Source organism: Nitrospirota bacterium (assembly GCA_016207885.1).
GTDB lineage: Bacteria > Nitrospirota > Thermodesulfovibrionia > UBA6902 > UBA6902 > JACQZG01.
Genome location: JACQZE010000025.1, coordinates 1 through 57,671 on the forward strand (window position 1 = coordinate 1; position 57,671 = coordinate 57,671).

Annotated in this window: 57 protein-coding genes and 2 tRNA genes; 26 read left to right on the plus strand and 33 right to left on the minus strand. The window is 45.5% G+C overall.

Annotated elements, in window-relative coordinates; genetic code table 11:
- Window positions 1-75 precede the first annotated feature (75 nt).
- Both HY807_10615 and HY807_10620 read right to left on the minus strand, forming a co-directional pair.
- Window positions 76-2,343 (minus strand): choice-of-anchor D domain-containing protein, encoded by a 2,268-nt coding sequence (locus HY807_10615; GenBank protein ID MBI4826853.1) that lies wholly within the window; start codon window positions 2,341-2,343, stop codon window positions 76-78.
- 239 nt (window positions 2,344-2,582) lie between these two features.
- A complete protein-coding gene (locus HY807_10620) occupies window positions 2,583-3,251 on the minus strand; it encodes a tetratricopeptide repeat protein (protein ID MBI4826854.1) in 669 nt (222 codons plus the stop codon).
- 282 nt (window positions 3,252-3,533) lie between these two features.
- On the opposite strand from HY807_10620, the gene HY807_10625 reads away from it, so the two are divergent.
- The 5 genes from HY807_10625 to HY807_10645 all read left to right on the plus strand — a co-directional run bounded on the left by HY807_10625 (window position 3,534) and on the right by HY807_10645 (window position 8,818).
- On the plus strand, window positions 3,534-4,352 hold the full coding sequence (locus tag HY807_10625; protein ID MBI4826855.1) for a transketolase: 819 nt from the start codon (window positions 3,534-3,536) through the stop codon (window positions 4,350-4,352).
- Window positions 4,345-5,289, plus strand: coding sequence for a transketolase family protein (locus tag HY807_10630; GenBank protein ID MBI4826856.1), 945 nt, complete (start codon window positions 4,345-4,347; stop codon window positions 5,287-5,289). Before HY807_10625 ends, HY807_10630 begins: the two co-directional genes overlap by 8 nt.
- Before the next feature lie 76 nt (window positions 5,290-5,365).
- Window positions 5,366-6,250, plus strand: coding sequence for an ABC transporter permease (locus tag HY807_10635; protein ID MBI4826857.1), 885 nt, complete (start codon window positions 5,366-5,368; stop codon window positions 6,248-6,250).
- A gap of 3 nt (window positions 6,251-6,253) precedes the next feature.
- Complete coding sequence (locus tag HY807_10640; GenBank protein ID MBI4826858.1) at window positions 6,254-7,441, plus strand: peptidoglycan DD-metalloendopeptidase family protein; 1,188 nt, start codon at window positions 6,254-6,256, stop codon at window positions 7,439-7,441.
- A gap of 27 nt (window positions 7,442-7,468) precedes the next feature.
- Window positions 7,469-8,818 (plus strand): S41 family peptidase, encoded by a 1,350-nt coding sequence (locus HY807_10645; protein ID MBI4826859.1) that lies wholly within the window; start codon window positions 7,469-7,471, stop codon window positions 8,816-8,818.
- A gap of 66 nt (window positions 8,819-8,884) precedes the next feature.
- Here HY807_10645 and HY807_10650 read toward each other — a convergent pair whose 3' ends face one another.
- From HY807_10650 to hisI, 11 genes are all read right to left on the minus strand, one after another.
- Entirely contained in the window at window positions 8,885-9,040 is a 156-nt protein-coding gene (locus HY807_10650; GenBank protein MBI4826860.1) for a hypothetical protein, read from the minus strand.
- 86 nt (window positions 9,041-9,126) lie between these two features.
- On the minus strand, window positions 9,127-9,522 hold the full coding sequence (locus HY807_10655; GenBank protein MBI4826861.1) for a hypothetical protein: 396 nt from the start codon (window positions 9,520-9,522) through the stop codon (window positions 9,127-9,129).
- A gap of 167 nt (window positions 9,523-9,689) precedes the next feature.
- On the minus strand, window positions 9,690-9,935 hold the full coding sequence (locus HY807_10660; GenBank protein MBI4826862.1) for a hypothetical protein: 246 nt from the start codon (window positions 9,933-9,935) through the stop codon (window positions 9,690-9,692).
- A gap of 112 nt (window positions 9,936-10,047) precedes the next feature.
- Window positions 10,048-10,281: a hypothetical protein gene (locus tag HY807_10665; protein ID MBI4826863.1), complete on the minus strand. Its 234-nt coding sequence runs from the start codon at window positions 10,279-10,281 to the stop codon at window positions 10,048-10,050.
- Between the two features lie 69 nt (window positions 10,282-10,350).
- Window positions 10,351-10,554: a PspC domain-containing protein gene (locus HY807_10670; GenBank protein ID MBI4826864.1), complete on the minus strand. Its 204-nt coding sequence runs from the start codon at window positions 10,552-10,554 to the stop codon at window positions 10,351-10,353.
- Between the two features lie 25 nt (window positions 10,555-10,579).
- Window positions 10,580-10,810 carry a hypothetical protein gene (locus tag HY807_10675; protein MBI4826865.1) on the minus strand — a complete coding sequence of 77 codons (231 nt, stop codon included), beginning with the start codon at window positions 10,808-10,810 and terminating at the stop codon, window positions 10,580-10,582.
- Window positions 10,811-11,028: 218 nt separating this feature from the next.
- Window positions 11,029-11,262 (minus strand): hypothetical protein, encoded by a 234-nt coding sequence (locus HY807_10680; protein MBI4826866.1) that lies wholly within the window; start codon window positions 11,260-11,262, stop codon window positions 11,029-11,031.
- 110 nt (window positions 11,263-11,372) lie between these two features.
- Window positions 11,373-11,449, minus strand: a tRNA-Arg gene (locus HY807_10685).
- 18 nt (window positions 11,450-11,467) lie between these two features.
- A tRNA-Pro gene (locus tag HY807_10690) sits at window positions 11,468-11,544 on the minus strand.
- Window positions 11,545-11,591: 47 nt separating this feature from the next.
- Window positions 11,592-11,936, minus strand: coding sequence for a YraN family protein (locus HY807_10695; protein ID MBI4826867.1), 345 nt, complete (start codon window positions 11,934-11,936; stop codon window positions 11,592-11,594).
- Window positions 11,936-12,274, minus strand: coding sequence for a phosphoribosyl-AMP cyclohydrolase (gene hisI / locus HY807_10700; protein MBI4826868.1), 339 nt, complete (start codon window positions 12,272-12,274; stop codon window positions 11,936-11,938). The genes HY807_10695 and hisI overlap by 1 nt, the downstream gene beginning before the upstream one ends.
- A gap of 86 nt (window positions 12,275-12,360) precedes the next feature.
- Between hisI and HY807_10705 the strand changes: the two genes are divergently transcribed.
- From HY807_10705 to HY807_10715, 3 genes are read left to right on the plus strand one after another with little or no spacing between them, the layout of a single operon-like run.
- Complete coding sequence (locus HY807_10705) at window positions 12,361-12,927, plus strand: DUF4390 domain-containing protein (GenBank protein ID MBI4826869.1); 567 nt, start codon at window positions 12,361-12,363, stop codon at window positions 12,925-12,927.
- Window positions 12,924-14,978 carry a HAMP domain-containing protein gene (locus tag HY807_10710; GenBank protein ID MBI4826870.1) on the plus strand — a complete coding sequence of 685 codons (2,055 nt, stop codon included), beginning with the start codon at window positions 12,924-12,926 and terminating at the stop codon, window positions 14,976-14,978. The genes HY807_10705 and HY807_10710 overlap by 4 nt, the downstream gene beginning before the upstream one ends.
- 54 nt (window positions 14,979-15,032) lie before the next feature.
- The gene (locus tag HY807_10715; protein ID MBI4826871.1) at window positions 15,033-16,385 is read left to right on the plus strand and encodes a sigma-54-dependent Fis family transcriptional regulator; all 1,353 of its coding nucleotides are present in this window, start codon (window positions 15,033-15,035) and stop codon (window positions 16,383-16,385) included.
- Between the two features lie 2 nt (window positions 16,386-16,387).
- Here HY807_10715 and HY807_10720 read toward each other — a convergent pair whose 3' ends face one another.
- The 12 genes from HY807_10720 to HY807_10775 all read right to left on the minus strand — a co-directional run bounded on the left by HY807_10720 (window position 16,388) and on the right by HY807_10775 (window position 28,199).
- Window positions 16,388-17,008: a hypothetical protein gene (locus HY807_10720; protein ID MBI4826872.1), complete on the minus strand. Its 621-nt coding sequence runs from the start codon at window positions 17,006-17,008 to the stop codon at window positions 16,388-16,390.
- Window positions 17,005-17,595: a hypothetical protein gene (locus HY807_10725; protein MBI4826873.1), complete on the minus strand. Its 591-nt coding sequence runs from the start codon at window positions 17,593-17,595 to the stop codon at window positions 17,005-17,007. The genes HY807_10720 and HY807_10725 overlap by 4 nt, the downstream gene beginning before the upstream one ends.
- A complete protein-coding gene (locus HY807_10730) occupies window positions 17,579-19,126 on the minus strand; it encodes a PilN domain-containing protein (protein ID MBI4826874.1) in 1,548 nt (515 codons plus the stop codon). The genes HY807_10725 and HY807_10730 overlap by 17 nt, the downstream gene beginning before the upstream one ends.
- Window positions 19,116-20,093, minus strand: coding sequence for a general secretion pathway protein GspK (locus HY807_10735; protein ID MBI4826875.1), 978 nt, complete (start codon window positions 20,091-20,093; stop codon window positions 19,116-19,118). The genes HY807_10730 and HY807_10735 overlap by 11 nt, the downstream gene beginning before the upstream one ends.
- Window positions 20,094-20,107: 14 nt before the next feature.
- Window positions 20,108-20,701: a prepilin-type N-terminal cleavage/methylation domain-containing protein gene (locus HY807_10740; GenBank protein ID MBI4826876.1), complete on the minus strand. Its 594-nt coding sequence runs from the start codon at window positions 20,699-20,701 to the stop codon at window positions 20,108-20,110.
- Window positions 20,685-21,074, minus strand: a complete 390-nt coding sequence (locus HY807_10745; GenBank protein MBI4826877.1) for a prepilin-type N-terminal cleavage/methylation domain-containing protein — start codon at window positions 21,072-21,074, stop codon at window positions 20,685-20,687. The genes HY807_10740 and HY807_10745 overlap by 17 nt, the downstream gene beginning before the upstream one ends.
- A complete protein-coding gene (locus HY807_10750; protein ID MBI4826878.1) occupies window positions 21,052-21,531 on the minus strand; it encodes a type II secretion system protein in 480 nt (159 codons plus the stop codon). Before HY807_10750 ends, HY807_10745 begins: the two co-directional genes overlap by 23 nt.
- 9 nt (window positions 21,532-21,540) lie before the next feature.
- Entirely contained in the window at window positions 21,541-21,984 is a 444-nt protein-coding gene (gene gspG / locus HY807_10755; protein MBI4826879.1) for a type II secretion system major pseudopilin GspG, read from the minus strand.
- 52 nt (window positions 21,985-22,036) lie between these two features.
- Window positions 22,037-23,257, minus strand: coding sequence for a type II secretion system F family protein (locus HY807_10760; protein MBI4826880.1), 1,221 nt, complete (start codon window positions 23,255-23,257; stop codon window positions 22,037-22,039).
- A complete protein-coding gene (gene gspE / locus HY807_10765) occupies window positions 23,257-24,981 on the minus strand; it encodes a type II secretion system ATPase GspE (protein ID MBI4826881.1) in 1,725 nt (574 codons plus the stop codon). Before gspE (HY807_10765) ends, HY807_10760 begins: the two co-directional genes overlap by 1 nt.
- Before the next feature lie 17 nt (window positions 24,982-24,998).
- Entirely contained in the window at window positions 24,999-27,191 is a 2,193-nt protein-coding gene (gspD, locus tag HY807_10770; GenBank protein ID MBI4826882.1) for a type II secretion system secretin GspD, read from the minus strand.
- A 189-nt stretch (window positions 27,192-27,380) separates the two neighbouring features.
- Window positions 27,381-28,199, minus strand: a complete 819-nt coding sequence (locus HY807_10775) for a hypothetical protein (GenBank protein ID MBI4826883.1) — start codon at window positions 28,197-28,199, stop codon at window positions 27,381-27,383.
- 293 nt (window positions 28,200-28,492) lie between these two features.
- On the opposite strand from HY807_10775, the gene HY807_10780 reads away from it, so the two are divergent.
- Window positions 28,493-32,815, plus strand: a complete 4,323-nt coding sequence (locus HY807_10780; protein MBI4826884.1) for a hypothetical protein — start codon at window positions 28,493-28,495, stop codon at window positions 32,813-32,815.
- A 73-nt stretch (window positions 32,816-32,888) separates the two neighbouring features.
- Window positions 32,889-34,313: a M48 family metalloprotease gene (locus tag HY807_10785; protein ID MBI4826885.1), complete on the plus strand. Its 1,425-nt coding sequence runs from the start codon at window positions 32,889-32,891 to the stop codon at window positions 34,311-34,313.
- 16 nt (window positions 34,314-34,329) lie between these two features.
- On the opposite strand, the gene HY807_10790 is transcribed toward HY807_10785, so the two are convergent.
- The 4 genes from HY807_10790 to HY807_10805 all read right to left on the minus strand — a co-directional run bounded on the left by HY807_10790 (window position 34,330) and on the right by HY807_10805 (window position 38,872).
- Window positions 34,330-34,974 (minus strand): metal-dependent transcriptional regulator, encoded by a 645-nt coding sequence (locus HY807_10790; GenBank protein ID MBI4826886.1) that lies wholly within the window; start codon window positions 34,972-34,974, stop codon window positions 34,330-34,332.
- 9 nt (window positions 34,975-34,983) lie between these two features.
- On the minus strand, window positions 34,984-35,991 hold the full coding sequence (gene amrS / locus HY807_10795; protein MBI4826887.1) for an AmmeMemoRadiSam system radical SAM enzyme: 1,008 nt from the start codon (window positions 35,989-35,991) through the stop codon (window positions 34,984-34,986).
- A gap of 491 nt (window positions 35,992-36,482) precedes the next feature.
- Entirely contained in the window at window positions 36,483-37,370 is an 888-nt protein-coding gene (locus tag HY807_10800) for a UDP-3-O-acyl-N-acetylglucosamine deacetylase (protein ID MBI4826888.1), read from the minus strand.
- 113 nt (window positions 37,371-37,483) lie between these two features.
- Window positions 37,484-38,872 carry a TldD/PmbA family protein gene (locus HY807_10805; protein MBI4826889.1) on the minus strand — a complete coding sequence of 463 codons (1,389 nt, stop codon included), beginning with the start codon at window positions 38,870-38,872 and terminating at the stop codon, window positions 37,484-37,486.
- Window positions 38,873-38,983: 111 nt separating this feature from the next.
- Here HY807_10805 and mtnP point away from each other — a divergent pair, with 111 nt between their 5' ends.
- Genes mtnP through gspN form a run of 13 tightly spaced genes read left to right on the plus strand, consistent with a single transcriptional unit; the run spans window position 38,984 to window position 50,761 of the window.
- Entirely contained in the window at window positions 38,984-39,772 is a 789-nt protein-coding gene (mtnP, locus tag HY807_10810; GenBank protein MBI4826890.1) for an S-methyl-5'-thioadenosine phosphorylase, read from the plus strand.
- A gap of 58 nt (window positions 39,773-39,830) precedes the next feature.
- Window positions 39,831-40,745 (plus strand): hypothetical protein, encoded by a 915-nt coding sequence (locus tag HY807_10815; protein MBI4826891.1) that lies wholly within the window; start codon window positions 39,831-39,833, stop codon window positions 40,743-40,745.
- 54 nt (window positions 40,746-40,799) lie between these two features.
- On the plus strand, window positions 40,800-42,797 hold the full coding sequence (locus HY807_10820) for a hypothetical protein (protein ID MBI4826892.1): 1,998 nt from the start codon (window positions 40,800-40,802) through the stop codon (window positions 42,795-42,797).
- A complete protein-coding gene (gene gspE / locus HY807_10825) occupies window positions 42,785-44,326 on the plus strand; it encodes a type II secretion system ATPase GspE (GenBank protein MBI4826893.1) in 1,542 nt (513 codons plus the stop codon). Before HY807_10820 ends, gspE (HY807_10825) begins: the two co-directional genes overlap by 13 nt.
- A gap of 48 nt (window positions 44,327-44,374) precedes the next feature.
- On the plus strand, window positions 44,375-45,550 hold the full coding sequence (locus HY807_10830) for a type II secretion system F family protein (GenBank protein MBI4826894.1): 1,176 nt from the start codon (window positions 44,375-44,377) through the stop codon (window positions 45,548-45,550).
- A 57-nt stretch (window positions 45,551-45,607) separates the two neighbouring features.
- Window positions 45,608-46,042 carry a type II secretion system major pseudopilin GspG gene (gene gspG / locus HY807_10835; protein MBI4826895.1) on the plus strand — a complete coding sequence of 145 codons (435 nt, stop codon included), beginning with the start codon at window positions 45,608-45,610 and terminating at the stop codon, window positions 46,040-46,042.
- A 26-nt stretch (window positions 46,043-46,068) separates the two neighbouring features.
- Window positions 46,069-46,530, plus strand: coding sequence for a type II secretion system protein (locus tag HY807_10840; protein ID MBI4826896.1), 462 nt, complete (start codon window positions 46,069-46,071; stop codon window positions 46,528-46,530).
- Window positions 46,511-46,870, plus strand: coding sequence for a prepilin-type N-terminal cleavage/methylation domain-containing protein (locus HY807_10845; protein MBI4826897.1), 360 nt, complete (start codon window positions 46,511-46,513; stop codon window positions 46,868-46,870). Before HY807_10840 ends, HY807_10845 begins: the two co-directional genes overlap by 20 nt.
- Window positions 46,867-47,493: a prepilin-type N-terminal cleavage/methylation domain-containing protein gene (locus HY807_10850; GenBank protein ID MBI4826898.1), complete on the plus strand. Its 627-nt coding sequence runs from the start codon at window positions 46,867-46,869 to the stop codon at window positions 47,491-47,493. The genes HY807_10845 and HY807_10850 overlap by 4 nt, the downstream gene beginning before the upstream one ends.
- A complete protein-coding gene (gene gspK / locus HY807_10855) occupies window positions 47,490-48,380 on the plus strand; it encodes a type II secretion system minor pseudopilin GspK (GenBank protein ID MBI4826899.1) in 891 nt (296 codons plus the stop codon). The genes HY807_10850 and gspK overlap by 4 nt, the downstream gene beginning before the upstream one ends.
- 1 nt (window position 48,381) lies before the next feature.
- Window positions 48,382-49,443 carry a hypothetical protein gene (locus HY807_10860; protein ID MBI4826900.1) on the plus strand — a complete coding sequence of 354 codons (1,062 nt, stop codon included), beginning with the start codon at window positions 48,382-48,384 and terminating at the stop codon, window positions 49,441-49,443.
- On the plus strand, window positions 49,440-49,958 hold the full coding sequence (locus HY807_10865) for a hypothetical protein (protein ID MBI4826901.1): 519 nt from the start codon (window positions 49,440-49,442) through the stop codon (window positions 49,956-49,958). Before HY807_10860 ends, HY807_10865 begins: the two co-directional genes overlap by 4 nt.
- A gap of 17 nt (window positions 49,959-49,975) precedes the next feature.
- Complete coding sequence (gene gspN, locus HY807_10870; GenBank protein MBI4826902.1) at window positions 49,976-50,761, plus strand: type II secretion system protein GspN; 786 nt, start codon at window positions 49,976-49,978, stop codon at window positions 50,759-50,761.
- A 9-nt stretch (window positions 50,762-50,770) separates the two neighbouring features.
- Here gspN and HY807_10875 read toward each other — a convergent pair whose 3' ends face one another.
- Window positions 50,771-51,322 carry a flavodoxin family protein gene (locus tag HY807_10875; GenBank protein MBI4826903.1) on the minus strand — a complete coding sequence of 184 codons (552 nt, stop codon included), beginning with the start codon at window positions 51,320-51,322 and terminating at the stop codon, window positions 50,771-50,773.
- A gap of 1,127 nt (window positions 51,323-52,449) precedes the next feature.
- On the opposite strand from HY807_10875, the gene HY807_10880 reads away from it, so the two are divergent.
- From HY807_10880 to HY807_10890, 3 genes are all read left to right on the plus strand, one after another.
- Window positions 52,450-55,290 (plus strand): metallophosphoesterase, encoded by a 2,841-nt coding sequence (locus tag HY807_10880; protein ID MBI4826904.1) that lies wholly within the window; start codon window positions 52,450-52,452, stop codon window positions 55,288-55,290.
- Between the two features lie 213 nt (window positions 55,291-55,503).
- Entirely contained in the window at window positions 55,504-55,746 is a 243-nt protein-coding gene (locus HY807_10885; protein MBI4826905.1) for a hypothetical protein, read from the plus strand.
- A complete protein-coding gene (locus tag HY807_10890; GenBank protein MBI4826906.1) occupies window positions 55,743-55,961 on the plus strand; it encodes a DUF2283 domain-containing protein in 219 nt (72 codons plus the stop codon). The genes HY807_10885 and HY807_10890 overlap by 4 nt, the downstream gene beginning before the upstream one ends.
- Before the next feature lie 42 nt (window positions 55,962-56,003).
- Here HY807_10890 and HY807_10895 read toward each other — a convergent pair whose 3' ends face one another.
- Genes HY807_10895 through HY807_10905 form a run of 3 tightly spaced genes read right to left on the minus strand, consistent with a single transcriptional unit; the run spans window position 56,004 to window position 57,637 of the window.
- Window positions 56,004-56,498, minus strand: a complete 495-nt coding sequence (locus HY807_10895; GenBank protein MBI4826907.1) for a rubrerythrin family protein — start codon at window positions 56,496-56,498, stop codon at window positions 56,004-56,006.
- A 41-nt stretch (window positions 56,499-56,539) separates the two neighbouring features.
- Window positions 56,540-57,280, minus strand: coding sequence for a hypothetical protein (locus HY807_10900; GenBank protein MBI4826908.1), 741 nt, complete (start codon window positions 57,278-57,280; stop codon window positions 56,540-56,542).
- A gap of 60 nt (window positions 57,281-57,340) precedes the next feature.
- Window positions 57,341-57,637 (minus strand): hypothetical protein, encoded by a 297-nt coding sequence (locus tag HY807_10905; protein MBI4826909.1) that lies wholly within the window; start codon window positions 57,635-57,637, stop codon window positions 57,341-57,343.
- Between the last annotated feature and the right edge of the window lie 34 nt (window positions 57,638-57,671).

Here is a 57,671-nt window from a genome sequence, read left to right on the forward strand (position 1 = left end):
AAAGAGCAATACTGATACGATTAACAATGATATTTTTATGCTCTTTTTCATAATATTATCTCCTATCAATTCATTTTAAGGACAATCGTATGTTAAAGTCCCTGTTGTCGTCATATACATGAAGTATCCCTGCCCCTGGTGCAGTGAATTTAAATTATTATACGGAAAGCCCTTAATAAACAGCTTGCCCTTCCCGCTTACAACAATATTATAATTGCCATCAATACACCTTAAGGCATCTGCAGGATTTAATCCCTCATCACCCCTATATCCAACCTGTACCCAGCCTGCTGTAAGTGTGCTTGTAGCAGCCTTTGAAAGCTTCTCACCTGGAAGGGTTATTACTATATCCTGATTTGCATATATCCAGTAAGCCCTGTCAGGAAGCAGTTTCTTAAGCGTATTAAATGGGGATCCAGGTATATGCACCTTCCCTTCAGGTCCGATAAGCAATAGATAATCTGTTGAGGATAACCCTATATCAGTCATTGCGGCATCAATATTTTCCACTGAATTCATGGCCGCCCCTGAAGCATATTCTCCCTGATCCGGCTGCGAGCCTGCCTTATAATAACCGACATCACTTATCCATCCAACAAGATTCCAGCCGGCATTAAGAGAAACATCGATACCAGGAACTTCAACTTCAGCAGCGGTAACAATAATCTGAGCAGTATCTATACCAACACCACCGTCATCATCTGTCACCCTCAGTCCGACTGCATAGTTACCAACAGCATCATATGTAATCTGCGCACCGTTACCGGATGTCTCATATATACCATCGCCATCAAGATCCCAAGCGTAATTAAGAACATCAGTATTCCCGGAATCTACAGCTGAACCCGAAAGAAGAACAGCGGTTCCTGCCACAGCGGAATAAGGCCCGCCGGCATCTGCCACAGGAGGAACATTGTTTATCATTATAGTAGTAGTTGTTGTGCCAATAGCGCCAAGATTATCAGTAACCTTAAGCCCGATAGTAAAAGGCCCAAGAGGGCCATCAATGGAGGCGGCATCAAATCCCATGGGGTTGCCAATCGTTTCATAGACTCCGTCGTTGTCTAAATCCCATGCATATGAGACTATTGAGCCATCAGCATCTGAAGAACCCGAAGCATCAAGCAGCGAGGTTGTCCCCTCGTTAACATTGTACGGCCCGCCTGCATCAGCTACAGGTGACTGATTAGGCGCTGCAACCCCGTCACCGCTCAGCGCCACAACAAGAGGGCTGGAAGGATCATTAGAGTATATATTTATTTCAGCGCTCTTTAATGCTACTGAAACAGGCGACATAGCAACTATCACCTCGCATGTATCAGCAGGAGCAAGGTTGCTTCCATTACATGAATCAGCCTGAACAATAAAATCTTCTACATCAGCGCCGGCAATTACAACAGACCCTAATTGTAAATCACCATTGCCTATATTATATACAGTAAATTTCTGGGTAACTGAGGAGCTTCCAACATATGTATTGCCAAAGTCATGAGACTGGGGGACAACAGTTGCATAGGCTGGTCTATTATCAGTAATTCTATAAACCTCTACACCATAAGTATAAAATGATGCAACATAAATCTTATTACTATTGCTGATAGTTATATCAACAGGCGTCCTCATAGGATTAGCAGAATCATAAAGCGCGCCAAGATGAGTACCATCATTATTATATACCTGTACTACATTCTGGAATACATCTGTAACATATACCCTCCCCTCTTCATCAACAGCCACACCGGAGGGCCTGAACAGCTTATTTGCTCCTATTCCGTAATCACCAAAACTGCGCATGTAATGTCCACTCATGTCAAAAACCTGAATCCTGGCACCTTCATAGGTACCTGCCGATGAAGATATTACCTGAAGGTCAGTCACTATAATCTCTCCGGCCAATGCATTAATAGCAATTGAAGTAGGATAATGGAAAAGCCCATTTGTATTACCGGAACCACCGAAGGAAAAGTTAAAAGTGCCGTCAGCATTATATACATAAACCACATCTCTTTCTGAATCCACCACATAAATATTTCCTGCAGCATCGAGAGCTATAGAAGCAGGCTTTAAAAAATTGCCGAAACTATTTATATAGTTACGGTTCTTGTCATAAACCTTTATTGTTCCACTGCTATCTCCTACATAAATACTGCCATTCCCAACTGCGACACTAATGGGTTCACTAAAACCATGTATAGTGTCTATATATGTTCCGTCACTGCCATAAATTACAAGTTTATTGCTCTTAGAATCAGTCACATATAAATTGTCATAAGCATCAAGAGCAACACCTGAAGGTGCCTGAAGCTTGCTGCTTATAGACTGTAGCCTGACATAATCAGGCATGACCGCTGCTTGGGTTTTAGCGGCAAAAGCAAAGGTTGACAATAAAAGTAGTGCAGAAATTGTAAAAATCGTTTGTATTTTATGTTTATATGTGGTCTTCATGTAATATAAGAAAGCAAAAACGATACCAAAAAAGATAACTCAATAAAAACAACGAGTTGTACCTATCATGCATATTGAAAAAAGTCTTTATAGCACCCACATGAGTGTTTTCACACAATAATCACAACAATAATAAATTATGGCCGATTATTTCTGGATTTTATTTCTTCCAGCCTTGCTTTAGAGGTAATTCCGTCACCAAAATCAGGAAACAGCCTGATAACTGCATTATACCCGGCTTCAGCTTCTTTCAGATTGTTAAGTTTGTAGTTTGATTCGGCATACATAAATAAAAGTGTTGGACTGCCAGCAGAACCGGATTTAGAGTAATCATTGAATGCGTCTCTGGCCAACACTGAGAGTTTTTCCCACTGTCCGCTTTTCAGGTAACTCGTGCCTAATGTTGTGTCAACAAGGTATTTGAATTTTGAGCCGGGATACCTTTTTATAAAATCGTTATAATGCGATTCAGCCTTGACAAATTCAGGCGGGTAGTAATCAGTCAATAAAATAGTGATCAGCCTGTAATAACTTTCCTGAGCAAGCGGAGCATCCGGATAATTATTTATGATCTCAAGATACTTCTTCTGCATCTCGAGAAGAACCTCATCCCTGTCAGCATCAGATGCCGATAAATCGAGCAGTTCACGAAAGACATTAATAGACTTGGTCTCCTGTTCCTCCTGTGGTACAGGTGATCTCCTGGCAGCACCGCCCTCCGGTCCGGATATTTCCTTTATCGGTGAAGTCGCGCACCCGTAAGAAAGCAAAACAAAAGCAATTAAAATGATAACTGTTTTTTTCATCAATATTGTTTCCAATTGTATTATTATACTTATGTTGTTATTTTACACTGTCTGATAAATATTTTCATATTTAATAAAATCTGCACATGTTCGACTGGTCAGGCCGATGTCATGCTGAATCTGCTGCAGCCATTATATTAAACCGGTCGATTTGTTGCTTATGTTTGCCATGAAAGATTATAATTTCACGTATTTTTTAGACCTCTTCAGAATATATTTGTAAATTTTTATCAAAAAAACCATTTCCGATAATTTGGAGGATTAATGAGCTTAAACGGACAGATAACCGATGTAAACAAGCTTAACAATATCGCAAGAGAGGTTCGTATCGATATCCTGAAGATGCTCACCTCTGCCGGCTCAGGCCATACCGGCGGATCTCTTTCAGCTACTGATATTGCAGTAGCAATATATTTCTCAAAGATGAGATACAACCCTCAGGATCCTTTATGGGATGGAAGAGACAGGTTCATTATGTCCAAGGGCCACGCAGCCCCATTGCTGTACGCCGTCCTTGCAAAGGCAGGGTACTTCTCAAAAGATATCCTCAATGACCTGCGTAAGATCGAGTCTCCGCTTCAGGGGCACCCATGCTGCAAGAGCCTTGCGGGAGTCGAGGTATCCACCGGCTCTCTGGGCCAGGGGCTTTCTGTCTCCAACGGCATGGCGCTGGGGCTGAAGCTGGACAATAATCCGGCAAGGATCTACTGCATAATGGGTGACGGCGAGGTACAGGAAGGCCAGGTATGGGAAGCTGCCATGACATCCGCACATTATCATCTCGACAATCTGTGCGCGGTCATTGACAGGAACGGCCTTCAGATCGACGGCCCTGTCGAAAAGGTAATGGGAATAGAACCGCTTACTGACAAATGGGCCGCATTCGGCTGGCATGTTATCAATATTGACGGGCATGACATAAAAGCGGTACTCGGCGCTCTCAACGAAGCAGAGAAGACCAAGGGCAAACCAACAATGATCATCGCCAATACGGTTAAGGGCAAAGGCGTGTCATTCTTTGAAGGCAAGGTCGAGTACCACGGCACTACCCCGTCAGTTGAGCAATTAGATAAAGCAATTAAGGAGATAAATAATGTCTGATACCGCAAAGAAACCTAAAGCAACAAGAGATGCATACGGGGAAGCGCTTCTTGAGCTTGGAAGAAAGAGGAGTGACGTAGTCGCCCTTGACGCCGACCTGTCGGGTTCTACAAAAACAAACAAGTTCGCTAAAGAATTCCCGGAAAGGTTTTTCAACATGGGTATTGCCGAGCAGGATATGATAGGGACTGCCGCCGGCCTCGCCCTTACCGGGAAGGTTCCATTTGCTTCAACATTCGCAGTGTTTGCAACAGGGCGGGCATGGGACCAGATAAGGCTTACACTATGTTACTCACGCACAAACGTAAAGATCGTCGCAACTCACGGAGGCATTACCGTAGGAGAAGACGGAGCATCGCATCAGGCGCTTGAGGACGTTGCCATTATGAGGGCGCTTCCAAATATGAACGTTGTTGTTCCCGCGGATGCCGCAGAGACCACATCGGCAATTAACGCAGTAGCATCCATGAAAGGGCCTGTCTATGTAAGGCTCGGCAGGGCCAATGTGCCGTACGTAATGCCTGATGATTACAGCTTCACTCTCGGCAAAGCACATGTCTTTAATATGGGAAAAGATGCGAATATTATAGCCTGCGGCATAATGGTAGACCTTGCGCTCAAGGCGGCTGAGATACTGAAGCAGGGCGGCATAGATACCGGGGTCATAAATATGTCAACGATCAAACCTCTTGACGAGGCTGTACTGCTTGAGGCCGCAAAAAATTCAAAATTACTTGTTACAGCAGAAGAGCATTCTGTTATCGGGGGACTGGGCGGCGCTGTTTCAGAGTTCATCTCGGAAAATCATCCTGTAACAGTAAAACGCATAGGCATCCAGGATACATTCGGATGTTCAGGACTGCCCTCTGAGCTCCTTACGTACCATGGCCTTACAGTTGAAAAGATCGTCGAAACAGTAAAGACATCACTGGGATAATGATCCGTTTCTCAAATGTTTCAAAGTATTTTGGCAAAGAACCTGTACTCACTGATATATCATTCACAATAACCGGATGAGGACGCTGCTGTATTCATATGATGCCGCTCTTCAGAATCTCTGGCGTGAAAAGTGGATAAACCTCCTTGCCGCTCTCTCAATAAGTACGGTTATGCTGATACTCGCCGCATTCCTTATATTAACAGCCAACATCGAATCATTTACCAATAAATATTTTAATGATTTCCGCATTATTGTCTATATGGATGAAGGCATCGGCAAAGATGAAGAAGACAGATTAAAAACACTTTTCCGGCAAGACAGCGACATATCAAGCGTAAAGCATATATCAAAGGAAGATGCCTTAGCGGAGCTGCAGAAGGCCCTGGGCACGGACAACTCACTACTTGAATCTGTTGACAGCAATCCGCTGCCCTCATCTTTTGAGCTTAAACTGAAACGTGGGGCGCTACGTCCTGCCCTCGTTAAACAAAAAGCAGCAATGATACTTCAGATTCCCGGGGTGGATGATGTTCAGTCCGGAGAAAAATGGCTCGCATCCTTTGTCAGGATAACCAGAGCCTTAAGGGCATTTGCATTGATAACCGGCTCAGCATTATTTACCGCTGTCATCTTTATATCATTCAGCACAATAAAGATACTCTTTTCCAGAAGAAAAGAAGAGAAAAATAACCTGAAGATGCCTGACGCGACAAGAGGGTCTATAAGGCTGACGTTTCTGCTCGAAGGCATCATCATCGGAACGCTTGGCGGCGCTGTCTGCTCATCTGTCATCCTGTTTTCCTATCCTGCAATTACCTCAAAATTAATTGAGCTTCTTCCGGAAACAGGGACATCTCTCTTCCATCTGCCTTTGGATATGTTATTGTTTGGCCCCATTGCCGGGGCGTTGCTAAGCCTTACAGGCAGTTTCATTGCAGTCGGAAAGAATAAATACTGACAAATGGAAACAAGAGAAGCAAAGACATTCCTTCTTATAATTTCAATAGTTTCTATCTCGCTTGCAGCTTCCTGTTTTTCACTTCTTCATGCGGCAGCCCCTGAAAAAGAACTTACAGATATCAGCAATAAAATCAAGGAGAGAAAAGAAAAGGTCAAAAAGACCAAAGAGGAAGAAAGGTCATTATCCACAAATCTGAAGACGATCGGCCTCTCACTCAAGGAGAAAGCTGATAAGATCCGCAAATACAATCAGATGATATCAGAAAAAACAGCCAATATAGATTCCGTTGATCAAAATATCACTTCCCTGCAGGCCGGCCTGGAAAAGAGGAAAAAAGTTCTTAATGAGCGCCTTCAAACAATATATAAGTTAGGGCAAAATGAGACAGCACATGTTTTCACATCTGCTGTCGACTATCAGAAGCTTGAAAGAAGAAGAAAATATTTAAGTTATATTGCGGAATACGACCGAAGATTGATTGATGATTATAAAGGTGGCCTTGTTAAGCTTGACGTTAATAAGAAATCGCTTGAGACACTTAAGGGCGGCCTCGAATCAGACAGGAAGCTTCTCAGTGAAAAGACCAGGGAACTGGAGGCGCAGAAACGCAAAAAAAGCACCCTGCTCACATCAGTAAAAGAGCGGCGCGGCAATTACGAAAAAGAGCTTGCGGAGCTGACAAAGGCATCAAAGAGGCTGCGCGCAATGATGAAGAGGATTTCAAGAATTGGAAGTTCAAGACCTTCTGCAGATAAAGGCTTCAGCTCCATGAAGGGCATACTGCCCTGGCCTGTCAGCGGCAGTATTGTTGTTCCATTTGGTAAATACATAGATCCTGAGCTGAAAATACCTGTCTATAAGAACGGGGTGGAGATCAAGACAAGCCCGGGAAGCCCGGTAGAGGCGATAATGGGCGGCAAGATAGTATTCGCTGACAAGTTCAAGGGGTATGGGCTGCTGGTAATTATTGATCACGGCGGAGGATACCACTCTCTCTACGGACAGCTGTCAGAGATTTTTCATAAAACAGGTGCTATAATAAAGAAAAACACAGTCATTGGTAAAGCAGGCATCTCAAAGTCACTTGGAATTCCCGCTCTTTATTTTGAGATAAGGGACAATGGAAAACCCATTGATCCTTATAATTGGCTGATGAAAAATAGCATTAATAAGACTTCAAAAAAATAAAATTATTTAATGTAATTACGAGGAGAAATGCTTAAAAACAAATCTTATTTCTGGTGGGTACTTATACTTCTTCTAATGATGACGCCTCTTGTGCTGAGCAAATGGGGGGCTGTTGAATCTGTCAGCGCTTATGAGGGGGAAGCATATAAAAGGATCAAGACCTTTGTAGAGGTGCTGTCGCTTGTAAAACAGAATTATGTTGAAGAAGTTGATGACAAGGAACTGGTATACGGCGCTATAAGGGGAATGCTGAGTTCCCTTGACCCGCATTCATCCTTCATGACCCCTGATTCCTATCATGAGATGCAGATAGAGACCAAGGGAGAGTTCGGTGGGCTCGGCATACAGATAGGAATGAAAGACAATATGCTTACCGTTATCGCTCCTATTGAAGATACCCCGGCCTTTGTCGCAGGAGTCAAGGCAGGCGACATGATCATAAAGATAAACAATGAGACAACAAAAGACCTGACCCTAATGGAAGCAGTTAATAAGCTCAGGGGAGATAAAGGCACTTCTGTAACCATTACGATAGTCCGGGCCGGCCTTGAAAAACCGATAGATTTCACCATCATAAGGGACATAATAAAGACAAAGAGCGTAAAGCATAAGATAATAGATAATGAAATAGGGTATGTCAGGCTTATGCAGTTTCAGGAGCAGTCAGCTGCTGACCTTGAGACCGCTTTAGTGGAAATATCCAAGACTAAAGGCATCACAGGGCTTGTTCTTGACCTGAGAAATAATCCCGGCGGGCTTCTTAACAGCGCAGTTGATGTATCAAGCAAGTTCCTCCCTGCAAACAAGCTTGTCGTCTATATCAAGGGAAGGGTCGGAGAAAAGACGGAATACAAGACTAAAAACGGCAATAAACCTTATGATTATCCGATGATCATTCTCGTTAATGAAGGAAGCGCCAGCGCTTCCGAGATAGTTGCAGGAGCCTTGCAGGACTGGGGGCGTGCCGTGATACTGGGCACCAAGACATTCGGAAAGGGTTCGGTTCAGACGGTTATGGAGCTGAGTGATGGTTCAGGCCTGAGGCTGACAACCGCGCGTTATTATACACCCAAGGACAGGTCGATCCAGACCACCGGTATCGAGCCTGATATTACAGTAAAGTCAGAGAACGGAACCGGCAACCACCCTGTTGTCAGAGAGAAGGACCTTGCAAGGCATCTTGAAAACGATTCAACAAAGAAGAGCGCAGACAAAGAAGATAAGAAGGATGAAGCAGTAGACAATACAGCCGTTAACGAAGAAGACGCTGCTGAAGCAGTGGCAAAAGATGAAAAGGCTGAGGACATTCAGCTTCAGCGTGCGGTTGACCTTCTTAAGGGATGGCAGGTATTTAAGGAATTGAAAAAGGCATCATAATAATACGCATCATATTAAATACGGCAAAAGACTCAATGACATTAAGTCATTGAGTCTTTTTTTATTCTAATCTTCTGAATTAACAGGGGCTTCTGCTTCAACATCCCTGGGAGTCTCTTTAACGCTGTTCTGCCGTTTCAGTCTCTTCTCATCCTGCTTTTTCTTCCGATCCAGTTCTTTTCTCCTCTTATTGGCACCATACATGCCCGCGCGTACCGCCATAGTCGCCTCTCCTTTTAATCCGAAAAATATTCTCTAAAGTTAAATTAAACCGTCAAACCATCAATGTGAATTTTACTGCGGAACAGCTAATGCGATGAGTGTTTACCTTTATTATTGTACTTGATATTGACCTTATAGGAGATCCCGACATCACCTGAGATATAAGAATCTTTACTTACCTTGAATACTTCCCTGCCTGTTCCGTTCTTTTTATGTTCTTTAACCATAGAACTGATAAATGGGGTCAGGTTAAGATTTCCATAAAGACAATCCTTAATAATGCAGTTTATATCAAAATAGGCATAACTGGATTGAGAAAAATTAAGAGTGCGTTCAAGAGAAAAGGAACTCGATGTCTTCCGGTCATAGGTCATATGGATCACAATATCCGAAACATCAGGGAAACATTTGGAAACAAGGCCTACTGCTTTCATCTTTTCATCCATCTGAACCTTTTTTGCCATATAACTTTGATTTTTCATCTACCCATCCTTTTAGAATGTATTTTTTACTGATGAAAACTTTTTTGCTTATCTATTATACGCCCTTCATCTATTTAATTCTTTTTTAGGCTGATTATATTTTTCCCCTCTAAGAAGAGGGGTGCAGGGGTGTGTATCAAGAGGGCTTAGGAAGTTATGTTTTAAAGCTAAATTCTATGCTTCTGAAGAAGTTCGATCCTTGTCGGGCAATGGCAGCTGAAAGAAGATCCATAACAGAGGATGTAAGGGCAATGCTGTTTAAGCGCCTCGTTTTCCTTAAGAAAAATGCCGTTCCCTAATAAATAACGGTCTATAGAGCAGGAACAGTTCTCAAAATTGCCGTCTAAGCATGCAAAATCATGGTCGCATTTTTTTGTTTTTCTGATAGTTTCTTCACTGATCGGGTAACGCATTGTTGCTCCTATAAGTAAACAGTATGAAATTTTCGCGAAAAAAACAAGGGGGAATATTTCAGTACGCTTGTCAGAATTGTATCCGGGCAACAAAAAAGTCGGAGAGTCTGTTCTATTTATTATAGACCCTGTAAATCTCAACCCGCGCAGGACATGTGCAGATGAGATCATCGCCCATTGTCTTCATATACGGGCATTCTTCCAGAGTTCTTTGGGCAATATGAAGAAAACCGGCACGGGGTTTACCGATAATACAAAGACAGGGATCTTCGGAATCCTTGCACATGAAATCATGCGGGCATTCAGAAGCCCGCTCAAAAAATATTTTATCGATATCAAAAGACATTGGATTATATTTCCTTGCGATAAGCTTAACATTTTCATTGAAGGGCTATCTACTCGGACAGAAGCTAAACTACTTCTTGTCCCCGGGCATGCAGATCCACAAGACCACATACAGCAATAATCCCGCGCCGAAAGCCAGCATAGAGAATAAAAACCCGGCTCTCCACATCCAGGATGGAATCGGTGTCGCTTCACCCAATCCTCCACACACGCCTCCGATGAAACGATCCGTAGAAGACCTCTTGGCATTCTTTAAATTCTCCCAGATGCTCATATCTTCCTCCGATGTGCTGCCCAGCCTACTTTCTTCTTAACTGCTTTTTAGCTGCCTTAACTACCTTAGCCGCTTTCTTCTCAACCACCTTAGTTACTTTAGTTGCTTTTTTCTCAACTGCCTTTGCTACGTTAGTAACTTTCTTCTTAGCTACCTTAGTTGCTTTAGCTACATTCTTCTCAACTGCCTTAACTGCCTTAGCCGTTTTCTTCTCAACTACCTTTGCTGCTTTAGCTACTTTCTTCTTGATAGACATTTAGCCTCCTGTGAAAAATAAAATGTTTACGATTTATGGGATTGTTAATGATGCTATGCCTTAAGAAACAATATAAGCAAATAATGAATTTGTCAACAAATTTTTTGTAGGTATTGGCAAAATGGAGGTGGCATGGAGCTGGTTTCAGGATTTGGAACGGGAGTGCGTATTTGAATGTATTTCCATTTGCGGATTGATAACGAAAAACTCACTAATGATTATGGATTATCATCAGCAGATGTTATTAATGGAGTAGGCGTACTACTGGGCAACTCCTCAGCTCTTGCCTGTGTTCGCCAGACAATATCAGCTATTTCACGAATCCTGTCGACAAATGGCTTAGCATCGTCACCAAACTTTGAACCAGCAAATGAGAGAGTTACATAACATCCGAGAATTGAAATGATGAGGAATGAAATAATTATCGTTTTTTGTAATGTTCCTTTATGCATAGGAAACAATATAAACAAATGATAAATTTGTCAACACTTTTTTTGAGTATTGGAAAACATGGAGTAAGACATGAAGATGCTCATATGAAATGATTACTACCTGAAAAATATGGTGCCCCCTGCAAGAATCGAACTTGCGACACCAGGTTTAGGAAACCTGTGCTCTATCCAACTGAGCTAAGGGGGCTTCATAAGATCAAGTATTTGGTCGGGGCGAGAGGATTCGAACCTCCGGCCTCACGGTCCCGAACCGTGCGCGCTACCAGGCTGCGCTACGCCCCGTGACAGAAATAATACCATATACGCAGGAAGAAATTCTAAGGGAGATACTAAACTTCAAACGCGTCCCTGATAAGCTCGATCTCAGGCTTCTGATTCTCATAGCATATGCTGACAATATCAAACCGGCACGGCGGGGTCTCTTTGAGCTTCTTCAGGTACAGGAGAGCGACATTCGCTATCTTGCGCCTTTTTGTCTTGTTAACCGCTTCAAACGGTCGGCCGTACAAAAGACTTTCTCTCGTCTTGACCTCAATAAATACGAGCGTCTCACCATCCTGCGCGATGATATCTATCTCTCCGAGAAAGGTCTTGAAGTTCTGCTCTAATATTCTATAACCGCTCTTCTGAAGAAAAGTTACGGCAATGCCCTCACCCTTCTCGCCTAACCTCACTACTGACTGCCGCTCCCATCAACATCTATGCTCCTGTAAAAGCATGTTCTATTTCCCGTGTGACATGCTCCCTTGCCTACCTGCTCCACTTTTATAAGCAGGGTATCCTCATCGCAGTCATAGAGGATCTCCTTTACAAGCTGAACATTCCCGGATGTCTCGCCCTTCATCCAGTACTTCTGGCGCGAGCGGCTCCAGAAATGCGTCTTGCCGGTATCAACCGTTTTCTTAAGAGATGTCTCATTCATATAAGCAAGCATCAGAACCGCGTTGTCGCTTACATCCTGGATTATGACCGGTATCAGCCCGTTTTCCTTGTATTTCAGTTCAGGTATCATCTGTTCTCCTTAACTCTCAACTTTTAACTTTTCACTTTTTTGTGTATCTTATAATCTCAATGTTATTTCGTATATATAATATAGAGATGAAGAAAGGCCTTTTTGCTTTTACGGCAGCCCTGCTGTTAGCGCTGGCGCCCTCTTTTGTCAATGCCTCTTCAATGAAGATCATAGGCCCGGACGCGATGATAAAAGAGAATGATATCATTGTAACCACCGGGGTAGCTAATGTCAAAGACCTGGAGAAGAGCGTTAACTCAGGCATTGAAAAAGAGGTCATCTTCACGGTTGAGCTCTTTCGCGTATGGGCATTCTGGCCTGATGAGTTCGTCTCTGCCAAAAAGATAAAGATGATGATCAGATATGATAATCTCCGTGACCAGTACTGGGCATCTTCTACCGGCAATGACGGCATGACAGCTAAAAGGTTTAAGGATTTCGAATACATTCAAAACTGGTTATCCTCAATAAGCCCCATATCACTGGGAAATGTAAAAGGTTTTGACGAGGGAGAATATTATGTCAGGGTCGTCATTGAGTCAAAGAGCAGGGAGTATCCTCTGTTTATCGGCATGCTGATGCACCTCATACCTGAGACCGAGATGAGCCTTGCGAAAGAATCCGGAACATTCATTGTCGGAGATGCCAAGTGAAGAACCTCAAGATAGTCCTCGGCCTTCTCGGGATGAGCATCCTGGGAATATTCATAACCGGGATTGTTCTCAACTATATCGGGATCGAGCACGGCCCGCTGCTTATAAAGATAGGGCTGGTCTTTATCTCTGTTAATATAATTCTCTTCCTGTTTCTTTTGATATTCTTCGTAGCGCGCAACCTCCAGCACCTTTATTCCGAGAAGAAACAGAAGACCATCGGATCAAAGTTCAGGATAAAACTTGTAAGCGCATTTATGGGCCTGACACTTGTCCCATCGATCCTTCTCTTCATCCTCTCCCATGAACTTATCAAAAGCTCTATTGACACATGGTTCTCGATAGAGGTTCAGAAACCGATATATGACACTATGGACATAGCCAAGACGTTCTATCTCGAAGAACGGCAGAATGCCGTTATATATGCCGAGCTTATAGCATCCGGCAAGGGCATCATCATGACAGACGGAAATGTAAATTATCATACTGATAAGTTCATCACTCGCCTGATCAAGGGCACTGACAACCCTGATTCAGACCTTGTCAGGGAAGCATTTACGGGAAAGTCCGATACTGAAGTGATATCCGGCGAAAACGGCGATACGATAAGGGCGGCGGCGCCGGTCTATGAGAATGGAAAGGTCACATCTGTTGTTATCGTTGAAACCCTGATCTCAAAAGATGTGGTCAACAAAATGGAGTCTATCAAAAAAGCATTCAATGAATATGTGCAGATAAGCGCACAGCAGAACCCCGTAAGGTTCATCTATTTCATGATGCTGACCGTGGCAACACTGCTCATCATCTTTCTTGCGCTCTGGATCTCGCTCCGGATCGCAAAGAGTATAACGGTCCCGATCCGTTCACTTGCGGAGGCGACAAGCACTGTTGCTCACGGCGACCTTGACTTCAGGATCGGCCTCAAGAGAGATGATGAGATAGGCATGCTGATAAACTCCTTCAACCAGATGCTTGATGAGATAAAGAACGGGAAACTCTCCCTTGAAACCGCGTACAAGGATTCAGACCGCAGAAGGCTAAGCATGGAGGCTATCCTTGAGACCATCAACACCGGGGTCATAGTCTTTAACCGGCCGGGAAGGATAATCACCCTGAACAAGGCGGCCTCATTAATGCTTGACATCGACAAAGACAAATTTACCGACAAGGGTTACAGGGAACTCCTCGACAAGCTTAATTCGGAAGAGATAGATTCGATGGTAAAACGTCTTGGAGAAAGGGGCTTCGGTTCGGTTGAGAAAGAGATACATCTGTATATCAACGGCAGGCCTATGGACCTCCGCGTATACATCGCGGCATTAAAAGACTCGGCAGATAACTTTTTAGGCACCCTCGTCGTCTTTGACAACCTCACCGAAACGATATTGGCACAGAGAGCGCTCGCATGGCAGGAGGTTGCAAAGAGGATTGCTCACGAGATAAAGAACCCTCTGACGCCGATACGCCTTGCCGCTGAGAGATTACTGAAAAAATGGAACAGCAAATCCGATGATTTTGATGATGTGCTCAGAAGGTCGACAAATACCATAGTGAAAGAGGTGAACAGCCTGAGGTCCCTTGTTGACGAGTTCTCAAGGTTCGGAAAGATGCCGAAGATAAATCTGGAGTTCTCAAACATAAAAGATATACTGGACGAAGTAGTTGAGCTCTACAGCAATCTCAGGGATACAAAGATCATAACCTCGATCAAAGAGATGCCTGAGATAGAAATAGACAGGGAACAGATAAAGAGGGCCCTGATAAATCTGATAGACAACGCAGTACAGGCTCAGACAACCACCATTTGGCTTAATGCCTTTCACGACCAGTCCCTCGACCTCATAAGGATAGAGGTGATCGATGACGGAACAGGCATTAAAGAGGCTGACAAGGAAAAACTCTTCTTCCCTTACTTCTCTACAAGGAAAGAAGGCACAGGGCTCGGGCTTGCCATAGTGAACAGTATCATATCAAAACACAGGGGATACATAAGGGTACAGGACAATGCGCCCAAAGGCACTCAGTTCATAATTGAACTTCCGGTGGGATAACAAAAGTTTCAAGTCAGAATGTATAATTAATAAACCTTTTATATTTAGAACGATATGGCTAACATTCCAAAAGCAAAGATACTTGTCGTAGATGACGAAGAGAGCATATTAGAGACCGTTTCCGGGATTCTTGAAGATGAAGGCTATGAGGTTGCCACAGCCGCTTCAGGAAAGGAAGGCATAAGGCAATTCAAGGAAACCTCGCCCGATGTCGTGCTGCTTGATGTCTGGCTGCCTGATACCGACGGCCTGGAGGTCTTAAAAACCATCAAGGCAGATGCTGATGCGGTATCAGTGATAATGATATCAGGCCACAGAAATATTGAAAAAGCGGTCGAGGCCATCAAGCTCGGCGCATACGACTTTCTTGAAAAGCCGTTGTCTCTTGAGAAAGTGATAATCCCCATAAACAACGCTCTTGAAAAGCAGAGGCTTGAGAGGGAGAACATTGAGCTCAGGAACACTATCTCGAAAAAATGGGAGATCATCGGCGAGGGGCCTGCCATGAAGACTATCAAACATGAGATAGCAACAGCCGGCGCCTCTCAAAGCAGGGTCATAATATACGGCGAGAGCGGGACCGGCAAGGAACTGGTTGCCCGTTCGCTTCATGAGGCGAGCGACAGAAAGGACAGGGATTTCATAGAGGTCAATTGCGCTGCCATCCCGCAGGAGCTGATCGAAAGCGAACTCTTCGGGCATGAGAAAGGCTCCTTCACCGGCGCCTCAGACCGGAAGAAGGGCAAGTTCGAGCTTGCTAACAGAGGCACCCTATTCCTTGATGAGATAGGCGACATGTCAATGACCACACAGGCAAAGGTGCTCAGGATAATAGAGACCCAGGAGTTTCAGAGTGTCGGCGGAAGTAAAAACATCAAGGTGGATGTGAGGATAATCGCCGCTACCAACAAAGACCTTCTTAAAGAGATCAAGAACGGAAATTTCAGAGAAGACCTTTATTTCAGGCTGAATGTTATACCAATCCATATGCCCCCGCTCAGGGAGAGGAAAGAAGATATACCGCTGCTTGTTGAACATTTTCTCGCAAGCCTTGCAAGGCAGTACGGCCAGAAGAAGAAGATAATGAGCAAGCCGACGCTCAACTCGCTGATGGGCTATGACTGGCCTGGAAATGTAAGAGAGCTCAAGAACACGATCGAGCGTTTTGTAATAATGAACCCTACCGAGATCATCGATGTTGTTGACATCCCTTCAGCAAAAAGCTCCGGCATCGTCCTGTCAGGCGACAGGACGTTAAAAGACGCGAGAGAAGAATTTGAAAAAGAGTTCATCCTGAAAAAGCTGCAGGAGAACAACTGGAACATCTCAAAGACCTCGGAGATTTTAGAGATAGAAAGAAGCAACCTTCATAGAAAGATGAAGGCGTTGGGAATAGAGACCCCGTAGGATCATTGAACAACATTGGGGTCTTCCTCAGGGTTTTCCTCCAGATCTTCAGTGCGCGTCGGCGTCTCTGTCTTAATGTTCGGGGCAGGTATTATCTTGCGCTCCCTTATTGTCGGGGTCGGCGTCGGAGTAGTAGTCTTGGTCAGTCCCTTATCCTCCCTGAGCTTTAATTCTATCGTCTCGTCACCCCTTAAAAGCACAACCTTGTCTTCCTGTATATCTTTTACAACAAAGTCCCCGATCGTATCATTGATAAAGTAGCGCTTTGTGTTCTTTGTCTCAGGATCCTTAAGCATGGCGGACTTGCTGCTGCCGATGATCAAAGTGCCAAAGAGCTTTGGAACTTCTTTGGATACTGCCTGCCCCGGGCCATTCTCGGTCTTTGCAACAGGCATTGCCCTTGCAGGGCTGAATATATTCCTGTCTGATATCACCTGAAAGACCGACTCGCCCGGGAATCCTATCTTCGGGGCTATCGGCACGCTTTCCTGCCTGACTTCCGCAGGCCCGGTCTCTGAAGGCAGATCAACGGAAAACTTTACGGCATTATACGCCTTTATCCCGAGAAAGCTTATCAATACAAGAAGCGCCAAATTTATTAAAAAATAATTCCGGAATATCATTTCTCTTCCTTAACCGCTCCTTCATCCGCAGGCTTCCTGATGAAGCCGGTTATCACCGCTGTAACATATACATCTTGAGGGTTATTGGCATTAGTCACCCTTACTTTCAGGTCCGTAATATTAAGCAGCAGCGCGGACACCCTGATCCTGTAAAGAAAGCCCTTCAGCTTTTCCGTATCTGAAATAAAACCTATCTCAACCGGAACACCAAGATAATAGCCGGCGTCAACAGCCGCGAGGGTGCGTTCAGACTTCATCTCTATCAGCTGGGAAGAGAGCGTATCCTTCAGAATGCTCTGAAGCTCAGCAGCGGCAACAGGCGGCTTATCGCCGTTCAGCAGCGATTTCTGCTCTGTTGAGGCGCTCTGTTTTATCCTGTCCAGTTTCTCCTGAAGAATCCCCATGTCAGACAGGTTCTTCATCTGCTTTTCAAGCATCATCTGCTTTGCATCGGTCAATTCCGCCATCTCGGTTCTGGTATCCCCATACCATCCGCTGATCCAATAAATAATTATCAGAACGGCCAAAATCGTCCCTGTAACAATAACCCTCTTCTCTCTTGCGCTGACTCTAAATGGCAGGTTCATCTTTTGTCTCCACTACAGGTTTTGTAATGTCAGATTCATCTTTTATCTCAGCAACAGGTTTAACAACATATGCCTTGATCTTGAATCCCTCTTTGTCCTTTGTTTTGTTTATAGACCCGACAAACTGGACATTCTCAAACATTGGAGAAGCCTCTAAAAGAGAGATGAGTTTTGAAGCTGAATCCGAATACCCGCCGATCAAAAGCTCACCTTGGGCATTTTCCTTATCACTGTGGATGGCCTTTCCATACTGGAAGTTGGATATCCATGTATCATCCGGCAATATATTTGTAAGCTCTGCCAGCATCTCGATTGTTAACTCGCTCCCCTCAACAGCAGCCAGAAAATCGTCCTGCTTTCTGAAGGATTCCAGCTCGGCGGAAAGTTCCCTGTATTTAATGATCCTGGGCTCATTCCTGATCAGTTCTTCATCTATCCGTTTAAGCAATTCCCTCTGCTTCAGAAGATCCGATGCCCCGATAAGAACGATCAGGGATACTGCGATGCATGCCAATATCTTTGCCGCAAAGGAGGCGCCCCTGTTCATCTCATAATCAAGCTTATGAGGAAGTATATTTATTCTGTATCTTCCTATGCCGAGCTCGCCGAAACAACCGCCCACGGATGGCGCCAGGCCTTTTGTATCTTTAGAACCTGCCGCGCCTGAAAAACGAGGAAGCGCTTTAACCGCGACCTTAACTGCTCCGGTACCGGAGGAGAGGCTATCGGCAAGCCCCGGGAATAGAGAGTCATCGCCTGAAACGATAAGTTTTTTATATCCTTTAAGGTCAAGCCCGGCCTTTATCTCGTCAAGATAGCCCTGGATATCTCCGGATAAAAGCTCTGAAGCATCATCTGAACCGCATGGGAATGACCGTACACGCAAAGCGTAGCCATTTCTTATGACAGCAAGGCTGGCCGCCGCCTTATCAATATGAAGAGAGATATTTGTTTCGCCCTTCTGCGACAGGCGCCCGGCTCCCGGCTTGATGCCTATGACACTCTTCCAGCCGCCTGCATGAATGCCGCCGAGTTCAACAGCATTCAGCACGGCAAATGAAGAGACCGTTATGCTTTGCGGCTCTAATGAAAGTTTCCTGAGGAATTCGCGGACCTTCTCAGCCCTGCTCTTCTGCACGGTCACAAAAACAACAGAACAGGCAGAATCCGTCTCCTCAACAACCTGAAAATCATAGAGCACCGTATCCATATCAAAGGGGATATGGCGCTCTATCTCATACTTCATCATATTGGGAAGCGCCTTTCTGCCCCTGCCTTTTACAGACGGCACATCGGCGAACTTGATAAGCGCCCATCTGTCAGGGATGGTGACAAAGGCCTTTCCCGCGCCGGCTGAGCGCCTCTTGAGATGTTCCCTTATCGCGGCTATCGTTATATCATCATCCTTAAAAGGGAATGATGATGAAGACAGCAGGCTTACGCCCGATAACCCGTTCTTCAGTATCGATACCGTAAGCGAATCTTCCCTGAACTCTATTCCTGTAAAGACACCGAAAAGTTTACCCGGCATAGTTATCATTCCAGTATAATGTCTCCAGCCCTTTAGCTGTCTTCTGCGCAGTCACCTTTATGCTCCTCTTTATCGTACTGTCCCTGTTAAAGCCGGTCGATATGATCGTGAAATAATTCGAAGTCACAGCGCCGCCGGGAACCGCGTTCGGCCTGAAACCCGTATCCACCTGGCTCCTTATGTTATTCGCAGTATCAAATCCAAAGACAGCCTCAAGCACTCTGGATGCTGACGTGCTGAGATTTATCTCGTTTGAACCCCATACTGTGAAATAGTCTTTGATCCCCTGATATTCATTCTCTCCGCCTGCCGCGTTTGAGCCGTAAAATATCTCAGGGGTGACACCCTTCACAAGCAGCAGTTCCTCAACAGAATCAAAGTTGCCATCCTTGCAGCTGTAAGGAACAGGCAATGACCGGTAATAATCCTCTTCAGCGCCGTTAATCATATGCAGGCTGTTAGGGTCGCGCCAGTCAATGATAGAGTCAACAACTATATCAGTTGCGGCTGTCTCAACGCCTGAGCTCTCAATTATATACCTCAACTGGTTAACCGAGGCTGTATTAATATTAAGCTTCCCGCTCTCATCAATAATAGTATATTTGAAACTTCCTTTTCCAAGCTGCACATCCCTGTTAAAGATGAAATTCCCGTCAGCTTCCTCATTCAGGCTCCCCTCACGCCGCTCGAAGGACAGGTTCCCGTCCCCGTCAAAATATACATAAGCATCTCCCGGCACGGACATTATCTCCGACTTGGCCTGTTCAAAGCCGGCAAGCGCCAGCTGGTATGCCTCCTCCTCCTCCTTGAAGTTCCTTGTGATGTTCAGCTCTGTCCTCATGGTGTTGGAGAACTCGGCAACAATAACAAGGAGCATGACGACTATCCATATAACAAGTATAAATGCCGCTCCGCCCTTCTCATTCAGAAGATGGCCAGTATCAGCCCTTTCAATCTTATCACACATTCCGGGAAGCATCATCATTTCAGCCTTAAGGATGCGGGCATCGTAATTATAAACGGTTCGAACGGGTCTATCTGCACCCTGACAGCATCGGGAAAGCCCTCCCCCGCCTCCCATGACTCAAGCCACTCATCCTCTGCTGACGAGAAGTAAGAGAACGTGACCTTGCCGATCTCCGGGTCGAAAACCTCTTCATCACCTGATATCTTGTCATGAAACTCCTTGTCCGGAAGCGGCCCCTCCTTATAGTAAAGCACGCCGTCCTTATAAAAATATCTTACCCATTTAAAGCCTGAAGAATCCGCGTCTGTAAGTACTGTGACAAACATCAAAGAGTCGCTCTCGCCTTCAAATATCACCGCCCTCTCGCCGTCAAACACCATCCAGTAAGGGTAAGCGGACTTTATCTGCTGTGAGATGAGGCCGGACAATATCCTCAGCTTCTGTGTCTGCGCCGTCTCTGACTCTCCCCTTTCCCAGGCATTCATCCCGAGCCTGAAAACACTGCCCACTATCAGTGTGACAATGCTCATTATCGTCATCGCAAGCAGGATCTCAACCAGCGTAAATCCGTCCGGGTTTAACCGGACTGCATTATGTCGACTCATCATCTGTCAATGCCTTCAAGCTGACAAGCTCTATTGAACTCTCCTTTGTAACCGCTGTTGTCCATGATATCTTTACTTTCAGCTGCCATAAGTTATACCTTGCCTCTTCAGAAAACATATAAGGGACAAGCTCGGCCTCCCATCTGAAACCGTCATTAAAATCCCCGCTGCCCGCGGCAGGCTTAAAAGAAAGCTCCTCCATCTTTTCCTTTGCATGTACGACAGCCCTCGTATAGTCGCACGAGGACCTGCTCGCCCTCAGCCCGGCGGAAAAGAGCCGCATTACCATTACAAGGCATATTGACATGATCGCTATCGAGACGATCACCTCGATAAGAGTGAAGCCTCTGCTTCTACAGCTTCGGGTTCTCAACATTGACCCTCCCGGTAAGCCTGCTGACCGATATAACATATTTTTTGCTCTCGTTCATTATCTCCATCACCCCGGCTGATGAACCGCCCTGGGGAGTGAATTCTATCTGAAAGAGGTTAGGCACTATTTTGTTAAATCCGATACGCCGCAGATCCCGGGGCAGCTCCTTTTTAAGGCGCAGGTTAGCCAGGTCTTTATTTTTGTCCATCCCCGCGTCATACAGGCCGTATGTCATAGTGACATTATTTACTATAAAAAAATAAGACTTCTTCTCTGATATTGCGCGGCTTCGCGCAAACCTCAGCGATGCTGATATCTCTCTCGCAGCCTTCTTGATCTCAGTGCCGCCTGACTTCCTGGCCACTACTATTCCGGTGACGCCTGCCGCTATCCCCATGATCAGCATCACAATAACAAGCTCAAGAAGCGTGAAGCCTCTTCGGGATGGATCAGGTCTCATATTACAGGCCTAATTGGCCTTCCAGCTGACTATGTCGGCATTATCCCCTTCGCCGCCTTCTGTTGCGTCTGCGCCGTAAGAGTAGATATCATAGTCGCCATGGCTTCCGGGTGAGATATAATGATAAGGATTCTTCCACGGATCACTTGGGACTTCCGCCTTTTTAAGATACGGGCCGTTCCATTCAGGGATGCCTCCGGGCGCGGTGATCAGAGATGAAAGCCCTTCTGAGGTAGAAGGATAACGCCCTACATCAAGGTAGAATGAATCAAGCGCTATCTCAAAATAGCTGATCTGCGTAGCTGCCGCCTTATTCTTTGCCTGCCCTATCTTGCCCATGAACCTCGGCAGGACAATAGCTCCCAGCAGGCCCAGTATCACCATGACCACCATCAGTTCAAGAAGTGTGAACCCTTTTGCCTTCCCTGATCTTTGCTTTGATATATTCCCCATAATAACCTCCGGTATTTATTTTATATGCGCCTTTATAAAATCCATCGCAAACCTAAAACGGCAATTCATTAATAGTCAGCATTGCAAGAAGTATGGAGATCAGTATGAAAGTAACTATGACCCCCATGGCAAGTATGAGTATCGGGCCGAAGAGCGTAAGCAGCCGCTTCGTAGTGATCTTGACCTCAACATCGAACCGTTCGGCTATCTTGATGAGCATGTGGTCGAGCCTGCCGGTATCCTCTCCTATGGTGACCATGTGAACCGCCAGAGTCGGGAATATGTCGTTGTTTCTCAGAGGCTCGGATATCCCCCTTCCCTTTCTCACAGACTCCCTTACTGATGCTATTATATTGGACATCTTTTCGCTGCCCAGCGCTCCGCCGACTATCTGAAGCGAGTTCAATATCGGCACGCCGCTCGCCAGCAGGGTTCCCAGGGTTCTTGCAAAACGAGAAACTATGATCTCTTTGAAAAGTTTGCCTATAACAGGCAGCCTGAACCTGAAGGAATCCCACCAACGCTTCCCCTGTTCGCTCTTCAGATAGGCCCTTGCGGTAACAAAAGCCCCTGAGGCAAGCAGCAGAAATGCCCACCAGTAATTCCTGAACCAGTTGCTGACAACAAGCAGTATCTTGGTAGGCAGCGGAAGTGTCGCTTCCATATCGGCAAATATCTGCGTGAACATCGGCACTACGAAGGTAAGCAGGATTACGATAGTTCCGCCCCCGACCACGGTAAGTATCGCAGGATAGATGAGCGCGGACTGCACATCATCCTTCATCGTCTGGGTGCTTTCAAGGTATGAGGTCATCTTTGATATCGTATCTTCAAGAAATCCGCCTGCCTCTCCTGCCCTTACCATATTGACGTAAAATGCCGGGAAGACCGCCGGGAACCTTGAAAGCGCGTCTGAAAATGACTTGCCGTTCCTGACATGGTTGAGTATCTCATCAACGATATCTTTTAACGCCTTCTTCTCTGTAAGCTCCGACTGGATGGATAGAGATTTTTCAAGGGGAAAACCCGCCTCAAGGAGCACGCCGAGCTGGTATGTGAAGTTCATCAGGTCCTTGCCGCCGACACCTGACCTTACAGGAGATAAAAGCTTTGACAGAATTCCGTTTGTTGCTTCTTTGGCCTTATCAACCTTTAAAGGGAAATAGCCCATCTCCTGGATGCGCTGTACGGCAGTGCGTTCATCATCAGCTTCTATCGTGCCTGTGATATCCCTGCCGTCTTTTGTGGTCGCGTCGTAAGAGAAAGTCCCCACTAACTGCCCTCCTGCGTCACCCTCATGACCTCTTCTATGGTGGTGACCCCCTCTCTGACCTTCTGCCATCCGCTCTGTGAAAGGGTCTGCATGCCTCCTGCGATAGCCTTATCTCTTATGACATCGGAGCTTTCCTTATCAAGTATCATCCTGCGTATCGCCTCGTTCACCTTCATCAGTTCAAAGATGCCGATCCTGCCTCTGTATCCGGTCTGCCTGCACTCGACGCAGCCTGCGCCATGATAGGCAGGGGCATCGCCGAGATTGGGCCTGACCTTGTCCATGAGCTGAACAGGCGGGGTAAAGACCACTTTACATGCAGGGCAGATGACCCTGACAAGCCTCTGCGCGAGAACGCCGATGAGAGATGAGGATACAAGAAAGCCCTCTATCCCCATATCAAGAAGCCTTGTTACAGCCCCGGCTGCGTCATTGGTGTGGAGTGTGCTGAAAACGAGATGCCCGGTCAGGGCGGAGTGGATGGATATCTCAGCCGTCTCAATGTCCCTTATCTCACCGACCATGATAATGTCAGGGTCCTGACGCACGATATGCCTGAGGCCGTTGGCAAAGGTGAGCCCTATCTTCGGGTTGACCTGTATCTGGTTTATGCCGTCGGTCTGGTATTCGATAGGGTCCTCTATGGTTATTATTTTTTTGTCTTCAGAATTGATCTTGCTCAATGACGCGTAAAGGGTTGTCGTCTTGCCGCTTCCGGTAGGGCCTGTTACGAGGATCATTCCATACGGAGTGGTGATCATGCTCCTGTAGTCCTCGAGCGTCTTGTCCGGAAAACCGAGATACCTGAGGTCTATCAAAGAAGCTCCGCTGTCAAGTATCCTCATGACTATGCTCTCGCCGTGCGCCGTGGGCATGGTCGATACCCTGAGGTCTATCTCCCTGCCTGATACCCTGAGCTTTATCCTTCCGTCCTGCGGAAGCCGCACCTCAGCGATATTAAGCCTCGACATTATCTTTATCCTTGAGATGACCGCGGCCTGTATCCTCTTCGGCAGCAGCTCCACCTCGCTCAACGCGCCGTCTATCCTGTATCTGACCTTTACATTATTCTCAAACGGCTCTATGTGAATATCACTTACCCTGCTCTCAACAGCGCGGGTCAGGACCATATTGACAAGCTTCACTATCGGCGCCTCAAACGCCATATCCCTCAAGTGATGGACATCTTCATGCATCTCAACGGCATCTGTCTCTACATCTTCCTCCCGCATCCCCTCCATTATGCTCGTCATCTGCACGTCAGTGCCGAAGTACTGCTCTATCGCTTCCATGATATCCTTGCCGCTGCTGAGAGCTATCTCCAGCTTCTTATCGGAAAAGCTCATGATGGAACTCAGCGCGTACTCATCAAGAGGGTCAGCCATGGCGAACTTTATCGAATCAGAGCCTGAGCCAATGGGCACAAGATGGTACTCCTTCATGAACTTTACGGTAGGATAATTATCTTCAGGAAGCATCTTGGGGAATTGAGAGAACTTAAGGAACTTCAGCCCTAACTGGGAAGCAAGCGCCTCCAGCATGTCATCTTCAGAAACGAACCCGAGGCTCACGAGTATCTCGCCGATGCGGCGGTGGCTCCTGCCGGGGGAAGACTGCTCCTTCAACGCGATATTCAGCTTCTCGGGAGTTATAAGATTTTTTTTGACAAGTGTTTCGCCAAGCAGGCTGTCACTCTTTTTTAATAATGAATTTCTGAGTGCCATGGCGTGGAGTTACCCGGCTATTCCAGGGTATAAGGTTTGAATATATCTGACCCGATATCATCCTTCCCGGACGATCTCTTCAGGTTTTTGAGCTGTTCCACAAAATCACTTGTGACCATATCCGCCTCGGTCCTGTTCGTCACAACATGAGGCGTCAGGAAGATGATAAGTTCAGTCCTGGTCTTTGTCAGCACAGTATAGCGGAAGAGGCTTCCGAGATAAGGTATCGCGCTTAAAAGCGGAATGCCCTGATACCCGTTTTCGTTGCTCTCCTTTATTATCCCGCCTATTGATATGCCGTGGTTATCAGGCACAACAACAGAGGTCTTGGTCAGCCTGGTTGAAAACGCAGGGTAGCTGAAACCCGCCTGTCCGACAACTACGTTGGCAAGCTTATCAGAGACCTCCTGCTCGATATTGAGGACGACCGTCTTTTCATCATTAATGCTCGGCTTGATCTTAAGCTTTATGCCCACGGTCTTATATTCGATATTCTGAGTGGTGCCGGTGCTTGTGCCGACCGTGGTGCTTGTTGCGGTCGGAATATCGCTGCCGACCTCAATGCTTGCCTCTTCCTTGTCCATTACCAGAAGCCTCGGGCTTGAGAGGACATTGAGCTTTGTCGTGCTTGCAAGCGCGTGTATCATCGCAGAGATCCGGTCAGGATTAAAGAGTATTAACGAAAGGCCGGTGGAACCGTCCCCCAATACCGGCGCCGCCTCGATCAATGAAGGGGCGATGGTAGGGCTGGCGCTGTTCTGGGCAAGACCGTTATATGTGTTGCCGTCGATATTGACGCTGCGCAATAAAGACCATTGAATCCCGAACTGGTTTGTATTGTCAAGATTTACCTCTGCTATGACAACCTCGATCAGCACCTGTTTCGGATACATGTCAAGCTTCTTTATCGTTTCGCTGATCTCCTTGTATACTCCGGGCGAGGCGAGTATGACGAGCGAGTTTGTCGACTCAAAAGTATCTATCTCTACCCTGCCGGATTCGACCGTCGACTGTGAAGATGATGACTGCGCTCCGGCGGATTTCGTGGTTTGGGCGGTATCCTTCCTTGTTGTCTCTCTTGCCTGGGTGGTTTCGCCGACAGTTCCTACCGCCGGGATCGAAGAGCTTTTCTCATATATGGTCTTCAGGACAGCGGCTATCTTTTTGGCATCGACATTCTGCACATTGTAAACAAATATGTTCTGGCCGGTAGTGACCTCGTCATCAAGTTTATGTATCCATGCCTCAACAGTCTTTAGAAGCCCGGGGCCTGAAGAGAAGACAACAAGGCTGTTGAGCCTTTCAATAGGTATAATGGCAAGGCCTTCCCTGCCTATATTGAGCGCGTTTATGATGTCGGACAGCTCCTTGGAAAGGGTGGCGACATCAGAGTTCTTGAGCCGGAAGAACTGCATTCTCGTGTTCTCAAATGCGTCGATATCAACCTCATCTATGATCTTAAGGACATTCTTGATGTTTGACGCAAGGTCATTTATGATGAGCATGTTGAGTCTCGGGTGCGGGGTGATGGTTCCTATCTTTGAAAGCATATCCTTAAGGAGCGGCGCGATATCCTTGACCGGGATATTCTCCAGATAGATAAGCTGTGTTATCGGCCTGTCCCCGTAAGGCACTGTCTTTGCATCTTCATACGGAAATATCTCAAGCGGGTTCTGTCTCGCCTCAGAGCTCTGGATCACCTTGTAGAAACTGCCTGACTTCACAAGCGACAGGTTATTAACCTGAAGGATGGATTCAAAGACCGAGAAGACCTCGCTGACAGGTATCTTCTCTGCAGAGTGGATCGTTATCTTGCCCGATACATTTGTACCGAGTATAAAGTTCACTTTGGTTATCGCACTTACAGTTGCAAGGATATCCTTGATCTCAGCGTCATCGAAGTTCAGGATCATGAACTCTTCCTCTTCAGCCGTATCGCCGGGCTTTGTGAAGAATGCCCTGATCTGATCGGGAGTCATGCTTGAAGGCGGAAGAATAGGCGGTAAGGCCGGCCTTTCATTAAGGAGCTGTTCCTCCTCGGTAAGCGCCTCTTCAGTAACTACACCCTGTGTTGTGACCGTATCTTTTAAGACCTGGCCTTTAGTCTCGGAAGCAACCTGCACTTCCGTGACAGGCTCCTGGGCAAAACCGGCCGCTGCTGAAAAGAACAGAACAGACAGAAGAATGAATATATTTAATAGTCTTCGCATTATTGTCATAAGTATATAACACTATTTATTCAAAAAAAAGTATAGCAGATAGTTTGATGCCATATCAAATTAGTTCAGGCTAATCAAGAGAGTTTGCCGTTTCCGAACCGGAATAAAAACAGGCGGGTAATGTGCCCCCGCCTGTTTTTATTCTGAAACAAATATTCAATTGAAAGAATTCAGCCTTCTCTATTTCCTTCTCCTCATTATAAAAACACCTGAAAGTGCCGCGGCCCCGAACAGAGCAAATGCTGGAACGGGATATTTGATGCCGTAGACCAGCGGGGTAAGCACAGCCCTTGTTGTCAGTCTCACAGCGTTGTGCTCCTGAATGAATCCTGCGACAGGCGGTGAATATTTATAATAAAATTTCACGAATGCCCTGCCGGCCTTGTTCGTCAAAAGGAAATTATCCCTGAACTTTCTGAGCACCATAACATTTTTATCAAGATAGCTCCCGTAAGCCGCGGTTGCGATGAAACAGCCTCCTCCGCCGCTGCCTCCTGTGTCCGTGGCGGCAGCGCTGCCTGCAGCGACATCTAAAGAATATTGAGCCAGATCCGAGTACTCCAAAGGAAGCACAGCTGGAAGAAATCCGAAAGTCTCCGGCCCTGGTGTCAGAACTATCTCATTTGGCAGATACTCCCTTTGCGCGCTCTCATCCCAAACTTTTATAGTAAGAGCTTCACCAGCCTCAGCCCCCTCATCAGTGCCGGCAGTCGCCGGAATATTGCCGTCAACAATTAAAGTTCCATACTCTCCAACGATTGTAACTGTAAAAGCCCCTATCAAGTTATCCCCGGAATCAAATACAGCTATCTCATCCCCGACCTGGGCGTCAGCACCGGCGATCTGAAAATTGCTGCCGATAAGCCATAGTAGATTAGGGGTAATAGAAAGTTGGACATGTGGATAGTGGCCTGTTGCAGCTGCATTGGAAGTGAATATTAATAGTGTGACAAAGGCAAAGGCGGATAATTTAATAACTTTTAAAAAACCTGTATTCATCAGAATCGATCTCCTTTTGATGATTATTGTCTGAATTGTCATAATTTTAACACAACTTCCCAGAATTTAATACATTTTTATACGGTTTTTATACGGTAAGTTACAGAAAATATAAGATTCAGACGGATTTTCATATATGTCTATTATATATAAATAGGGTAATAAGGCCCTATTTATGAAAAAAATACTTGACATATGAGCCTGTTTGATATATTTTTTATAAACATCAATTATCCAACGATACCAATTAACAATAATAAACTAATTAATACTAACACCTTTAAGGAGGAGAGATGAAAAAGTTGAGATCAGCAGGTTTATTTCTAATGGTAATGATGGCAGTGATCTTCTTGGCGAGCCCTGACGTCTTCAGCAAGCCGCTTACAAATGCGGACAACCCGTGGCAGGGCAAGGCAAGGCCCGGCTTTATGGTTGGCGACGGCGAAGTTGAGAACGACTACTTTATTGACCTGTTGATGCCTATGTGGGGCAACAACAACGCGCTCTTCTTCTTTAACCCTCATTTCAGATACGACGACAATGACGGCAATGAAGAGAACCTCGGGCTCGGATACCGCCGCTTCATCATGGACGGCAAGGCCATAGTCGGCGGAAACCTCTTCTGGGACTCAATGAGAAGCGAAAACAACTTTAGATACGAGCAGATAGGTTTAGGCCTTGAGGCTATGTCAGATATTGTTGATCTCCGCGCAAACATTTACTATCCATACGGAACAACCAAAGAGCGTCTCAACTCAATAGATAAATATGAGTTCGGCAATACAGGCCTGCTTGTCCATGAAGGATATGAGGAAGCGATGAGCGGCGCTGATGCTGAAGTAGGTGTTCTTGTTCCTGTTATCTCCGACACTGTTGAGACAAGGGTCTTCGGCGGCGGGTACTGGTACGATTCATCAATGGTTGACAGCGTAAAAGGCTGGAAGGTAAGAGCAGAGATAAGGCCGATGCAGATCCTTAACATCAACATTGAAGTGAAGGACGATGACATCAGAAGCGCGACATTCATAGGCGGATATCTTGACCTGCCCTTCTCATTCGGCGACATGCTTGCCGGCGAGAACCCGTTCAAGGGAGCATCAAAGCTGACAGGATTTGGAACAGGCACAAGGAGCCTCAAAGAGAGAATGACAGACAAGGTAGTAAGGGACAGGCATATTGTCGCAGTTGCACAGCCGGATGAAGACACAAAACGGGTACTTGACGAGAACGGCGAACCGATTGAGATGATCTATGTTAACTCTGACAATGACGCAGCAGGCAACGGCACATACGCCAATCCATACCAGGACATAGCTGACGCACCCGGCGATGTGCGTTATCTGGACGGCGCGTGGGTGTATGTATTCTGTGATGACAATGAAGCAGGCTGTACGCAGAATGATGTATCAATCGAGCTTATGGACAATATGGTACTCTGGGGACAGGGTTACAGGCATGCTGTATACGGCATCGGCGGCGGGGTGCACCCGATACTTGACGGCATAGGAAGCGGAGGCCCGGTGGTTACTCTGGCAGACAACAATGAAGTCATGGGCCTCACACTTCAGAACGGCACAAAAGGCATCTTAGGCTATGACATCCAAAACACCAACATCCATCACAACAATATCATAAACAACAATGGAGACGACTCCGGTATTCATATTGAAAATGAGTTCAACGATGTTTCAGGCATGCACCTCACATACAGGTTTGACAATAATGTCATTACCGATAACTACGGCGACGGACTGTATCTGTACAATGGTCTTTATAATGATTTTGCCGGTACTCTTGACGATGTAAGCATCACAACAATACTTACAAATAATACCTTTGGAGAAACTGATGATGGCAATTCCGATAATGGCGCTTATATTTATAATGAGATCTATACAAATGGCACCGGCGATGCTCCAATAACCAACGCAAATATTACCGTCACCGCCAGCGACAACACCGCCACTGATAACAGCGATGACGGCGTTTATGTTGACAGCGAGATCTGGACTGATGATTTTAACAGCCCGATCACCAATGCCAGCATAGAACACACATTTACCGGCAATTCATTTTATAACAATCAAAACGGCGCAGACATTAATGCGTATATTTATTCTTACGGACAGGAAAGTCCTATATACGGGTCTGATATTATTTCAACTTTCACAAACACCACAGCCAGCGGCAACGGCGAAGACGGAGTTTATGACTATAACGAAATATGGACAAGCGGGCAAACCAGTGAAGTAGTCGACTCGAGCATAACAACTTCATTTACTGACAATGCAAGCTCCTTTGACGATAACGGTGAATCAGGTATTGATATTGAGAGCTGGATAGGCACCGACGGGTACAACAGCCCTGTTTATTCTGATATTGAAGGTGGCGAGGTTTTTATCAGAAACACCGTGACAAATAACTCTGTGTCCGGAAACGGCCTCGACGCTCCAAGTGCTGGCGATTATGACGGTATTGAGGTGGAAAGCTGGATCGGAACAGAGAATTCTTACAGTGATGTAAATGATGCGTATATCTACAACACGATTGAGAACAACATGGTGGATGACTCTGTAAGCAATAACGGCATATGGTCCGGAAGCAATATATATGCTGAAGGTTACAGCAGCGACTTAACAAATGTCGGCGTCACCAGTTACTACACTGACAATACGTCAACAAACAGCTACGGCGAGAACTTTGATATTGAAACAGATATATATACTGAGAACGGCACCATAGATACCGCTGATATAGATAACAACATTAACGGCAACACCGCAACAGGGAGCAATGACAATGACGGGATTGAGGTTCTCAGTTATATTTATACCGGCAACACTTGCGGCGGCAACTGCGACATCAATGATGCTAATATCGATAACTATTTCTCAAATAATACATCAAGCGGGAACTCCAATGACGGTATATGGAATGAAAGCGAGATCTACACAGAGAGTTCTCTCAGCGGCATAACAGACGCAAGCATAACCAATACATATGAGAACAACGATGAGACGATAAGCTGGAATGAAGACCACGGTATTAATGGTTTCAACACTATATATACCACCGGCTATTCCTCTGATATCAGCAATGGAGATATCACGAACACATTCAATAACAATGAGATAGCTGATAATAATTTAGACGGTGTCTACCTGGACAATGAGATCCACACTCAAGCAACATACAGCCGGATATCTGATTCTGATATTTTGAACGAATTTGAAGGCAACACTATAGGTAATTTAGATTCCGGTAATCAGAATAACGGCGTCCGGATATATGAGAACTTTATTTACACAACATATGATGATGCGGATGTAACAAACTCCACCATCTACAATACCTTTACGGATAATACTATTCAGGACAATAACGGCTACGGAATCTACCTCGGCAATTCAGGCAACTATATTGCAACATATGCCATGGGAAGCGAGATAACCGGAGCTGAACTGTCAAACAGTTTTATCGGAAATGATATCAGCAGCAACGATGACACCGGTGTATACCTGGGAGAACAGTTTATATATGATGCTTATGGTTCTATAGACGATGCAAGCATTACAAACTATTTTGAGGACAATACGATATCAGATAATAATGGTGATGGTGTCTATTCTTATCAAAACTATATAGAAACCAATACAAACGGGGCATATATAAACAACGCTCACATCTATAACACATTCCAGGACAACACTGACACAATTAGCGGCAATAACGGCAGCGCCATCTATTTTAACGAAAACTATATATATACTGATTATGACTTTACCCCTATATCACTCTCCAGTATAGAGAATACCGTCACTAATAACACCATAACCGGAAACAACGGCGACGGGGCATATTTCTACAACTGGATAGCCAATGATGATGACGATGACAGCCCGATATCTGATACAAACATCATAAACCTCTTTGAGGACAATGTGATGACAGGAAACAACGGTGATGGTATTTATCTGGAAAACTACATTTATACTGATTATGAGGATAGCAGCCTTGATAACGACAGTATCCAAAACACATTCACAAATAACACACTGACCGGCACAAGCTCAGACCAGTACGGTATCTATGTATATAGTGAATTCGCAACCGATGATACCGACAGCGAAATACTTAACTCGGATATCACCGACTCATTTACTGATAATGTGGTCACTAACTTCTATACCGGCATTTGGGCAGGATCCAACCTTTATGACTACGAGGACACATACGGAATCGTCACAAGCCTCTTCTTCCAGGGTAACGTAGTTGCAGACAACAGAGATGACGGGCTTGTGCTCGGATATGACATTAGTGACAACCCCTGGACAGGCGGAGTGGATGCAGAATATGATGACTGGTATCTGGCACACTTCACCTTTGACCTCGGCAACGGCGAGCTCGACTCCCTCGGCAATAACTCATTCTATGGAAATACCGGTGTTGCCCTGTTCCATAATGTCTCTAATCCCTGGAGCGGATGGCTGCCTGCTCAAAATAACTACTGGGGTTCAGCAACTCCTGACTTCCCGTCTCTCATAGGCGGTACCTATCTTGAGGATTATACAAGCACGTTCCCGTACTTTGAGACAGACCCGAATCCGATACCGTAATTAAGTCTTAAACTCAAAGCCCCGGGCATCTGCCCGGGGCTTTTTTTATCACTTTTCATAGAGATATATGACGATGATTAATATAAAGAAAGTTAAAGGGCTTTTATTATGTATCATCTTTCTTTTCGTATCCTCCTGCGCCGTCAATCCCGTGACCGGCCAGAACGAACTGATGCTCGTGAGTGAAAGCCAGGAGATACAGATAGGCAAAGAGACGGCTCCGTCCATGAGATGGGAATTCGGGGGCGAATACAGGGATACTGAATTAGAAGCATACCTCGGAGGCATTGCTGCGGAACTCTGGAAGAACTCGGAGAGGCCCAATTTGCCGATGAAGTTCTATATACAAAACACTTCCATACCAAACGCATTCGCCCTGCCCGGCTATGTCGCTATCACGAGGGGGCTCTTAAGCGACATGGATAACGAGGCTCAGTTTGCTGCTGTGATAGGGCATGAGATAGGCCACGTTATGGCAAGGCATACTGCGCAGAGGCTCTCACGCATGACACTTCAGCAGATCGGACTTTCTATCGGTGCCGCAGCTCTTGAGGGAAAGACCGGCAGTGACGCGCTTCTAAGCGTAGGCGCAATAGGCAGCAGCCTCTTGCTGCTTAAATACGACAGAGAACAGGAGATACAGGCAGACAGGCTCGGTGTTAGATATATGTCCCGGCTCGGTTATAACCCTCACGAGGCCATAAGCGCGCATGAGGCTCTGGAAAGGTCTGTTAACGGCTATATGCAGAGAGCAGGCATAAATGAGAAAACGAGTTCGCCGATAGCAGATATGCTCTCTACACACCCGAGAAAAGAGGTTCGCCTCGTAGAGATACAGGATATGATAAACGCTCTGCCTCCTTATACTGTCAAGGGCGACGGCGAGTTCAGCAAACGCTTTCTGGATGCGGCAAAAAGAATGCGGGAGATAAACAGGATATATTATATATATGATGATGCCGAGCGCCTTTATAAAGAAGAGGACTTCAGCGGTGCAGAGGCAAAGCTAAAAGAGGCGATAAAAAAGAATGAGAGCCAGGCGCCTTTCCATAATCTGCTCGGCATGATCATGCTCAGGCAAAAGTCATACTGGAAGGCAGAGAACAGCTTCAGACAGGCTCTCTCTCTTAACCCGGAATACCAGCCTGCTGTGTTCGGCATGGGGCTGATAAATTTTTACCAGGAGAATTATTCAGCGGCGATAGACAAATTCAACTTAAGCCTGAAACTTTATCCCGGCCATCTGCCGACGCACTTTGGGTTAGGAAAAAGCTACTACCAGCTGAAACAGTACAGAAGCGCCATACCTCATCTCAGTGAATTCGCAAATGCAGTGCCAAAGGATCCTGAAGTGCACGGGATGTTAGGCATATGTTTTGAGAGCGCCGGTCAGATTGACCTGGCGATAAGAGAATACGGATATCAGATCCAGGCCGCGCCTGACACTCAGCTCGGCTACCACGCTAAAAAAAGGCTCTCGGCACTACGGAAGAAATAAGCAGTTGTTCTCTTCTTTATACCTGCTTCACATATATCTCTTCAGCTATGACAGGATCGATAGCCAAAGAGGTCTCATCTATCTTAAGAATGAATGACGGCCTCTTCTGCTTCAGCTTGATTATGCTTCCCGGCACTACGCCCATTGATGTGAGCCGGTCTATTCTCGCCTCCTCTTTCGGGACAATGAAGACTATCCTGGCTTTTGTCCCGACATCAAGCTCCTTAAGCTGCATGACAAGAGGCCTCACAGCCTTATACCTTGAACAGCAGTCCCCTCTCGGAATGGGTTTGCCATGCGGGCAGGTAGGAGGATGCCCGAGGAAGGAGCATACGCTTTCAGTGACTGACGGCGACAGGAAGTGCTCGATCTCGCACGCGGTATCCTCAGTCTCCTGCATACTGACATCAAGCACATCATGAAAAAGCCTCTCCGCAAGCCGGTGGCGGCGGGTCAGGTCCTGTGAACGGCTCTCGCCTTTGTCAGTGAATTGAATAATATCACCGGAGACAGTTACAAGCCCGGCATTCTCCATCTTCTTAATGACGTCAGGCGCGCTGCTGTCGGCGATCTCTTCGATCACCTTTGAGCAGCTGTTGCTCCCCCGTTCTCTTAATGCCCACATCAATTCAAGTATCTCATCTGCAAGCTTACTGATCATATGCCTGATTCACCTCCATACCCCTTCTATCTTTTCCATACATTTTAAACAATGTGCATCCTTTATTTTGTTTTCCAGTATCTTATACCCTGAACGACTGATAAGCAGTTCTCTGCAATTCGGGCAATAGGTGTTCTCACCGCCCTCCCCCGGGACATTTCCTTCGTATACATATCTTAAACCATTGGCATAACCAATATCACGCGCATGCCTTAGTGTTTCTACAGGTGTCCTCGGCTGATCTAAAAGCTTATATGTAGGGTAATACCCTGTTACATGCCAGGGGATAGACGGGTCAACAGCCCTTATATGTTCAGCCATGGCTGTCAGCGTGCTTTCCGAATCATTATATGAGGGGATGACAAGTGTCGTAACTTCAACCCATACGCCAAGCTCCCTCATCAGCCTGATAGTATCAAGCACAGGCTTCAGCCTTGCGCCGCAGACCTTTTTATAGAAATCGTCATCGCCTTTAAGGTCAATATTTATTCCATCAAGGAAAGGAGCTATCACTTTAACCGCCTCAGAGCCTGTATAGCCGTTACTTACAAAAATATTTTTAATGCCCCTCTCATGCGCAAGCTTTGCGCAGTCATATGCAAATTCAAAAAAGATCGTCGGCTCGGTATATGTGTAAGAGATGCTCCTGCACCCTGACTTTTCTGCGGCATCCACAACCTGCTGAGGGGAAACCCGGCTTCCCGGGATGTCCGAATGTTCTTTGGTATGCTGCGCAATATCAAAGTTCTGACAGTGCAGGCATCTGAAGTTGCAGCCGACTGTTGCGATGGATAGAGAAGTTGAAGAAGGAAGAAAATGAAAGAGCGGTTTTTTCTCTACAGGATCGACATTCATTGCTACAAGCTTGCCGTATACCAGGCTGTAGAGAAGGCCGTCAATATTTTCCCTTGCTCCGCATATGCCGCGCCTGCCTTTCTGTATAAGACAATGGTGAGCGCAGAGATAACATCGCACCTTATGCTCCTCTTCCTTACTATAGAACATCGCCTCTTTCATAGAGACATTATATCACATAAAAATATCAGCGCAGTAACCCTGAGATGAAGCAAACAGGGACGCGAATATGACATTCTTTTTTTCTTTTTGTTTAACAAGAAGAAAAAGTTTTTTAACTTTTCAAAAAAAATATTTTGATGAGCATCATTTTTCTCTTGACAAGAATTAAATAATGTTATATAAAATTTGTAACAACATTAATCAAAGTTGTAATGATCATTGACATTAAAACAGTAACTGCCGCAAAAACACAGATGAAAATCTATTTTATTTTGTCTGCCCATTTAATGGGTGAATCAAAAAAAGGGAGGAACTAACATGGCCGTAAAGAAGAAAGCCGCAGCAAAGAAGAAAGTTGCAAAGAAGAAAACCGCAAAGAAGAAAGTTGCAAAGAAGAAAACCGCAAAGAAGAAATAACAAGTAATTAAAATAAATAAAAAAGGCTGTCTCAGACCGAGACAGCCTTTTTTATTTATACAGACAACTAATAGTTAAGCTATTGACTCAAGCACGGAAAGCTTTACAGGGGATTCAGACACTATCTCCCATGAATCACGGCTCAGGAGTATCTTTTGAAGGAGCTTGACATTCATAGTATGTCCGGATTTATTCGCAATGATATGGCCATAAATAGGAACTCCCAGCAAAGACATATCACCGATAAGGTCAAGTATCTTATGCCTGACAAACTCATCTTTGAATCTCAGCATTTCCTTGTTAATGATCTCGTTCTGTCCGAGAACAATGGCATTCTCTAAAGAACCGCCTCTTGCCAGCCCTCTCGCCCTCAGCTTCTCAACATCACTGAGGAATCCAAATGTCCTTGCAGGCGCAAGCTCATCAATAAAGCTGTTCCTGTAGACATCAATGCCCATCTTCTGCTCCCCGAATGCAGGATGCGTATAATAGAGGCGATAAGTTATCTTTGTGCCTTCATATGGAGTTACAGCTATCTGGCTCGGCCCTTCCATAATAGCGATGGGCTTGTATATCCTTATACAGGTTATAGTCTTTGCCTGCTGCGCCACCCCGGCCTCAAGTATCAGCGATACAAAAGTGATAGCGCTTCCGTCCATCACGGGAACTTCCGGCCCGTCAAGGTCAACATAAACATTATCGACATTAAGGCCTGAAAAAGCTGCGAGGAGGTGCTCGACTGTGCCTACCTTCACGCCATTTGAAGAAAGCGTTGTGGCAAATGTTGTATCAGAGACCGAGCTTACGCAAGCCTTGATCTCAGTATTACCCTTGTCAGTCCTGACAAAGATAACACCTGTATCTCTGGGCGCAGGCCTGAGCCTTAACCTGATATCTCTACCGGTATGAAGCCCTTTACCCTGAAGGTGTATTTCTTTTTTTATGGTATTTTGTAATCGCACAACTCATTTACTAATGCAATTACCATACCAGTAATAATTCCTTTAAAAAACAAAGACATGAAATCTTATGTTGTATCATTAATACATCTATAGTGTATATATTAAACACAATCTCATACTTCCCCGCCGACAACCATCTCCGGTATCCTTATAGTAGGCATCGCATCTGAAACCGGAACTCCCTGGCCATCCTTGCCGCAGGTGCCTATTGCGAAATCCAGATCGCTGCCGACCATATCGATCGATTTGATTATCGAAGGGCCGTTGCCTATAAGGGTGCCACCCCTGACAGGTTCACCGACGATGCCGTTCTCTATCAGATAGCCTTCTGATACCTCAAAAACAAATTCTCCGGTAACTGTATTAACCTGCCCTCCTCCCATCTTTTTCACGAACAACCCCTTTTGGACTGAACTCACAATACCGGCAGGGTCATCATCCCCTGATGCGATAAATGTATTGGTCATTCTCGGGATAGGCCTGGACTTGTATGATTCCCTCCTGCCGTTGCCGGTTGACCTTACTCCGTCCTTCATTGAAGTGAGCCTGTCATACATATAACCTTTGAGTATTCCTTTATCAACCAGAACGGTCCTTTGTGAATGTGCCCCCTCATCGTCAAACCTGAATGAACCTCTTCTGCCCGGAAGAGATGAATCGTCAATTATCGTCACCAGCGGAGATGCTATAACCTCTCCGATCTTATTCGCATAGACTGAAAGCCCCTGCTGTACAAGGTCAGCCTCAAGGCCGTGGCCGACCGCTTCATGTATCATCGTCCCTCCTGCCGCCGCAGAAATGACAACAGCCATCCTGCCGCCCGGAGTTCTTCTGGCGCTGAGCATTCTAACAGCTTTTTCCGCTGTCTCTGCCGCAATAGCCTCCAGTGAGACCTCTTCAAAAAGCTCAAACCCTTTTAACCCGCCGACAGGCTCGTATCCGGTCTGCAGAATATCTCCGTCAGAAGCAATTACCTGGACAAGCGCAAGCGTATGAATCCGTTCATCTGACGCAAGCGCCCCTTCAGAAGATGCGATATCAACCCTCTGAACAGAGTCCCTGTAGATCACTTTCACCTGAATGACCTTACTGCTGACGCTTCTTGCGGCACGGTTAGCATCCTGAAGCAGGCGGATCTTCCTGTCCATGCTGACAGTATCAGGCCGGAGCTTCATTTTAAAATCAACTGAAGGGCTGACCCTGGTCAGGTCGATCTCACTTGCTTTGGTTTTGCCGGCCCTTACGGCGCTCCTGACAGCCCTGCTCAGTTCAAACAGAGAGGCCTCGGAGAAATCATTAGTGTAAGCATAGGCGGATCTGCCGCCAAAGATCACCCTTAACCCTATTCCGGAATCAACACCTGACACGATCCTGTCCACCTTGTTATCTTCAAGCTGAATAGTAAGAGGATTGGCCTGCTCGACAAATATATCAGCGTAATCACCTCCTGTGGAAAGTGAATCGCTCAGTATTCTCTTTAAAAGATCTTCCGGTATCTTCATCATTTGTCAGCGCCTCAGGATTTTTGTAAACTATTTCAGTAAAGTTCAATCAAGAGTATTATTATACATAATATTTTCTGACAAAAAGATAATCCCGGGGAGGAGAGATAAATGACAAAGATCGGAGTGATAGGCGGAAGCGGGCTTTATGAGATACAGGGTTTGGCTGTGAAAAACAAAAAGGGCATCAGCACGCCGTTCGGTAAACCCTCAGACAAATATGTAACAGGCGAGATAGGCGGCAAAGAAGTAGTATTTCTACCGAGACACGGCAGCCGTCACACGATCCCTCCTCATATGATCAACTACCGCGCTAATATATGGGGATTCAAAAAACTCGGCGTGAGCAGAATAATATCCGTAAGCGCTGTCGGGGGGATAAAAAAGGGCCTTAAGCCTGGAGATATCGTTATCCTCAGCCAGACGATTGATATGACAAAGAACAGAAGATCAACTTTTTACGATGGGAATACAGGAGTTGTTCATATAGACTTTACAGATCCCTACTGCCCTGAACTCGGCAAGGTTTTACACAGGGCCGGAAAAAACTTAAAGATAACGTTGAAGAACGGCGGGACCTATGTGGCGGTTGAAGGGCCGAGGCTTGAAACTGCGGAAGAGATAAAAGGCTTCCGTATCCTCGGCGGAGATGTTGTAGGAATGACAGGAATGCCTGAGGCCTCACTTGCGAGAGAAGTGGAGATATGCTACTCAGGCCTGTCTGTTGTCGCAAACTATGCCGCAGGCATCAGCAAGAGAAGGTTGACCGTATCAGAAGTCATGGGAGCTATGGGCAATGCAAATGAAAAGATAAAACTCCTTCTGAAAGAAACATTCAGGCTCATTACGGATGAAAGAAGCTGCCGGTGCAAGGACGCGCTGAAAGAAGCCAGGATATAAGATTATATATATACTGCTTCTTATTGACATGAGAGTGCTGATTGTTTAATCTAATTCAATGCTTCAATTCTCTCTAAAAAAACTGCGGGTCATTAATTATTTTCTGTTTGCACTTATACTGATAGCAGCTCTTTTTACCGCCCGTGCCGTTATAAGTTTCTTTGCATACAAAGACAGCGGCATATCTTCTGCGCCTTTAAATATAAACTCCGGGGATAGTGCTGCAAAACCTGCTGATATAACGCAGTATTCCTCAATTGTAATTAAAAACGCTTTCGGCCCTCCCATGATATTTCACACGATAACGCCTCCTGAAACTGCCAAGACTGAAACATATGTGCAGGAGATCCCGGCTTCCGACCTGACCCTTACAGGCACGGCGGTCGGGCCAAAAAAAATGAGTTATGCGGTCTTCGAAGGCAATGCCATCACATCTCCGGGCAGACAGGAGGTCTTTGCTTATGGGGATACGATATATAATTACGGCACTCTTGATGAGATATCGGCCGATTCAGTAACCATAAGACAAGGCGCTAACACGCATATTTTGAAAATGATAGAGTCTTTCAGCAATGTCATTAATTACCCGGCCGAAAACACTCAGTCCGATAAAAATACCGGCTCTGCAGATCCCTTTGTGAAAAAAGTCGGCAAAAGGCAATTTCAATTAGACAAGAAACAGGTTGAGGACTCAATAAACAATCCGGAAAAGATACTGACAGATGCAAGGCTCCTGCCGAACTTCGTTAACGGAAAACAGGAAGGTTACAAGATCAGCGAGGTGAAGCCCGGCGGGCTCTACGAAAGCATAGGCCTGAAGAACGGAGATGTCCTTATAAGGGTCAACAGCCTTGAGATCTCAAGCCCTGAGGTCGCCATTCAGACGATGTCTGCTTTAAGAGGCACTAACAACGTCAACCTTGATATAATAAGAAACAATGAGAAGATGTCCCTGAACTATCAGATAAAATAGATATGGCCATCAAACGATATAACCACAATCAATCATGCAGCCAGGAGAAGCTTAATGAAAAAGAGAAATAATTCATTCCTCATCTCAGCATTCTTTACTGTTCTACTCATATTATTTTCATACACTTCTTTTGCGGATGACCCGGAAGTGGTAAAGGCGCCCGGGCGGTACGGCTCAAAGATAGCCTTCAATTTTGTTGATGTCGATATCCCGACCATCATCAAATTCATCAGCAAGATAACCGGCGACAACTTTATTTTTGACGAAACCATCAGAGGCAAGATAACCATAATCGCGCCGACAGAGCTGACCATAGAGGAGTCCTTCACGCTTTTCACATCTGTACTGAACATGAAGGGCTTCACGATAATACCGGCAGGCACAAAAACATACACGATCGTCCCGTCCATACAGGCAACGCAGTCCGGCGAGATATCTTCAGGCGATCATATGCCGGTCGATGAGAGGTATATTACCAGGATACTGGCCATCGAAAATATTAATGCTGAAGAAGCGCTGAAATTCCTTCGGCCCATCGTCTCAAAGAACGGGCACCTTGCGGTCTTCGGCCCTCGCAACCTGCTGATGATCGTTGATTCAGCCCTGAATATCGAAAAGGTGGTCAAAGTGCTTGAAAGAATTGACCAGCCACCGACATTTGACGAGCCGTCAAGGATAAATATCTATTTTGTCGAACATGCGGATGCCACAGAACTTGCAAAAGTGCTTGAAGGGATAATCAGGAGCACGCGTGCCGCAAGCCAGACAACACCGGATCCCAAGGCCCAGACAGATAACGTATCAAGAATAAGCATAACACCCGACAAGGCAACCAACTCGCTTGTCATTGTCGCCGCTCCTTCAGAGTACAAAAACATAAGCGAGATCATAAAGGCCCTGGACAAGAAGAGGAAGCAGGTCTTTGTAGAAGCGATGATCATAGAGGCATCCATAGACAAAGTCAAAGCTGTAGGCTCAAAGTGGAGAGCGGCTGTCACGCATGACGACGAACCCAGACTTATCGGTGGAGTCGGAAATGTAAGCCTGACTACCGTTGATGCCATAATCAACGGGCTGTCAGGATTCACGGTAGGAGGAATGGGTAATTTTTTTAATATAACTGATCCAGTGTCAGGCGAGATGATTTCCGTACCCGGTTATGCAGCTCTCTTCAGCCTCAGCGACTTCAAGGACGCTATCAATATTCTCTCAACGCCGCAGATACTGACAGCAGACAATGAAGAGGCTGAGATCATCGTCGGTGAAAACGTCCCGTTCATCTCAAAAAGAGAAGGGAATGCCGATACCGTCGCAAGCACATACAGCACCAACATCGAAAGGCAGGACGTAGGTATCAGGCTGAAGATAACCCCCCAGATAACAGAGGGGGACTTTGTCAAACTCAATGTCTATCAGGAGATATCATCTGTAAAAGACGCTTCTGAGAATATACTTACAACCGTAGGCCCGACCACGACAAAACGCTCGACAAAGACAACGATTATTGTTAAGGATGAAAATACGGTTGTCATCAGCGGGCTGATGCAGGAAAAAGAAGAAGAGAGCATTTCAAAGCTCCCTTTATTCGGAGACATCCCGTTGTTAGGCTGGCTCTTTAAACATAAAGGCGTGACCAAGACCAAGACAAATCTTTTATTATTCCTGACCCCGCACGTTATCAAGGAAGCGTCACAGCTTTCAGACCTCACCAGCATAAAACACAAGGCATTCTCCATGGAGGAAAAACAATATATCAAGGACGAACTTCTTGTCAGGTTTCAGGATGATGTCTCAAAAGAGGCGGCTGAAGAGATCATATCAAAGCAGGGAGCCTCTGTTATAAACATTATGAAAGGCCTGAACATTTATCATATAAAACTCCGGCCCGGACAGACTGTAGAAGAAGCCATTAATGAATTTTCGTCATATCCTGAGGTTGTCTACGCTGAGCCAAATTACAAGGTTAATATCCGGAACGATGCTGCAGCCCCGTCTTTTCCGCAATCGTCCTTTGATGAAAAAGAAAAGACCCTCAAAACATTCGGGCAGTAGGAGATGACAGGTTGGAATTAATAGACAAGATAGAAGATGAAGAGATAGAGTTCTCGCTGCTTCAGGACCTTCCGCTGCATTTCGTAAAAGGCAATCTCGTCCTGCCTCTTAAACGCCAGGACGGAGAACTTCTGGCTGCAGTATCAGACAACCGCGGCCTGTCCGCTCTCAGAGACCTTTCAAGAAACCTCGGCCTGAAACCGCATCCTGTCATGGCGAGCAAAGAGATGATCCTTAACGCGATAAACAGGATATACAGCAGGACAAGCACGGTTGATAAAGTAATGGGAGATATCAAAGGCGAAGACCTGTCAATGATAGCAACCGAATTTGAATCGCCAAAAGACCTTCTTGAGCTGACCGAAGAAGCGCCCATCACCCGCCTTATCAACGCGCTTTTATTAGAGGCTGTTAAAGAGCGCGCAAGTGACATTCATATCGAGCCGTACGAAAAAGGTGTTGAGGTGCGGCTTAGGGTGGATGGCATACTGAGAAGGATACTCTCTCCTCCCAAGATAGTCCAGGAAGCGCTCATATCAAGAGTAAAGATCATCGCCAATCTTGATATCGCGGAGAAGCGGCTTCCTCAGGACGGAAGGATAAAGCTGCTGGTCGGCGGCAAGGATATAGATATAAGGGTCTCAATAATCCCGACGGCGCTTGGTGAGAGGGCTGTTCTCAGGCTGCTTGACAGGCAGGCAGGGGTTATGAGCCTTGAGGCGCTGGGACTGGCCGACTCGTTGCTGAACTCATTTAAAGATGCCCTCGCAAGGCAGAATGGGATAATACTGGTCACCGGCCCCACCGGCTCTGGCAAGACCACGACTCTGTACGGGTCGCTTCTTAAGCTGAATACTGAGGAGAGAAATATCATTACTGTCGAAGACCCGGTTGAATACCAGCTGACCGGCATAGGCCAGATGCATGTTAATCCAAAGATCGGCCTCACATTCGCATCCGGGCTGCGCGCTATCCTCAGGCAGGATCCTGACATCATGATGGTCGGAGAGATAAGAGACCTTGAGACCGCTGAGATAGCTGTCCATGCCTCGCTTACAGGACACCTTGTACTGAGCACGCTTCATACAAACGACGCTCCAAGCGCGCTGACGAGGCTTATCGACATGGGGATAGAGCCGTTTCTTGTAGCATCCTCTCTTGTGTGCGTACTTGCGCAAAGGCTTGTAAGGGTTATATGCCCGCACTGCAAAGAAGCATATGTTCCGACTGCGCAGGAGATCGCTTATCTGAATGTAGAGCCGCCTCCTATCTCCCTTTATCGTGGAAAAGGCTGTGACAAGTGCCTTGGCAAGGGCTACCTCGGCAGGACAGGCATATATGAACTGCTCGAGATCACACCTGAAGTCAGGAAGATGACTGTCGAGAGGAAAGACGCCCAGAGTATCAGGAGCCGCGCCATGAGTTCAGGCTTCAAGGTGCTCAAGGACAATGCTGTGCAGAAGGTCATGCGCGGCATAACCACGATCGAAGAGGTCTTGAGAGTAACACAGAAAGATATCGAGGAGTGACAATCAGCGGGAGGTATCTCTTTTCTCGCCTGATCCATCAATAATAAAATGCCGGTATTCAAATATCGTGGTTATAATAAAGCGGGTTCAGAGATCACCGGGGTCATTGAGGCAGACGGCCAGAGAGATGCCGCATTCAAGATCAAGGCAGGCGGCATACTCCCGAGAGAGATAACTGAATCTTTCATCGCAGGCAAAAAAAGCCTCTTCAGAAGATACACTCCCATAAACCTCCCTTCGATAACACGGAGCCTTTCAATATCACTTTCCGCAGGCGTGCCTCTGATAGACGCCCTCAGGGCGATAGCCACAGAACAAAGGGGCGTCTGGAGCGGAATTCTCATTGATATTAAAGAACAGGTCACTGCAGGTGCGTCGCTCTCCAAGGCGATGCAGGCGTACGGCGATATATTTCCGGAATTTTATACGGGCATGGTCGCAGCCGGAGAGAGCAGCGGTAAACTGCCCGAGGTTCTGCTGAAGCTTTCGGATTTCCTTGAAACGGACGCCAAGATAAAGAGCAAGGTACAGACATCGCTGATATACCCGCTCTTCATGGCAGCGGTAGGCATCATAGTCGTAACATTCCTCTTTATCTTTGTTGTGCCGAAGATAACCAAAATATTTGAGAACACCCAGGCCGCTCTTCCGTTGATCACAAGAATACTGATATTAATAAGCAAAGTCTTTCAGAATTTCTGGTGGCTCTTATTAATGCTTGCAGGCGGGCTTGTATTTTTGTACAAGAAGGCGAAGGAATCCAAAAGAGAGCTTATTGATGCGATGCTCCTGAAAGACCCGACAGGCATATTCATGAGCCTTTACATGATGAGGTTCTCAATGACCATGTCATTCCTCCTTTCAGGCGGCCTGCCTATTCTCAAGGCGATGCGGCTCACATCACGCGCCATCGGAAATATCAGGTTGAAGAACAATATACTGGCTGCAGAAGAATCCATATCCCACGGAGCCAGCCTCTCCAACAGCCTGAAGGATTTTCCGCCGACTATTCTGCAGATAATATCCACGGGTGAACAGACCGGACGGCTCTCTGAGGTATTAAAAAAGATAGCAGATTCATATGAAGCGGAATTTGATCAGAGGCTGCAGCGCGTGATCGCCCTGCTTGAGCCCTGCCTGATACTTTTCATGGGGCTTGTGGTCGGATTTATTGTAATAGCCGTGCTTCTGCCTATCTTCGAGCTTAACCAACTGATAAAATAAATATATATATTTGAAGGAGCATCTGAAATGCAAAACAAAAAAACAGAAGAGCCTGAAATGAAAAATCCGGCAAGGGCCGGCTTCACTCTTATCGAGCTGATGGTCGTTATAGTCATCCTGAGCGTGCTCGCCATGTTCATCGCTCCGCGCCTTATAGGCAGAACCGATGATGCGAAGGTGGTTGAGGCAAAGGTGCAGATAAGGAATTTTGAGACAGCCTTAAAGCTCTTCAAGATAGACAATAATTTTTACCCCACCACTGAACAGGGGCTCCAGGCGCTCATTACACAGCCGGCCATCGGAAGGACTGCTGATAATTACAGGCCCGGAGGATATCTGGAATCAAATAGAATGAAACCGGATCCATGGGGATTTGAATATGTTTATATCTCTCCGGGGCTGCAGAACGACTATGACATCATCTCTTACGGCGCGGACGGCCAGCCCGGCGGCGAGGGTTATGACGCGGACATCATCAACTGGGAGATGTAAGAACAACACTAAGAGTTAAATTCCAAATGAAGAATGAGAACTACGGTTTCACATTACTCGAATTAATCGTCGTAATATTCATAATATCATTGGCCACGGCATTGATAATGCCTTCATTCATTCAGTCTCCCGAGAGCGCGCTTAAGTCCGAGGCAAAACATATAAGCAGCACGATGAGATATGTTTACGACCAGGCTATGGGAAGAAAAGAGGCTTATCTCTTCAGGATAAACCCTGAAGACAGCTCATGGGGCTTTGAAGGCAGTTCAGAGAAAAAGGTGTTCAAGGCAAAAGAGGATGTGAAGTTCAAGGATGTATTAATACCTTCAGCCGGCGAGCTGACGACAAAAGAGGTAACTGTTAAGTTCGGCCCGCTCGGGCCTGAAGAACCAATAGTGCTCCATCTTATAAGCAGCGATACAGAGTATACAGTCATCTTTAACAATCTGAACGGCAAGAGCAAAATAGTTGAAGGCTATATTCTTTAAAAATATAACAGGCTTCACCCTGCTTGAGGTGATGATCGCGCTTGCTATCATCGGAGCGACGCTCACAGTATCTCTTTACACCGTAAATTATCATGCTCAGGTATCTTCTGATAACGCATTAAAGACGCAGATGCTGCTGCAAGCCAAAGAGCAACTGGGGATACTGGAACTCGAAAGACAGGAGTCAACCGGCGTTATAGAGGGAACCGATTTTTCCTATGAAAGCACCATAGGCAGTTCAGGATTTGATGAGATAGTTGAACTAAAGACCGTTATAAAAGGCTATGGCAAAGAGTTCCTGCTCAGAAAGCTTGCGGTAAAGAAAGACGGCCAAAGATGAGAAGATACCGGCAGCCTGATAAGAATGGTTTCACGATCATCGAGCTGCTCGTCAGCCTTGCCATACTGGTTATCGTTCTCGGCGCGGTCTACGCTACATTCTTTTCCATACAGCGCGCGCTCGACAGATTCAACAACATATCCATGAAATATCATGAGGCAAGGACAGCCCTTGATATAATGAGGCGCGAGATAGAGAGTTCGTATTTTGATCCCAGCAATCCCGGTGATGAAGCCAAAACAGGAACGAGGCCGCAATTCTCTTTTAAAGACAAGGACATATTCGGCAAGGATTCGTCAGACCTGAACCTTACATCATTCTCATTAACAGGTATCGCGTTAAATATCTCCTACCGTATTGAAGCGGAAGACGGGAGCCTCAAGCTCATGAAACAGGAGAGCCAGACCTTTCAGCCGTCAAAAGGGTATACGCTCGAAATGATGAACGGGATAGAGAGTTTTACAGTGGAGGCGTCATTCCAAAGAAAATGGGTCAAGGTGTGGGATGCTGAGCAGACCGGTAAATTACCCGACATGCTTAGGATAACCATAGCCTTTGATGACAACGGGAAGATCGTGAGCCTGAGTGAGTATGCAAGGCCGGTGATCGGAATGAAGTTATGAAAAAGAGAAACCCGAACATATTTTTTGAATGTCTAAACCATCGCAATAAGAAAGGCTCGGCCCTCGTGATAGTCCTGCTTCTGGTTGCGCTGATAACAGCCCTGGTCGTGGAATTCGCGTATGAGATATATACCGACACTTCTTCTGTGGCAAACTGGGTAGATTCTCAGAGGGCTTCGCTCATAGCAAAGTCAGGCCAGTCGTTCAGTTCGGAGTTCATGAAAGAGGTCAGAGGTTATGATTATACCCACACAAAGGAGATAGCGCTCCCGGTCCCGATAGATTTCGGCGCTGACAGCTCTCTTGTTCTAAAGGCAGAAGACGAGAATTCAAAATTCAATATAAATAAAATTACTGACCCGCAGTATCTTGATATCTTGAAAAGGATGCTCCAATACCTTAATATAAACACCAACCTCGCTGATTCCATAGCCGACTGGATAGACGCCGACAGCGAGCCAAGGCCGGGAGGTTCTGAAGATAAAGCAAAGAACGCGCCTTTATGGAGCGTAGATGAAGTTAAATATATTAAAGGCATGGATACGGAAACTTTTAATAAATTATCCCCTTTCATCACAGCTTATGGAGATGGTTTAATAAATATAAATACAGCAAGCCTGACGATATTAATGAGCCTTCATCCTGAGATGACAGAGCCTATGGCAAATAATATAATCAGTTACAGGGAGTCCGAACCTTTTAAAAGCAGCAGCCTTCCTCAGAATCTGTCACTTCCGGAAAGTGTCAGATCAGGGCTGGTAGGTAAAATAACTGTAAAGAGCAGCTACTTCAGGATATACTCTATTGCAAGGTCTCATGAGATAACAAGGATAATCGAAAGTGTAATGGATACATCACTGAAAGTGCGTTACTGGAGAGAGGGATAAGTTGAAGATAGGATTTGCTGACTGGACAGGCGAAGAACTGCACTTATATACCTTTCAGAAAAAGGGCAGCAGCCTGATACTTGAGAACACAAGGTCCATCCCTGTTCAAGGTGAGTTAGAGCAGAGCGCTTTAGCATCGCTGAAGACATCCGGCATGAGTTATCTATATCTGAGCCTCCCAGCTTCTTTTCTCTCTCTGCGTGAACTTGAATTCCCGTTTGCTGATGAAAAGAAGATATCAGACACCATCGCTTATGAGCTGGAGGGCCTGCTCTTAGGCGATACTTCAGGCTACTGTATAGACCATATCGTTACATCATCCTCTGATACCGGCAGCAAAGTGCTTGCGGTCTGCATGGAAAAGACAAGGCTTGACGCCATAATCAGGACATTTACAGCCGCAGGCCTTGAGCCGAAGGTGATTACATCATTAGACATGAGGATCAGCGGAAATGATTATGACCGTATCCTTCAGGGGGAGACACAGGATGAAGAGATAAGAGCGAATGCGGCAAAAGAAGAACTTGTCCATCCGTCCATTAACATAAGAAGAGGCGAGCTGTCATTCACAGGCGACATTGAGAGATTTGTAAGGATCTCTAATTTATCCGCTCTGCTGATCCTCCTCTTATTAATAATATCCGGAGTGAACCTTACGCTCAAATATAAACTCCTGTGCAGAGAACACAACATGCTCCTAAGCCAGGTGGAAGGGGCTTTCAGAAGCGCTTTCCCTGAAGACACAAAGGTCGTTGACATCACCAGGCAGTTCACTTCAAATGTCAATATACTGAAGAACAAGAAAGCAATGCTCGCCGGCATAGCGCCGCTCGATATGCTGGGCAGGATCACTGATATCACAAACGACCTTGCCACATTGGACGAGATAAGGGCGGACGGAGACAACATTGTCATCAAGGGCATCGTGCCGGCATTTAAAGATGTTGAGGCGCTGAAGAACTCGCTATCTGCATCATTTAATAATGTGAGCGTGACCGACTCCACATCAACTACAGGCGACAAGATAAGCTTCACTATAGTTATGAAGGAGAAGGCGTCATGAAAAAAGATTATATGAACCTCATCCTTTCCAATAAAAAATCAGTCGTACTTGTTGCAGCCATCATAGCGGCTTTTATTTATCTTATTGTTATTTCAACGCATATAAGCAGTGTTACCAAAAAGAGAGATACGCTCAAAACCCAGCTTGGGGAACTGAACTCATTAGGCTCCGGCATTATGGAGATCAAGCAGATGGTTGAAAGCAAAGAGAGGAAGATAGCTTCAGCAAGCCCCAAAGGCGTAGTCGCAACCCTTGACGAGATACTCACCAGCCTGAGCATGAAAGCTGAGAAACTTAAACCCGCAGATAAAAAAAGAGCCGATGAGTATGTTGAAGAGAACGCTGAACTTGAAATCAAGAATATAGACCTCAATGGAATAGTAAACCTTCTCTACAAGATCGATTCAGCCACTGAACCGATGAAGGTCAAATCAATAGATATGCAGACTACATTTGCAAACAAGGATATCTTCAGCCTGAACCTCACGGTCTCACTCCTTTCCAAGGCGCAATAGGCCGGGCCATAATCCTCATGAGAAGATCTCTCATTTTTTTATATTCATCAGCAGCTATAATTATCTTCACCATTCTCATATGGTACTTCTCAGTTCCCGATAACCTTATAAAAGAAAATATAGAACAAAGAATATCAAGATCAATAGGCGCGAATACCGGTGTTAAGATAACAGGGCTGGAGAAAGGGCTTTTTTTCTCTATCCATCTTGATGATCTCGCCATATATAAAGGAGCCGCCCATATCATAAATGCCTCTGATATTTCGGTGCAGATGAATCCATTGTATTTGTATAAAGGGGATATCGGCCTTGACCTGAACGGCAAAATCGGAGGCGGCCATATAAACGGAATTTTTAAAGAAGCAGACAAAGGCGTTATAAAAGCAGATGGTATAGATCTCAGTTCACTCCAATATCTTAAAGGCCTCGGCATTAATTGCAGCGGTATCCTCTCTTCAGAGACGATATTGGCTAACAACTCCTCAGAAACAAAGTTCACAGTCACAGGACTCAGCATGAAAGGCGGGGCGCTGGATATACTGCCGCTGATAAATTCATTTACGAAAGCACAGGGCTTGATAATAGCGGATAAAAAACAGATCACCGTCACATCCCTTAGCCTTGAAGGTGACAAAGGATATGCCCGAGCAAAAGGCAAGATAGTGAACGGCAATGCAGATATGGTATTTGAGCTTATGCCTGAATTCAACAGGCTTGAAGAGTTTGAGAAGATGCTGATCAAGCAGTATGAGACTTCCCCGGGATATTACGTCTTTCCATACAGAGGGAAACTCTCAATATAAACTGTACCATTAAGATACGAGCTTCCTGCCTGCTTCAAAAGCATCCTTCAATGCAGTGGGGTGGCTCGTTATCGCGCCATTAGCGTCAACTTGAGGATAACAAAGCACATCATGTTCAGGCACATTGATCGTCCTGAAAAAAGCGGTCGCCGTTGCGTCACAGCATTTAAAACCGATCTCCTTCTTCATCCCGCCGACGAGCATCAATAATCCCTTCCTGCCGTTCTCACCTGCAGGTATCGGCCTCTTAAGCAGATACTTCTCGCACCAGAAAGACTGGCACCTGTCTATCAATGCCTTGATCTGGGCCGTAAGGCCGAAGAAAAAAACCGGCGAGGCGATGATAAACCTGTCCCCTCCGCGGATCGCCCTGTAAACCTTCTCCATATCGTCATCAACCGCGCATATCCCTGCCTCATTACATCCTCCGCAGTTAAGGCACGGGGATATCTTCATCCTGCTTGGCCTGAATACCGTAACAGAATGCCCTTCTGCCTCAATGGCGCGAATCGCCTCATTAAGAAGAAGCTCTGAATTGCCTTTAACCCTCGGACTTCCCAAGAAAGCTACAACCTTCATGGATTATATTAATCTATTTCGCTGTAAATCTTCCTATCTCTGTCATTTCGACTGAAGGGAGAAATCTTATTATCCCCTCTATCAAGACCAACAGTAGGTGCTTTAAACAGGGGATAAAGGGGATGAGTTATTTTTCTTGCACCCTCTCACTTGAGGGGAGAGGGCTGGGGTGAGGGTGAATAATCATTTCCTCTGCCGTCATTCTGGCTTGCCTGCCTGCCGGTAGGCATGATCCGGAATCGTTTAACTACACTACTATATTTTGTGCTTGTGTTTTCTTATTCATACAACTATGATATTCATATTCCAGCAAATACGGACGGCAGTATACTAATTGTTAGCAATAAAAAATATAATGCGCAGCAATAAGAACGGGGAGAGTTAATGATAAAGCAAGCACAGCATCTGAACATTATCTCAATTGCTACAAATCCACTTTAATTATTCCTCTGACCCTATGGAATAATAAAGTTGGGAAGAAGTTCATAAATAAATTCAAGATGAAAGAAGTGGATCGAACAATTTTTGGTTACTTATGCTTAGATCATATAAGTACAAACTATTTTAACCCTATCTTTGACATAGACTCTGGCTATATTTATGCAGATATTCTGTCATTATATCTGTTCGTTAGGTTTGTATTCGTCAACCAATCAGAAACCTATCAGAAGGTTGTTATGTTACTGAAAACAAAGGGTATATCGTGTGACGATTTTTAGCCATAATTTAACGGTTTATTTTATTAAAAAAATAACCGATAATATTCTATACACCCAACATAAAGGAGGACGTGTATGTCGGATCGTAAATCCAATAGACCCAATATTCCATCGTCAAACAACAATGATTTATACAGTGTTGATAGTTCGTTGTTTAATTTTTCAAGACGGTTCATACCTGATAAAATTGGTTCAGCAGCTTGTAGGCTTCCTGCTTCTGACGGTCGGACTAATTCAAAGTCATCGGATAGACCTTGCAGCGGTTCCATATCCAAGAAAAAGTAATCCATTAAAATTTATCTCTGAAGGTAGACCTTATATTCTGGCTCTGCTTTATCTTCGAGAGTATAAAGGGATTGCTAACAAGACATTGGAGTGAACGAGGTGAGTATGTCTACAAAAGGTCTACGCTGGCTTCATCTGTCCGACTTCCACTCTGGAAAGGATCAATATGGACAAATACAGCTTTTTGATTCAATCATTGAACATATTGACAGTAAAAAAAAGGCTGATCAAACGCCTGATCTTATCTTTATAACAGGCGACATTGCTGATAAAGGGAAAAAGGATGAATACGAGCTGTTTTGCAACGATTTTATTCTTCCCCTATGCGATCTTTTAGGAGACACCACAAAGATATTTATAGTTCCAGGGAATCACGATGTCGATCGCGACGAAGCCAGAGCGACTAAGAGATACGGCATCGTTAATGAGATTCCTGAATTTTTCGATCCCGATAAGAAAGGATTACATGAAAGAAAAGTTTTATTTCCTCGGTTTGAGAATTACACACAAGCAGATATGCATGCGTGGACAATTTCACCGGATAATTGGCTATTCTCCGAAGAAGGTTTTTTTACTTATATTCATGAAAAAAACGGTTGCAAGATTGGAATTTTAGGAATAAATACCGCATGGTTGTCAGAGGGTGAGGACAGGCACCACCTAACGCCCGGCAAAACAGTAATCCAAACTGGACTTAAAAAGCTTGAAGACTGTGCTTTTAAACTTATTATAGGACACCATCCATTAGATTGGTATGATGAAGATGAAATGCCCATACGTTCTATTTTTGGGAAAAAAAGCGTTATATATATACATGGTCATCTACATAGAAACAGTGGAAATCAGGAGGTTGGAGCGGGCCGTAAATTTCTGACTGTTCAGTCCGGGGCTGCATTTCAAGCGAGAGAGAGTGAACGGTGGATAAATCGTTTGCTTTGGTGCGAGCTGGATCTGGAAAAAGCTCATCTCAATATCCAGCCGCTCCAATGGTCAAAGGCTAATCAGGAGTGGGCTTTGGATGGTATAGCTTATCCGGAAGAATATAGAAAGCCCGGAACTGATTATTGGGTTCTGCCATTAAAAGATATTCCGCATAAACCTAAAGCTCAGTCTGTAAAAACTTCTGAGGAAGATGATACAACAATTTTGCCACAGGGGTGGTCCCTTGTTGATCAATCCTTTCTAGACGAAAAACAACGCGATTTGTCTGAAGACGATATATTGAGCTTCTTTGATGGGCGCGTTCCCTCGTGGCGAGACGCGCTGTCAGCTAAGATACCTCGTCGCAAAATAGTAAGTGATATAGTGGCGGAATTACATGATGCCAGACAGCATGGCGAATTACGCGTCACATTAATACTAGGCGCTGGTGGCGAAGGCAAATCAACCGTTTTTTTCCAAACAATTTCTGATCTATTGACCTCTGATTCTAGATGGAATATCTTGTGGCTCTCAAACCCTGCGCGTGATATTTTATGGCCAAATAGATTTCTAAATCAACTTCCACATGACACTAATAGTTGGCTAATTGTTTCTGATGATGCTGATTTAGTGGCAAAATACTTATTTGAAACCGCAAAGTCATTTCACAGGGCAGAGCGCAAAGATATTCAGTTTTTATTATGTTGTAGAGATTCGGACTGGCTTGCAGCTGAAGCGCATGAATGGCAATGGAAAGACTATGTTACTTTTGTAGAAAAAAGATTAAGAGGAATTACTATTGATGATGCAGAATTGATTGTCAAAGGATGGGCTCAACTTGGGAGCAAGGGATTAGGGAAGTTAAGTGGGCTAGATTATAAGGAGGCGGCTAGTCGCCTATATATAGCTTCAAAATCTGAGGAAGAAAAATATCAGGACGAAGGAGCCTTTCTTGGGGCGATGTTGCGGGCTCGTATGGGAGACGAACTAAAGTCACATGTAAAAAGTCTTTTATTACGCCTTAAAGAAAGGCATCTAAAAAATGAAACCCTTATGGACGCTTTCGCCTACATTGCTGCAATGCATTCAGAACAACTTTATATTTTGACAAAGGAGATTTTGGCGGAAACCCTCTCCTGTAAACTTAACGATATAAAAAAGAAGATTACCGGGCCGCTTGGGGATGAGGCAGCCGCATCAACTGGGGGGGATCGTATTTATACGCGTCATCGTGCAATAGCAGAAGCCGCCGTCGAGTTACTTGATGAAATATTTCACGTTGATTTTGATGAAATCTTTATTACACTGGCTGAATCAGCCTATCGTATCCATTGCCAAGGTCTCTATCTCCCATACTTTGTGAAGTGGAAATTTTTATCAGATCATTTTCTAAGTCGTGGAAATACCAGCCTCGCAATAAGACTTGATCAAGCTTTGCGCAAAATAGACCCAGCCGATTCCCGTTTAATAGTACATTTGTCAAGGCTGTTGAGAGAAGCTGGCCAGCCTGATTTAAGCATTAAAGTATTCCGAGAATTGGATCATGGTCTTGCTGGGCCAGTTAGGGCAGTCTTTTTTGAATGGGGTGTTGCCGAAGGCGTCAGCAATAATGATGCTTTAGCCGTTTGGCTTTTTGGCGTCGCCTTGTCTGACAAAATAGAACTAAAACCAATCGAAAACAAGACTGCTACAATGTGCCTAAGTGGTCTGGCAATGAATTTATTTAGGCTCTTTGAGTCATATAACAATTCTATATTCATTGAATCATGCGGAGCTGCTGTTCAGATCGGCCTTAGTTTCCCTTTATTAAACGAAATAGACAGACGATTATTGGGTGAATATGAAGCAAAAAGCAGAGCCGCAGGAGTTGAGAAGGGTGATCTTAAAATCGCATTTCACAGATTGCAAAAGGGCATAATTTCTGCTTGGGAGCAGAAGGAAGCCACATTGGCCCACTGGGTTGCGCCAGCATCAGAACTCACGTTTGAGCGACTGGGAAAGCTCATTGGAATTGAGGATATTTAATCTGGGACCGAGAGCCAATGACGGTGATGAATTTAAGGTAGCACTGAGAATGAATACGTGAGTACTCACAACCAATCGTTCCAGCGGGGAACCCGCTGAACTCTGCGTAACATCTACACCCCTACTCTATCTTCGTAAACATCTTCCCCATCGCCCGCAAAAGTTTCCTGTTGTTGAAAATCGCGTAAAATAGTATCCTATCTATAGCAAAGAATGGATGACTACAAATTCACAGAATATTTTGAGAAGGAAATTTTAAGGAAACGGCCATATCTCAAAAAAGAATGGTGTATTCAGATAATTAAGCACCCGCTCAGGGTTGAACCTCAGGAGCATAATCGTTTCAGGTTTTGGGGCATAGTTGAAGAATTAGATGACCGTGTACTTAGAGTCATTACATTAGAAGATAAAAAAACAATTCACAATGCATTTCCAGACAGGAGGTATAAGCCATGAAACTTAATTATTATCCGGAGACCGATTCTCTATATATCGATCTCTCCGAAAAAACAAGCGTTGAGAGCAAAGAAATTTCTACAGGTGTTGTCCTTGATTATGATGCCGACGGCAATTTAGTGGGCATTGACATAGACAATGCAAGCAAAAAAGTCCAGCTCAAAGAACTGATTCTCAGCAGGCTCCCTGCGGATATTCACGCAGTCGCAGCCTAATAATATCTCATACGGATTTTATATTACTTTGCTGCATAGATCCTACTCTATCTTCGTAAACATCTTCCCCAACGCCCCGCATATCGGGCACTCATCCGGCGCCTCGCCCTCAACGGTATTCCCGCAGACCTGGCAGACATAATAATCAACTTCCCTGCTGTTGCCGAGGCTTTCGAGCGCACTCTTATATAGCGCCGCGTGTATCTTTTCCACCTCATTTGCAAGATAAAAACTCCTTGAAGCCGAAGTCTCTCCTTCTGCCTTTGCTTCATCTATCATTGCCGGGTACATGCTCTCAAACTCATGCGTCTCTCCGCTTATGGCAGCCTCAAGGTTCTCTTTGGTGCTTTTAATGCCGTCAAGCTCCCTGAGATGGTTATGGGCATGGACCGTCTCGGCATCGGCAGCGGCCCTGAAGAGCTTGGCAACCTGGCGGTAGCCCTCTTTTTCAGCCTTTTTTGCAAACGCAAGGTATTTCCTGTTGGCCTGCGACTCGCCCGCGAACGCGTCCTTAAGATTCTTTTCAGTCTTTGACATTGCTCCTCCCCTATAAAAACAGATGTGTGATTTCTAATTGCTCATTTCACTTCAGGCGACGGGTCATCCCTGAATATATTTGTCCTGACGGCAAGCGAAAAAAGATAAGGGTAGCTCTTCTTCATATGCTTCATATACATCAGCCATTCAAACAGCAGATGATTATACGCGCGGTTGATATCCAGTTCCAGGTGCTTGCCGTCCATCTCGGCCAACAGTGAAAGATCCTGCCTCGCATCAAGCTCCTCTGAAAGGTGAAATACGGCCCAGAGCAGGTCTGTAAAAGAATCATGCTCAAGCAGGTTCTGGTTCTCCAGCAGGCGCAGCAGAAACAGCCTCTTTTCATGCAGAAAATCCTTCAACTCATCCAGGCTGCCTTTGCGTATATCAACTTCAGGTTTATGCCCTGATATAAATCTGACAGCTTCATTAAAATCCTTATCAGACCATTCAGCTGATACGATCATATGTTTATTCCCCCGCAGAGAATGGCTGTTGAATTTGAGAAGATGCTCAAGCAGGTCATTGCCAGCCTCGCTGAAGAAAGTCCCGATGACCATATTCATCTTCTGCATCAGGATATCCTTCTCCCTCTGCTGAAGAAGGCGGTGGATGATCAGAGTGACAAGCAGGACTTCGATCGGCACAAACGCGATATCACCCAGCAAATATATGAAAATGTGATGGGCGTCGCCAAAGAGCGCGTAGTGTATAGAATAAAAGAGCATGGAAAGGCTTATGAGTGCCAATCCAAGTATGATCTGCCATCGAGTATTATTCATTAAGCCTCACACATAAAACAGATGTCAAAACACGACCTTTTCTGTAATGCCCGCCTTCCTCTATTCAGGCTTATCAGGAACGGCCCGGGAAGGCCCTGTTCCCCTGCCTGCGAGGTAGAGCGCTATCTCCTCAGCCACATCAGCTGAAATAGCGCCGCCGGAATATTTTGACATCCTCTTCGTGGTCCTTTTCCACCCTTCGAGATCCTTGTTTTTTCTCAAAGCGCGGTCAAGGGCATGGCATTGCCCGCACTTCTTTTCAAACAGTTCTTTTCCGCTGTCTGAAGAAGCTGATGAAAAAGAAACGTTCGCCAACAATAAAAATGACAGCCCGGCTATCAAAGGGATCTTCCCCATCTCCGGCCTCCTTGTTAAGATCAATTTACTTAAT

What these genes read in the sequence shown, in the direction of transcription:
- HY807_10615 (MBI4826853.1), bottom strand. Translation starts at nt 2,343, where the DNA reads ATGCCTGATTATGTCAGGCTACAGTCTATAAGCAGCAAGCTTCAGGCA.
- HY807_10620 (MBI4826854.1), bottom strand. Translation starts at nt 3,251, where the DNA reads ATGAAAAAAACAGTTATCATTTTAATTGCTTTTGTTTTGCTTTCTTAC.
- HY807_10630 (MBI4826856.1), top strand. Translation starts at nt 4,345, where the DNA reads ATGTCTGATACCGCAAAGAAACCTAAAGCAACAAGAGATGCATACGGG.
- HY807_10635 (MBI4826857.1), top strand. Translation starts at nt 5,366, where the DNA reads ATGAGGACGCTGCTGTATTCATATGATGCCGCTCTTCAGAATCTCTGG.
- HY807_10640 (MBI4826858.1), top strand. Translation starts at nt 6,254, where the DNA reads ATGGAAACAAGAGAAGCAAAGACATTCCTTCTTATAATTTCAATAGTT.
- HY807_10645 (MBI4826859.1), top strand. Translation starts at nt 7,469, where the DNA reads ATGCTTAAAAACAAATCTTATTTCTGGTGGGTACTTATACTTCTTCTA.
- HY807_10650 (MBI4826860.1), bottom strand. Translation starts at nt 9,040, where the DNA reads ATGGCGGTACGCGCGGGCATGTATGGTGCCAATAAGAGGAGAAAAGAA.
- HY807_10655 (MBI4826861.1), bottom strand. Translation starts at nt 9,522, where the DNA reads ATGAAAAATCAAAGTTATATGGCAAAAAAGGTTCAGATGGATGAAAAG.
- HY807_10660 (MBI4826862.1), bottom strand. Translation starts at nt 9,935, where the DNA reads ATGCGTTACCCGATCAGTGAAGAAACTATCAGAAAAACAAAAAAATGC.
- HY807_10665 (MBI4826863.1), bottom strand. Translation starts at nt 10,281, where the DNA reads ATGTCTTTTGATATCGATAAAATATTTTTTGAGCGGGCTTCTGAATGC.
- HY807_10670 (MBI4826864.1), bottom strand. Translation starts at nt 10,554, where the DNA reads ATGAGCATCTGGGAGAATTTAAAGAATGCCAAGAGGTCTTCTACGGAT.
- HY807_10675 (MBI4826865.1), bottom strand. Translation starts at nt 10,810, where the DNA reads ATGTCTATCAAGAAGAAAGTAGCTAAAGCAGCAAAGGTAGTTGAGAAG.
- HY807_10680 (MBI4826866.1), bottom strand. Translation starts at nt 11,262, where the DNA reads ATGCATAAAGGAACATTACAAAAAACGATAATTATTTCATTCCTCATC.
- hisI (MBI4826868.1), bottom strand. Translation starts at nt 12,274, where the DNA reads ATGATACCTGAACTGAAATACAAGGAAAACGGGCTGATACCGGTCATA.
- HY807_10705 (MBI4826869.1), top strand. Translation starts at nt 12,361, where the DNA reads ATGAAGAAAGGCCTTTTTGCTTTTACGGCAGCCCTGCTGTTAGCGCTG.
- HY807_10715 (MBI4826871.1), top strand. Translation starts at nt 15,033, where the DNA reads ATGGCTAACATTCCAAAAGCAAAGATACTTGTCGTAGATGACGAAGAG.
- HY807_10720 (MBI4826872.1), bottom strand. Translation starts at nt 17,008, where the DNA reads ATGATATTCCGGAATTATTTTTTAATAAATTTGGCGCTTCTTGTATTG.
- HY807_10725 (MBI4826873.1), bottom strand. Translation starts at nt 17,595, where the DNA reads ATGAACCTGCCATTTAGAGTCAGCGCAAGAGAGAAGAGGGTTATTGTT.
- HY807_10730 (MBI4826874.1), bottom strand. Translation starts at nt 19,126, where the DNA reads ATGCCGGGTAAACTTTTCGGTGTCTTTACAGGAATAGAGTTCAGGGAA.
- HY807_10735 (MBI4826875.1), bottom strand. Translation starts at nt 20,093, where the DNA reads ATGTGTGATAAGATTGAAAGGGCTGATACTGGCCATCTTCTGAATGAG.
- HY807_10740 (MBI4826876.1), bottom strand. Translation starts at nt 20,701, where the DNA reads ATGATGAGTCGACATAATGCAGTCCGGTTAAACCCGGACGGATTTACG.
- HY807_10745 (MBI4826877.1), bottom strand. Translation starts at nt 21,074, where the DNA reads ATGTTGAGAACCCGAAGCTGTAGAAGCAGAGGCTTCACTCTTATCGAG.
- HY807_10750 (MBI4826878.1), bottom strand. Translation starts at nt 21,531, where the DNA reads ATGAGACCTGATCCATCCCGAAGAGGCTTCACGCTTCTTGAGCTTGTT.
- gspG (MBI4826879.1), bottom strand. Translation starts at nt 21,984, where the DNA reads ATGGGGAATATATCAAAGCAAAGATCAGGGAAGGCAAAAGGGTTCACA.
- gspE (MBI4826881.1), bottom strand. Translation starts at nt 24,981, where the DNA reads ATGGCACTCAGAAATTCATTATTAAAAAAGAGTGACAGCCTGCTTGGC.
- gspD (MBI4826882.1), bottom strand. Translation starts at nt 27,191, where the DNA reads ATGCGAAGACTATTAAATATATTCATTCTTCTGTCTGTTCTGTTCTTT.
- HY807_10775 (MBI4826883.1), bottom strand. Translation starts at nt 28,199, where the DNA reads ATGAATACAGGTTTTTTAAAAGTTATTAAATTATCCGCCTTTGCCTTT.
- HY807_10780 (MBI4826884.1), top strand. Translation starts at nt 28,493, where the DNA reads ATGAAAAAGTTGAGATCAGCAGGTTTATTTCTAATGGTAATGATGGCA.
- HY807_10785 (MBI4826885.1), top strand. Translation starts at nt 32,889, where the DNA reads ATGATTAATATAAAGAAAGTTAAAGGGCTTTTATTATGTATCATCTTT.
- HY807_10790 (MBI4826886.1), bottom strand. Translation starts at nt 34,974, where the DNA reads ATGATCAGTAAGCTTGCAGATGAGATACTTGAATTGATGTGGGCATTA.
- amrS (MBI4826887.1), bottom strand. Translation starts at nt 35,991, where the DNA reads ATGAAAGAGGCGATGTTCTATAGTAAGGAAGAGGAGCATAAGGTGCGA.
- HY807_10805 (MBI4826889.1), bottom strand. Translation starts at nt 38,872, where the DNA reads ATGAAGATACCGGAAGATCTTTTAAAGAGAATACTGAGCGATTCACTT.
- mtnP (MBI4826890.1), top strand. Translation starts at nt 38,984, where the DNA reads ATGACAAAGATCGGAGTGATAGGCGGAAGCGGGCTTTATGAGATACAG.
- HY807_10815 (MBI4826891.1), top strand. Translation starts at nt 39,831, where the DNA reads ATGCTTCAATTCTCTCTAAAAAAACTGCGGGTCATTAATTATTTTCTG.
- HY807_10820 (MBI4826892.1), top strand. Translation starts at nt 40,800, where the DNA reads ATGAAAAAGAGAAATAATTCATTCCTCATCTCAGCATTCTTTACTGTT.
- HY807_10830 (MBI4826894.1), top strand. Translation starts at nt 44,375, where the DNA reads ATGCCGGTATTCAAATATCGTGGTTATAATAAAGCGGGTTCAGAGATC.
- gspG (MBI4826895.1), top strand. Translation starts at nt 45,608, where the DNA reads ATGAAAAATCCGGCAAGGGCCGGCTTCACTCTTATCGAGCTGATGGTC.
- HY807_10840 (MBI4826896.1), top strand. Translation starts at nt 46,069, where the DNA reads ATGAAGAATGAGAACTACGGTTTCACATTACTCGAATTAATCGTCGTA.
- HY807_10850 (MBI4826898.1), top strand. Translation starts at nt 46,867, where the DNA reads ATGAGAAGATACCGGCAGCCTGATAAGAATGGTTTCACGATCATCGAG.
- gspK (MBI4826899.1), top strand. Translation starts at nt 47,490, where the DNA reads ATGAAAAAGAGAAACCCGAACATATTTTTTGAATGTCTAAACCATCGC.
- HY807_10865 (MBI4826901.1), top strand. Translation starts at nt 49,440, where the DNA reads ATGAAAAAAGATTATATGAACCTCATCCTTTCCAATAAAAAATCAGTC.
- gspN (MBI4826902.1), top strand. Translation starts at nt 49,976, where the DNA reads ATGAGAAGATCTCTCATTTTTTTATATTCATCAGCAGCTATAATTATC.
- HY807_10880 (MBI4826904.1), top strand. Translation starts at nt 52,450, where the DNA reads ATGTCTACAAAAGGTCTACGCTGGCTTCATCTGTCCGACTTCCACTCT.
- HY807_10885 (MBI4826905.1), top strand. Translation starts at nt 55,504, where the DNA reads ATGGATGACTACAAATTCACAGAATATTTTGAGAAGGAAATTTTAAGG.
- HY807_10890 (MBI4826906.1), top strand. Translation starts at nt 55,743, where the DNA reads ATGAAACTTAATTATTATCCGGAGACCGATTCTCTATATATCGATCTC.
- HY807_10895 (MBI4826907.1), bottom strand. Translation starts at nt 56,498, where the DNA reads ATGTCAAAGACTGAAAAGAATCTTAAGGACGCGTTCGCGGGCGAGTCG.
- HY807_10900 (MBI4826908.1), bottom strand. Translation starts at nt 57,280, where the DNA reads ATGAATAATACTCGATGGCAGATCATACTTGGATTGGCACTCATAAGC.
- HY807_10905 (MBI4826909.1), bottom strand. Translation starts at nt 57,637, where the DNA reads ATGGGGAAGATCCCTTTGATAGCCGGGCTGTCATTTTTATTGTTGGCG.